Below are 57,671 nucleotides of genomic sequence, written 5' to 3' on the forward strand. Positions count from 1 at the left end.
TACTTTAGGAGGGTTTTATCGATTAGGAAAGGGAAATATATTATTCGCTGATTTGGGTAATTGAAAACATAAATACAATCAGTGAAATTAACTGATTGGATATCAAGGATAATTTATGAAAAAACCTCTCGTCTTTTTAACCGTTACGTTGATGCTAGCCGGTTGTTCCACGCTAAAAACCGATCAGGCCATTCCACTCCTGCAGGCGGAGACCGCTAAAATGCTGGGGCTGGGCTCATCGGATGAAATAACCGTGACCAATGTTAATGGCGCCCAGCCGGACGCACTGGGAGGGCAAAAACTGTCTTATCGCGCGACGACGGAAAAAGGGCGTATTTTCGATTGCTCATCAATGATGATGCCGGGGATTTTAGGATCCGCCCCGACGCTGAGCGCGCCAACCTGTACCCCTGTTGTCACTCATAAATAATTAACGGCAAATAAAAGGCGTACATAAATAACGCCTTTTATATTTTCTGACGTATCTGAGTTTTCATAAAAACGATTTTCCAGACATCACGCTAATGAGTACGGAGATAGCCCGTGAATAACTCTACATCGCATGCTTTAGCGGTTAAGACGCCGCTTTCCAGACTTTACCTCGCTCTATTTTCCGCGCCGCTGTTACTGCTTTCACCTGCCGATTTCGCACGCGCAGCCGATGCAATTTTTGATGGCGATTCGCGTATTACCGAAACGCTGGGTTACACCGGAGATGTTTACGTTGGGCGTAATCAAGCCGGAAACCTGCTGATCGATAATGGCAAAATCACCGCCTATAACATCAACATCGGTCGGCTGTTCGACGGCCAAATTTATGAAAGCGTGGTCACGGTCCGTGGGCTAAACGCCGAGCTTAACGCGGTGAACGATCAGTACGTCCTGCGCGGCGACCTGAATCTTGGCCTCGGCACCCTACGAGTCGAAGAGGGCGCGCTGGCCAGCGCAAAGGAGATCGTTGTCGGCACCACCCGCGGCTACGACAGCCACCTTATCGCCACGGGCGCCGGCTCTCGCGTGACCAGTAATTTTCTCAGCGTAGGCACCGATCTGGGGGCACGCTCCACGCTGGCGATTGAGGACGGCGCGGCGCTCAGCACCGCCTACGATGCGCGCATCGGCAACGGTACCGGGCCGGGTGAAGCCGACACGCTGAGCCCGAAAGCCACCGTCACGGGGAGCGGCTCACAGTGGAACGTTGGCCGTACGTTGACGCTTTATGGCGACCTGGACGTGCTGAACGGCGGTGCGGTTAACGTTGGCGGCGTGCAGGTAGCCGGCGTCTCCGGGGCAGGTAAAACCGCTGAGCTGGTTATTGCGGGCAAAGACTCGCGCTTTACCAGCGGCAGCAGCGTGAGCGTGGGCGATTATGGCAATGGCGTGCTGTCGGTGATTGACGGCGGTTCATTTTCCGCCGGCAGCAATACGCTGATCGTGGGGACCTCGGGTTCCGGCTCTAACCGGGGTGCGCTCATCATCGGCAGCCGCGGCAATATGGACACCGGCACCGGTTTAACTGAGCCAACGCTTGGCGCGGCGGGCGGCGCGGGTACTCTCGATGCGAATACGGCAATCAGCCTGCGCGGCGGACTGTTCGGCAGCTATGTCTACTTCAACCATACCGACGGAAATTACGTCTTCAGCAACACGATGAGCGGCGAAGGTGAGGTGATCAATACCTCCGGGCAGACAACGCTGAACGGCGATCTTTCAGCCCTTCAGGCGAACGTGACCGCGCGCGGTGGCAAAGTGATTATCGCCAGCAACATCAACACCCAGCCAGAAGACGATATTTTTGATATTCAGACCCTTAGCGCCGAGAACGGCGGGACGCTGATCCTCAACGCGACGGCGGGATCCGACGTCAGCAACGGGCTTGGCTACAGCAGCGCCGCGTCAATCAAGGCCGGCGGCACGCTGGGGGGGAACGGCACGCTGGGCCAGACCGAGATCCTGTCCGGCGGGCATATCTCACCCGGGGATGGCGATATCGGCACGCTGACGCTGAAACGTTATCTGAATTTTGTGGGCGAATCTTTCTATGACGTAGACATCGCTGGTGACGGCCGCAGCGACCAGCTGCTGGTAGCAGGCAAAACGACCATCAGCGATCGGGCTCAGGTACTGGTCACCGCGCTGGATCCGCAAACCAGCTACAAAACGGGCCAAAGCTACCGCATTTTAACCTCCGACGGCGGAATTGACGGTCAGTTCGCTGGGGCGATATCTAAATCCGCCTTCCTGGACGTGGCGCTCAACCAGAGCACCAACGCCGTCGATCTGACCCTCGCGCAGAAAGAGACCGGCGGCGAGAATCCGGGAGGCGAAAACCCGGGGGGTGAGAATCCGGGTGGAGGAAACCCAGGCGGTGAGAACCCGGGCGGAGAAAACCCGGGAGGAGGAAACCCTGGCGGTGAGAATCCGGGCAGCGGCAAGCCCGGGATTTTCCAGACCGTCGCCAAAAGCAGCAACCAGTGGAATACCGCCGGCGCGCTCTCCACGCTGACGCAAAGCGGCCCGTCGCTGGCGCTGTACAACTCGCTGCTGGTTCTGAGCGCGCCGGAAGCGCGCGAGGCGTTCAACCAGCTGTCCGGTGAAGTTTATCCGTCAGTACAGTCCAACCTGATCGCCGGCAGCACGCAGGTGTTTAACGTGTTAAACCAGCGCATGCAGCGCGCGTTTGATAACGACAGCCTGCCGATACCACCGTTGGCGATGTCGCTGGTGCAGCAGCCGGAGCCGCAAAACAACGGCGTCTGGGGCCAGACCTTCAGCTCCTGGAGCCGAAACAGCGGCGACGGTAACGTGGGCAAGCTGGACGGCAACACCACCGGCTTCCTGCTGGGGGCCGATCGCAAGCTGGCGGACCATAACGTGCGTGTCGGCGGCTACTTCGGCTACAGCCGCGGTGATTACGACGTCGACAGCCGTCGTTCCTCAACGGATACCGACAACTACCACCTCGGCCTGTATGCGGCGGGTCAACAGGATGCGTTCTCCCTTCGCGGCGCGCTGGGTTACACCTGGCACAAGATTGAAGGCGAGCGCAGCGTTGATTTCAGCGGCTTTTCGGACCGGCTGAAGTCGGATTACGACGCCAACTCGCTGCTGGCGTTCACCGAGGCGGGCTACCGTTTCGGCCAGCCTGATATGAATATCGAGCCGTTCGTCAATTTATCGTACGTTCGACTGCATACCGACAGCTTCAGGGAAGACGGCGGCGCCGCCGCGCTGAGCGTAAGTAACAAAACGATGAACACCTTCTACTCCACCCTCGGGGTGCGCGGTGTGACCGAGCTGCCGAAGAACGTTAACCTCTACGGTTCGTTGGGCTGGCAGCACGCCTATGGCGATAAGAATACCTCTTCGCGCATGGCGTTTGCGGGCAGCGACGCGTTCATTACTCAGGGTCAGGCCGTGGATGAGGACGTGATGGTGGGTGATATCGGCGTGAGCGTACACCTGTCACGTGCTGCGACGCTGGATGTGGGTTATCAGGGGCAATATGGAGCGGATACCCGCGTCAACTCGGTTAATGCGAATCTGCGCTGGTCATTCTGAATTATATCCATTTAATGAACCCGCCCTCGTGGCGGGTTTTCGCGTTTGGCTCATGACAAAGTCAGGGATCGTTCCCAACCGCGTCCAGCAGTTTGTTTTTAAAGATAAACAAACACGCCTCGTTGAAGTTCTCCGCCCCCAGGCGTTCCGACAGCGCTGTACGTTTGCGATAGAGGCTCTTCACCGACGTGTTCAGCTCATCGGCAATCGCTTCCATCGACATCCCTGCCCTCAGCAACCGCAGCATGATCGCTTCGTGCGTGCTAAGCCGTAAGTTAAGCAGCCATTTGGTGGTCAGACGCCTGCCCTTCATATTGAGCACCAGGTTAAACAGCGAGGCCATGTCCGGCGCGGTGAGCGACGTGTTCATAAATAACTTCATACTGAGCAGATTCTCCTCGCGATGTCGCATATCAAGCATAACGCAGCAGATCGTTTTTTTTGTTCTGGCCGGATGGCGTATCAGGTAATCATATAAACGGAGCGGAGAACGACTATCAATCAACACAGAATATTCATCTGCGCCGTTATCAAATATGTTTCTGTCAATCGAGTCGAGCAGGATAATATCCGGGAAAAATAGCCTCATCCCCCTGACAAGATAGCGATCCTGGGTCACTAACACTATTGAAGTTGCCACTAACCATCCCTTTTAGATTAAAGCAAGAACGCGCCTTCAGAAAGAAGGCCACCTTCGTTTTATAGCGCTGTAATATTAACGACAATATGTATTCTGGCGTTGAACATCCCTCAATACAGACATTGATGAGTAAGACTTCCTGTAGACTTTCATTCAATGGCTGGCGTTAATTATAAATAAAAAACAATCGCAGAGAAGTCACTTCGCTGAACATTAAGACTTTTTGTCATGAAACTTCCCAAACATGCCCCGGAAAGTACTTTAATTGCTACAATCAAACCACATTTAAAATATAAGCAAATCCAAAAAACTATAAATAAAATGCATTAATATCATGCACTTGAAAATATCCTCTCAATTCAAAATAATCATCAAAGCCATCTCATTCCAGAATTATCCCAAAACCACCCATCCGCTTTTCACCATATTTATCCGGCAACATATCAGGTGTACATTACCTTCCATCTAGTCCACAACGAGGAGGATCCATAATTACCTTAAAGTAAGTGCCCCATAACGTTACTGCATTCAGATTTAATGTTCTCATTTATGGCCTTTAACGCAGAGTTAAAAGGCGGCCGTGTTATGCAATGGATTCATGATAAACAAATGGCAAATAGATATGGAAAGATCGCTTCGCTTCAATACGTTATTCTTTTATCGCGTCCCAGGATTATTGTTTCTGCTATTTCTGTTTCCTGTTCTCGTTCAGGCAACGGAATCCGTTTATGAGCAACAGATTCAACAGGCACGTAACGGCAATTACGCGCCGTTCCTCAATTACCTTCAGCGTTATCAGCAACAGCATGCTCTGACGCCCGAGCAAGTGGCGGACTGGTTACAGGTGGCTGCGTGGGCAGGTCGTGATGACGAGGTGATTCAGGTCTGGCAGCGCTATGGCATTTATATGCCGCTGCCCGCTCGCGGCGTTGCGGCTGTCGCGCAGGCCAGAAGAAATCAAAAAGCGTGGCAGCCTGCCTTATCGCTCTGGAAAGAGGCGCGTAGCCTTGCGCCAAATAATGACGATTATCGTATCGGCTATATCAAAACCCTGGCCGATGCCCGCATGGATACGCTCGCTCTGCATGAAGCCCGTCAGCTGGTGACGGAGGATCCCTCGCCGGCGCATCTTCAGACTCTGTCGTACGTCTGGTTACGCCAGGGGAAAAGCTGGGATCGGCTTTTAGCGGACACGCGCGCGCTGGCCCTCGCGCCGGAAAATAAAGCGCTCCTTAGCGAGCAGATTGACGCGCTAACGGATAGCCGGGTGAGCACTCCCGCGCTGATGCTGTCACAAAGGGTAACGCTGACTCCCGCGCAGCGCCGTCGTCTTGAACTTAATGCCGCCGCCGAATGGGTTCGCCTTGCCGACGTGCCTGGCAGAACGGAAAAAGAGCGCCTTCAGCTGGCGCAAACGGCACTGAATCGTTACGACGCCCTGCTCTCCCGCTGGCAAAACGAGCCGCAGGCGGCGGAAGACGTCTTCCTTGCACGTATCGACAGGCTTGGCGCGCTGTACGCCCATGCTGATTACCCACGGGTGATTAGCGAATATCAGGATCTTACGGCAGCCCAGCATCCGGTGCCGGGCTGGGCCATCGGCTGGGTCATCTCCGCGTATCTGCAGGAGAAAAACGCGGCCGCCGCCTTCGCGCTTCTGCAACGCTATCCGCAATACGCTTCCGACCCGCAGGACGAGGAGCACGCGCTTTTCTACGCCTGGCTGGACACGGGGCAGTATCAGGCCGCTCGCCAGTACGTAGAGCGCCAGACCCGCAGCGTTCCGTGGACCCGCTACGATTTCGGCTCGCCTACTCCGCAGCCCAACGATCGGTGGCTTACCGGGCAGTCGCTCAAATTTAACTATTTGCTCTCAACCAACGCCCTGCCGGACGCGGATAAGCTGGCGCACCGTCTGGCGACAACGGCGCCGGGCAACCAGGGGTTGCAGATTGACTATGCCACCCTGCTTCAGGCCCGGGGCCTGCCGCGTGCGGCGGAGCAAACGTTAAAAAGGGCGGAGGCGCTGGAGCCATCAAACCTGGAGCTGGAGCAGCAGCAGGCTTACGTCGCCATGGATCTGCAGGAGTGGCGACAGATGGATTTACTGGCCGACGACGTGCTTGCCCGCGCGCCCACCGCTCGCAGCGCCAGGCGTCTGGACAGGCTCAGAACGGTGCACCACATGTCCGAGCTGCGCCTTAACGCGAGCAAGGGTTTGCACTCCGATAACCCCATCAGCGGGACGCACGACCTGAACGGGGACGCCACGCTCTATGGTCCCCCGGTAGCGGATAGCTGGCGGCTGTTTGCGGGTACCCGCTATGCGCAGGGTAATTTCGATGAAGGCAAAGGCACCAGCCGTCATCTCCTGGGCGGCGTCGAGTGGCGTCCTCGCGACCTTCAGCTCGAAGCCGAGGTATCCAGCAACGGCTATCACGGTGAAAACAAGCCGGGGGCTCGCCTCTCAACCACGTACTTTCTCAATGATAACTGGCAGGTCAGCGGCAGCCTTGAACGCTTATCCCGCACCACGCCGCTCCGGGCATTACGCAACGGGATTAGCGCCAACCGGGGTGAAGCTGGCGTGCGTTGGTATCAAAACGAGCGCCGCGAGTACCAGTTCAGCGCCGCCGTCAGCCGCTTCTCAGACCATAACCGCCGACAGGAATACACCCTTACGGGTAAGGAGCGTCTCTGGCAGACCCCGACCCTGACGCTGGATCTTGAACCGGGGATCGCCGCCAGTAAAAACAGCCTGCGGGACACGCTCTATTACAACCCGGCGCGGGATCTGTCCGTGACGGCCGCCCTGTCCGTGGACCATGAGATGTACCGCCATTACGACACCCTCTGGAGCCAGCAGTTCGTGGCGGGAGGCGGCAGCTACTGGCAGAAAAACCAGTCCGCTGGCGCCATCGCCCTGCTGGGCTACGGGCAACGCGTCCAGTGGAATAACGTCATTGATACCGGCGTGATGCTGAACTGGGACAAACGCCCTTACGACGGCAAACGCGAGAGCAACCTCTCCGTCACGCTTGACGCGACTTTACGCTTTTAAGGATGAATATGCTGAACACACGTTTTTCCGTGAGCCTGATACTCATCGGCTGGCTCTGCCTCAGCGCGAGCGTCTGGGCGCAGGCGATCTCGTTCGTTGCGCCCAACGAGCGGCCGCAGCCGGAGGCGAGCAAACCCTGGCCGCAGAACCAGTTTCTGGTGCTGGCCTACCACGACGTCGAAGACGATGCCGCCGATCAGCGCTACCTCTCCGTGCGCACCAGCGCGCTAAACGAGCAGATTAGCTGGCTGCTGCACAACGGCTATCACGCCATCAGCGTGCAGGACATTCTGGACGCGCGTGACGGGAAAAAAACGCTGCCGCCGAAAGCCGTTCTGCTCAGCTTTGACGATGGCTACAGCAGCTTCTATACCCGCGTCTGGCCGCTGCTTAAGGCCTGGAACGTGCCTGCGCTCTGGGCGCCGGTAGGAAGTTGGGTAGATACGCCAGCAAACCAGAAGGTGAACTTTGGCGGCCTGATGACGCCCCGGGATCGCTTCGCGACCTGGGACATGGTGCGCGAGCTCAGCCGGTCTCCGCTGGTTGAGATCGGATCGCATACTTGGGCCTCGCATTACGGGATCGTCGCCAACCCGCAGGGCAGCCGCGAACCGGCCATCGCCAACCGCTTTTATGATAAAGCGACGGGGCGCTATGAAACTGACCAGCAGTTCAGCCAGCGGATCGGCGATGACGTCCGCAAGGTGACAGAGAAAATCGCGCAGGTGACGGGCAAAGCGCCGCGCGCCTGGGTCTGGCCTTACGGTGCCGCCAGCGGTACGTCGCTCGCCATCGCCAGGCAGCAGGGCTACCAGCTGGCTTTTACCCTGGAAGACGGTCTGGGGGACGTGCATCAACTGGGCAACATTCCCCGTCTGCTGATTGCCGGGAATCCCTCGCTCAAAGCGTTTGCCAGTACGGTCAGCCGGGTTCAGGAGCGCGATCCCGTGCGCGTGATGCACGTCGATCTCGATTACGTTTACGATCCCGATCCGGCTCAGCAGACCCAAAACATCAACAGGCTGATCCAGCGGGTCTATGACATGAAGGTCAGCCACGTCTTCCTGCAGGCGTTTGCCGACCCGCAGGGCGACGGCAGGATCAAGGCGCTCTATTTCCCCAACCGCCGGCTTCCGGTCCGGGCCGATCTCTTTAACTTCGTCTCCTGGCAGCTGCAAACCCGCGCGGGGGTGAAGGTCTTCGCGTGGATGCCGGTGCTCTCGTTCGATCTCGATCCTGCCCTGCCGCGCGTTCAGCGCCGGGACGATCGGACAGGACAGCTGCGCGAGGCCAATGAGCCCTACATCAGGCTCTCCCCGTGGGACCCGCAGGTTCGCCAGCAGGTGACGGAAATCTATGAAGATCTGGCCCGCTACGCCAGCTTCAACGGGATCCTGTTCCATGACGATGCGGTGCTGACGGACGTTGACGATGCCGGGCAGGACACGACGCGTCAGAAAAGCCGGAGGCTTATCGGATTTACCCGTGCCCTGGGCCAGGCGGTGAAGCACATCCGCGGCCCGCAGATAAAAACCGCGCGCAATATGTTCGTCCTGCCCATTCTGCAGCCCGAAAGCGAAGCGTGGTTTGCGCAGAATCTCGATGATTTTCTGACGGCCTATGACTGGACGGTGCCCATGGCGATGCCGCTGATGGAGTCCGTTCCGGCGAACGAGAGCAACGCGTGGCTGACGCGTTTGATCAAAGCAGTCGCCGCGCGGCCCGGCGCGCTGGATAAAACCATTTTCGAGCTGCAGGCCAGAGACTGGGAGCAGAAGCCGCAGCGCGCCGTCTCCGACAGCCAGCTTGCGGCGTGGATGCGCGTCCTCCAGCTGAACGGCATCAAAAACTACGGCTACTACCCTGACGATTTCATCAACAACCAGCCTGATATTTCGCGCATCAGGCCCGTATTTTCTTCCTACTGGTACCCTGACAATGACTGATCGCATAATCGCCTTTTCAATTTTATGTCTGGTATTCGGGTTGCCGCTAGGGGTGGCCGCCCTCTTTACCGGCGAGCTGATTCTGGATTTTGTCTTCTTCTGGCCGCTGTTTATGTCCGTGCTCTGGGTCACCGGCGGCCTCTATTTCTGGTTTCAGCTTGAACGCCGCTGGTCGTGGGATAAAGACACGCCCGCCCCGACGCTCGCCGGCGAGCCGCTCATCTCGATTCTGATCCCCTGCTTCAATGAGGAAAGAAACGCCAGAGAGACCATCAGCGCCGCGCTGGCTCAGCGGTACGAGAATATTGAAGTGATCGCCATCAACGACGGCTCGTCTGATAACACCGCGCAGGTGCTGCAGCAGCTGGCGCTGGAGCAGCCGCGCCTGCGGGTGATTAACCTCGCGGAGAACCAGGGAAAAGCCGTGGCGCTCAAAGCCGGGGCGGCGGCGGCCCGGGGCGATCTGCTGGTCTGCATTGACGGCGACGCCCTGCTCGACCGCGACACCGCGGCCTATCTGGTAGCGCCGCTGATTCAGTATCCCCACGTCGGGGCGGTTACCGGGAACCCGCGCATTCGCACGCGCTCCACGCTGATTGGCCGCATTCAGGTAGGCGAGTTTTCGTCCATCATTGGGCTCATCAAGCGGACGCAGCGGATCTATGGCCGGGTCTTTACCGTCTCCGGCGTCATCGCCGCCTTTCGTCGGCAGGCGCTGGCGGACGTCGGGTACTGGAGCCCGGACATGATCACCGAAGACATCGACATCAGCTGGAAGCTCCAGCTGCGCCACTGGGATATCTTTTTCGAGCCGCGGGCGCTGTGCTGGATCCTGATGCCGGAGACGCTGAAGGGCCTGTGGAAGCAGCGCCTGCGCTGGGCCCAGGGCGGCGCGGAGGTGTTTCTGGTTAACCTGCGCAAGATGGTGCGCTGGGAGCATCACCGCATGTGGCCCCTGTTTCTGGAGTACGCGCTGTCAACGCTGTGGGCCTTTGCGTATGCGATAACGGTGCTGCTGTACATCATCAGCCACGTCGCGCCCATTCCCGCCAGGCTGACCGTTGAAACCCTGTTTCCCCCGGCGTTTACCGGGCTGCTGCTGGGCGTGATGTGCCTGCTGCAGTTCCTGGTCAGCTTGTACATTGAGCGGCGCTATGAGCGCAAGGTGGCAAGCTCGCTTTTCTGGGTGATCTGGTTCCCGATGGTCTACTGGATGATTGGCCTGTTCACCACCCTCGTCGCATTTCCAAAAGTCATGCTTAAACGTCAGCGTGCCCGCGCGCGCTGGATCAGTCCGGACCGGGGAAAAGGAAGCCTTCAATGAACGAAAATACCTTAATTTTGACTGAACATCGGCTGCTGCCACGACTTTTTGATGCCGCGTTAACCGTGGTGGCCTGGGGCGGATTTCTATTTTTCCTGTATGCCAGGCTGTGGATGCAGTTAACCGAGGAGAGCGACCACCGGTGGAGCGTGATTATTGCCTCCTTTAATACGGTGTTGATCTATTTGCTGTTCGCCGCGCTCAACGGCTGGCTGCTGATTTTGTGGTATCAGTACAACCGCCGCCGCACGCACGCAAGGCGGCGTCAGCCGGGCCTGTTGCCTCATGACGAACTTGCCCGCAGCTTTAACGTCTCACCGCAGCTCATCTCGGAGATGAGCCAGCACAACCTGCTGACGGTTTATCATGACCAGATTGGACGCATCATCGAATTGAAAACCAGCGCGCAGCAGGACGAGGAAGCTCAGTAACAAAAAGCCCCCGCTGGATGCCCGGCGGGGGCTTTTTTACCGCAAATGGACGTTACTTATCCTTCAGTACAAGCAGCGGCTCGATATCGCTCTCTTTTTTCACCACCAGCGAATCGTCGCCGCGCAGGCAGGTCCCGCCGTAGTTTCCGCCCACGGTAAAGGTACAAACCTGAATGTACTTGCCGTCGACGTTCGGCAGGCACCACAGCTGCTGGTAGATATTTTTGCGGTCAACAAACTTGCCGCTGGATTTGTCCAGCAGTTCGTCCTGGGCGCTGATGAGATCGATATTACTGCCGCAGCGTCCGGCAATCGGTTTCACAGCATAGCCGGTCTGCTTCAGCAGGTCGTTAACCTCAAAATCGGTGTCGAGCAGGTAGCGGTGGTTCGGGAACAGCTGCCACAGCACCGGAAGAATCGCTTTGTTGCCGGGAATAACGGTCCACAGCGGTTCAAAGACCAGCACCTCCGGGCGCAGCAGGACGTCAATCAGGCGCACTTCACCCTCAGGATGCCCGGTGCGGATCGGCACGGCGGCGTATTCGGTTTCGCTCACCTCGCGGATCTGCTCTATCGCCGTCTCCCACGCCCAGGTTTTCCACACGCAGTTGACGTGGCGGCCTTCGTCGTCAATCAGCTGCCCGGCGGCATCCCAGCTCAGCGCCTCCAGACCGTGCAGGATTTTGGTCTCGAACCCGGCCTGCATCAGCGAGCGCTGAATAAAGAGGGCGTGGTAGTCCTCTTCGACGTCATTGTCCTGCATGATGTGCACGAAAGGCCGCGCGTGGCTGTGCTTCCATGCGCCGGTCAGCTCTTCCAGCAGCCCTTCTGCCGGGTTATGCCCGCTGCCGCGATAGCCGTTTTTCACCCACTCTTCAAGAATGAGCCCGCCTTCAGTGTGACAGGACGCGGAATCGGCGTTGTATTCGTAAACCTTAATGCCGCGCTCATCCATGCAGAAATCCATACGACCGGTGATCATGTGGTGGCGACGCCACTGCCAGGAGAGGCGCAGGCGCGGCCAGAGGATTTTCGGGATGTCGAACAGCGCCAGCAGGCTGTCGTCTTTCAGCACTTTGTCGGTGGCGTGGAGGTACATCAGGTGCAGTTCGTTGGTGGCCTTGATCAGCTCCTGCTCGGCGCTTTCGGTGATGGTGAAATACTGGCAGGGATCTTTGTTGATCACATGCCCGTTTGCCCGAATATACGCCTGCTGAAGCGCATCGTCCTCGTTAAGCCATTTCCCGTCGAACTGACGTTTGTTTTTCAGCCGCGCGCCGCGGATTTTCAGCAGTTCACCGTCCGGTTCAGGCTGGGGAATGCTGTGCTCCGTGTCGTCCGTCTGGATCATCCAGCCGAGAATTTCGGTATCGCTGAAGGTGTCATGAAGGGTGTAGCAGCCGTTCTCCACGGTCATGCGCAGCTCGCGCGTCCACTGCTGCCCGAGCGGCAGCGGGGAGTGAATGACGTTCTGCTCCGCAATACGCACCTTATCGTCCAGAAGCTGGGTGATAACCGCAACGTGGCCGGTCTCATGAAACTCGCCGCCCTTCTGCCAGATCAGCAGCGCCCCGGCGCGCGGCGCGCGCTTCGAGCCGTTGGCAAACGCCTGTAGCGGCAGAATGTTATCGTTCACCACCTGGCGTAAAAAGCGCAGGGAGAAGATCTCCCACGCCATACCGACGTCGGTAAACACGAAGCCATAGTTGAGGAACAGGAAACGGCGGGCAAACTCAACGCACTGCCACTTGTGGCCCATGTATTCGTTGCCAATATAGCTGCGGAAATCCGCGTCTTCCGGGTATTTTCGCGGATCCAGACTGCCGTAATTTGATGAGTAAATCGCCACGCCACCCGGCGCATAGCCTAACAACGTCCCGAATGGCGCATCACTGCTTAACTTTCCTTTACGCATGTATCCAACCTAAAACAGGCAGGCGGCAATTTTTTGAAGGGTTGTCGTCGTCTGCACGTTGTAATTAACCTGACAGAGGTGGGTTTATCATACACCTGCCCTGTCCATTACGCTCACATCGTTAAACGGTTCATTCATCTCCTGCTACACTGCCTCAACACAACACCGAAAAGGCAGGCCAACATGTCAGACAACACGTATCAGCCACCAAAAGTGTGGGAATGGAAAAAGAACGGCGGCGGCGCGTTCGCCAACATCAACCGCCCGATCTCCGGCGCGACGCACGAGAAAGATCTGCCCGTGGGTAACCACCCGCTACAGCTCTACTCTCTCGGGACACCGAACGGCCAGAAGGTCACCATCATGCTCGAAGAGCTGCTGGCGCTGGGCGTGACGGGCGCGGAATACGACGCGTGGTTGATCCGCATCGGCGAGGGCGATCAGTTCTCCAGCGGGTTTGTTGACGTAAACCCGAACTCGAAAATTCCGGCGCTGCGTGACTACTCTACAAACCCGCCAACGCGCGTATTTGAATCCGGCAGCATCCTGCTTTATCTGGCAGAAAAATTTGGTCACTTCCTGCCGAAAGATCCTGCTGGCCGCACCGAGACCCTGAACTGGCTGTTCTGGCTGCAGGGTGCGGCTCCGTTCCTCGGCGGCGGCTTTGGCCACTTCTACAACTACGCGCCGGTAAAAATCGAGTACGCGATTGACCGCTTCACCATGGAAGCCAAGCGCCTGTTTGACGTGCTGGATAAACAGCTGGCGCGCGGCCGCTACGTGGCGGGTGAGGAGTACACCATCGCGGATATGGCGATCTGGCCATGGTTCGGCTGCGTGGCGCTGGGCAGCGTCTATAACGCCGCCGAGTTCCTGGACGCGGAGAAGTACACCAACGTCCAGCGCTGGGCGAAGGACGTGGCGAACCGCCATGCGGTTAAGCGCGGTCGCATCGTTAACCGCACCAGCGGCGAGCTGAACGAGCAGCTCCACGAACGCCACGCGGCGAGCGACTTCGATACCAATACGGAAGACAAGCGTCAGGCGTAACGTTTCGCCGGGCGGAGCCCCGCCCGGCAATCAGGAACCTTGACCAGGGCATGATTAGCCTAAAGGTTGAGTGGCTATTGCTGGCACTATCTGGGCGTTTTTCTCGCCTCAGCGTGAGAAATGACGTATCAACTGACAGCAGTCACAAAGGATCTGTTATGAAACTTATTAAAACAACGCTGGTTATCAGCGCCCTCATGTTTTCCACCTCGGGAATGGCCATCGACAAAACCGCTGCCGGCGCGGTAGCAGGTGCCGCTATTGGCGCAGCCACGGGCAAAGATCTGAAATCAACCGTGGGCGGTGCCGTGGTTGGCGCAGGCACGGGGGCAATGTTCAAAAACGGCGAAAAAGGCAAAGACGCGCGTAAGGGCGGTGCCGTGGGTGCCGTCGTTGGCGCGGGCGCGGCTGCGGTGACGGGCAACAGCGTGCTGAAAGGTGCAGCCGTTGGCGCGGGCACGGGCGCGCTGATTGGTGAAGCGACCCACTGATTAACGGCGCCGGGCGGCAGTAAGTTACCCGGCGCTCCCACCTTCGCTATTTCTCTCCGGCTCTGACGCTCGCAAAACGTAGCTTATTTTTCAGCGAATCAATTTTTTGGCAAAGCTCAACGTCACTCCTTGCGCCAAGCTTTTTCATGATCCTGCGCTTATGGCTGCTGATCGTTTTTTCACTGCGAAACAAGCGCTTCGATATTTCTACGCCACTTAATCCATTGCCGAAATATTTCATGACCTGGTATTCAGAAGGAGTAAGCGCAATCTCATCTTCCGGATCGCGTTGCTGCCCGATACGCATCACCAAAGGGCTCAGGTATCGTTTGTTATGCATCGTCATTTCCAGGATGTCCCGCATGTCGAAAGTCATTTCATCGACACATAGCACAGAGCAGCAATGCGCCTTCTCAAGCTGTTCTATGAGGGTTTTCTGTAACGCGTTAACCAGCATTAACGTGGATCTTCGCTTTAATAAATCCAACACGGCAACCGGAAAATCATTAATCGTTTCGTGGCACGTGGCATCAATAACCAGAAGGTGTATCTCTTCCTTTTTGTTAAAAACATATGGAGAAAAACAGTACTCCCGGTGCGATTGATTGTGGACAATATTGTCCAGACATCCTCGTATACCTGACAGATAAATACGTGGGTGAGCAATATAGCGAATCTGAAATGTAAACATGGACGCCTCATTCATACCGTGAGATGAGCAGGGAGAGATGCAGCATTAAACGTCTCCATCCGAAGCCGTTCTCTATATTGAGCCGCAGTCGAGCATTACGCTTAAAAGTGAACACCGTTTTGTAGCTACACTTGCGGTGTGCCGCAATATCCCGGGCCTGCATGCCGCAGGCGTAATCCAGCAGTATATTAAGCTCTGATGCGGTAAGCCGCTCATCGCGACGTTGAGCGGTTACAGGCGCAGCAAGCTGTGCAAGCAGCTCGCTTTCAAGCTCAGCCTCGTCAAGGCAAACATCGGCACCTGCGCCCAACAACATCTTTGCCAGTAACGCATCCCGGGAGGACAAATAAACAAAAGAGGTCAAAAGCATTGCCCGGGGATAATGCAAAGTGCGGATAAAGCCAGGGAGCATATTTCCAAGGCCGCCGATACCTGCAAGGAGAATTTTTCTGGCATCGGTACGATCGTAAAGCGCTGCGGAAAGTTGTTCCAAAGACCAGCAGTGAACAATTTCACACTGTTGATCGCGTAAAAAGAGACATATCCCTTTTTGTACTAATGCCCGAGGCTCGAAAAGAATGACCCGGTTAACCGGGCGAATGCAGTCCATCGCAAATTTCCTGACTATGTTTTTTCGTACAGGATAATTCTCAGACGGATTTATTCAATTTGGATGAGGTACAATATTGGACATTGCGGTACCCACCAACGTCGACAATAAGGCCGCACGAAGCGGCCTTAGTAGGGAAGGTCAGGCAGTCAGGCGGAACTTCTGCACCGAGCGCTGAAGCTCTTCGGTCTGGCGCTCCAGCGCCGCGGCCGCCGCGGAAACCTCTTCAACCAGCGAGGCGTTCTGCTGGGTGACGCCGTCCATCTGAGTAATAGCAATCCCGACCTGCGAAATGCCCTTGCTTTGCTCCTCAGAGGCAGAAGCGATTTGCTTCATAATGGTCGTCACTTCCGTCACGTCGCGCAAAATCGCGTCCATGGTGGTGCCCGTGTCGCTCACCAGCTGCGCCCCCTGCTCGACGCGGGTAACGGAATCAGCGATCAGCCCTTCAATTTCTTTTGCCGCGTTGGCGCTGCGGCTTGCCAGGTTGCGGACTTCACCCGCCACCACGGCGAAACCACGCCCCTGCTCACCCGCGCGCGCCGCTTCTACGGCCGCATTGAGCGCCAGAATATTGGTCTGGAAGGCGATGCTGTTGATGACGTTGGTGATTTCAGCAATTTTCTTCGAGCTTTCAGAAATACCGCTCATGGTGGTAACCACCTCTTCCACCAGCGAGCCGCCGCGGCTGGCGGTGGTTGAGGCCACATCGGCAAGCTGGCTGGCCTGACGCGCGCTTTCCGCGTTCAGCTTCACGGTCGCGGTCAGCTGTTCCATGCTGGCAGCCGTCTCCTCCAGCGCGGCAGCCTGCTCTTCGGTACGGGAAGAGAGATCGTTGTTGCCGCTGGAGATCTCCGTCGCCCCGCGCCAGATATTTTCACTGCCGGAGCGGATGGTGCTGACGGCTTCACGCAGGCTATCCTGCATGGCGCTCAGCAGCGGCACCAGCTGTCCCACGCAGTTGCGGCCGAAAGGCGCAATGGGCTGGCTGAGATCGCCCTGGGCAATCTGGCGGAACTGCTGGCGAATACGCTCCAGCGGTTTGACCAGCATCGCCACCAGGTAGCGGTCGGTAAAGAGCAGGATCAGCAGGCCGATAATGGTGGCGACGATAATAACCGTGCGGGTCATGCTGGTCAGGCCGTCCACCACCACGCGGGTGCTGTCGAGCGTCTTCGCGGCGGCCTTGTTGAACTCCTCGGCGGCGGCACCGAACGCACGGCTCAGCGGCGGCGTAACGTTGTTGGCCTGCTGGCGGTAGCCGTCCAGGGTCGCCTGCTTCGCCTGCTCCATTTGCGGCGTCACGCCCCGATCGAGCAGCGCCTGCCAGGCCCCTATTACCTGCGCAGAGATCTGCTCATCCATTGGGCCAGGCGAGATCGCCTTCATCTCGGCCAGTTTCTTACCCATGTTGTCCAGCGCCTGTTGGGCAGAGGATAAATCCGGCGTGCCGCCAGCGGCTTTGACCTCCATGGCGCGGCTCAGGCGGGTGACAAAGCGGAAATACTGATCGTTGCCCTGGCTGAGCACCATCATCTGTTTGACCAGCTGGCGATCGACTTCATTACCGTCTGATACCCGTGAAAGGGACCAGGTGCTGTACAGCCCGACGCCCGCCCACATTAAACAAAAAATTCCGAGGATCGTCAGCATGACGAAACGGATCGTGAAATTACGGAGCATATTCATAAGTCTTCCTTGCCGTGAGGGTGAATTCGCCCAGAGGCGAGTGCTACTCTCGTTATCGGCAGGGTGCGGGGAAATTATAACCTTTTGTGATTATTTTTCGTTAGCGTGGCTTCACAGGTAGCACAGCCACGGTTAAGAATTCCCTTTCAACATCACAGGGTTTGGGCATGTCGTCGCTTATCCGGATGATTTATGATTTGATAAACACAGAATAAAAACGTTGTTTCGAAAATTCATTAAATAAGAAAGGAGACATCATGTCCTGGTACCCTGACGCTACCCGCTACGAGAATATGCAGTACCGCTACTGTGGCAAGAGCGGCCTGCGCCTGCCCGCGCTGTCGCTGGGCCTGTGGCATAGCTTCGGCCACGTTCAGCCCCTCGACTCCCAGCGCGCGCTGCTGCGTAAAGCCTTCGACCTTGGGATTACCCATTTCGATCTTGCCAACAACTACGGCCCGCCTGCGGGTAGCGCGGAAGAGAATTTTGGCCGCCTGCTGCGTGAGGACTTTGCCGGGTATCGCGACGAGCTGATTATCTCCACCAAAGCCGGTTACGACATGTGGCCAGGCCCGTACGGTTCAGGCGGCTCACGCAAGTATCTGCTCGCCAGTCTCGATCAGAGCCTGAAGCGCATGGGTCTGGAATACGTTGATATCTTCTACTCTCACCGCGTGGATGAAAATACGCCAATGGAAGAGACGGCCTCCGCGCTGGCTCACGCGGTTCAGAGTGGGAAAGCGCTGTACGTAGGCATTTCCTCCTACTCCACCGAGCGCACACAAAAAATGGCCGCGCTGCTGGACGAGTGGAAGATCCCGCTGCTGATCCACCAGCCGTCCTATAACCTGCTTAACCGCTGGGTCGATAAGACCGGCTTGCTGGACACGCTGGAAGCAAACGGCACGGGGTGTATCGCCTTTACCCCGCTGGCGCAGGGTCTGCTGACCGGAAAATACCTGAACGGTATTCCGGAAGGTTCACGCATGCAGCGCGAAGGGAACAAAGTGCGCGGCCTGACGCAGAAAATGCTGACCGAAGCTAACCTGAACAGTCTTCGCCTGCTCAATGAGATGGCGCAGGCGCGCGGGCAGACGATGGCGCAGATGGCGTTGAGCTGGCTGCTGAAAGATTCGCGCGTGACGTCAGTGCTGATTGGCGCGAGCCGCCCGGAACAGCTTGCTGAGAACGTTCGGGCGCTGGATAACCTGCGCTTTACGGAAGATGAACTGACGCGGATTGACCAGCACGTGGCGGATGGGGAACTGAATTTGTGGCAGGCGTCGTCGGATAAATAGTGCAGTCCGATGCTTTCGCCCTCACCCTAACCCTCTCCCCAGAGGGGAGAAGGCAGGGTGAGGGGGGATGTGTACCTTATTTCTTACTGATCTTATCCAGATACCCCATCACAAACGCCGACAGCACAAACGTCAGGTGGATAATCACATACCACATCAGCTTATTATCCGGGACGTTTTTCGCGTCCATAAACACGCGTAACAGGTGGATAGAGGAAATTGCCACTATAGATGCCGCAACTTTATTCTTCAGCGATGACGCATCCATTTTCCCGAGCCAGTTGAGCTTTTCTTTATGCTCGGCGATATCAAGCTGAGAGACGAAGTTCTCGTAACCGGAGAACATCACCATCACCAGTAAGCCGCCCACCAGCGTCATATCCACCAGCGACAGCAGAACCAGAATTAAATCGGCTTCCGCCACGGAGAAAATGTTAGGCAATACGTGGAAAATCTCCTGGAAGAACTTGATCGTCAGGGCGACCAGGGCCAGGGAAAGACCGAAATAGACGGGTGCGAGCAGCCAGCGAGAGGCATACATTGCGTTTTCAAAGAAGCGTTCCATAAAATCCTGTCTGCAAACGAAACCAGCGCTCAGTATATCTCAACGGCGCTGACTGTTTGCAAGAACTAACCAGTACGTCACTCAGACGTCGTCCGGGTTAACCTCAGGACGCGCATACTCCGGCCAGACCAGCACCACCAGCTCCGGGTAGGCTTCCAGGCTAAACTCGCGAAAACACTGGCGAAGGTTTAATACGTCCAGGTCGGAATACGAGACCTTCTCACCGTTAAGACAGCGCTTTTTGATGTTGTCGTAATATTTATAAACCGCTGAATTCAGATCGCTACAGCGACGCTGCGCCTCAAACAGACCGGGCGTGTCGTTAATTTCCGACATTTTCATGCGCTTAATTGTCGCATGTAAGAAATCGATATATTCATGATTCACCCGCCAGTACCAGACAGGCGTAACGGAGTTCATCAAAACAGAGAAATGATCTTCTCCTTCCTCTTTTGTCATCAGTTCAGGCTGTGGCGGTTCACTGGTGTCTTTCGACACTTTCGTTTTATTGAACTCCTGCATCAATAAAAGCACACCAGCGGTCAGTAATAGTAATGTGATGACCGTAAAAAAGATGCTGTTCATGGGTTGGCTCCATTTTTTTTGATTTTAAAATTGCCTCATGATATTGTCAACGAATCTCACGCCTTTACCAACCCCACCCTGTTGAAATTAAAGGAAATTAAAAATGCTGCCCGACTATCTCGTCCCGGCTAAGTACCACATTACGCCTGTGGAACAGCAACCGACGGAAGAAGAAAAAAAGGCCAGTTTCACTCAGGGGAAAAGAAAGCTCTCTGATTTCGAGCCTGATATATTAATTGGCGTTTCCCGCACTGGCAAATCCCGTAATATGCTGCTGGAAGAGCACGATCGCCATATAAAAGACCGCTTATTTCGGGCTATAAAAATTGAAGCTTTTGTCCACCTGCTGAATGACCTGCAGGCAGAAGGCGAAATAGATGCCCAGAAACTAAGTCAAATAATGGCCGAAAAAACGAAAGAAATAAATGAGGCCGGCAATGAAATTTGGCTTAATCTAATTACGCGAGAAAAAAACAACCCTATTTTTTATACCCTGGGGGAAGATTAACGTGAAAGAAGTTAAAGACAATGACGTTTATTTGACTTTAGATGATAAAAAAAGTGATGAATTTATCTTAAAGCAAAATATCGAGGCGCTGAGAAATGCAAAAAATGCCGAGATGACGCGTATTACACAAGACCTGGTATCGATTCCGGCAACGCTGGTGCGTCTGAAATGGCAGAATCGCCGCGAGATTTATCCGCTACAGGTCAAAGAAGAAATTTACGGCGCCGTGATGAACGCCATCATCGAACAGCTTCCGGAACTGAAAGAGAAACTGCTGGGACGTCTTGAGGCTAACTATCAGTATCTGCTTGCCAGAGAAGTCGCCACCCTGCGCCTGACGCGCAAACTGTCAGCCGGTGAGTACCGTACGTCCAACGTCACCTGCGTTGCGCTCGATGAAGACGCGCTGGCAGCCCCCTCTTCCGCACCGACGGACAACAAAAGCGCATAAACCGACAGGCATAAAAAAAGCCGGCTTTCGCCAGCTTCTTTATCACTTCGAGGCCGCTTTTTCTTCCCCGACCAGCCCAATCTTCAGATAACCCGCCTGATGCAGCGTGTCCATTACCTTCATCATGGTTTCGTAGTCGACGGTTTTGTCCGCCCGGAAGAAGACGGTAGTGTCCTTCTTGCCGCCGGTAAGCTGATCCAGCGCCGGAATAACGGAAGCATCCGTTACCGGGTCGTTCCCCAGGAACATGGATTTATCCGCTTTCACCGACAGATAGATTGGCTTTTCCGGACGCGGCTGCGGCTGGCTGGAGGAGGCAGGCAGATTCACCTTCACGTCGACCGTCGCCAGGGGGGCTGCCACCATAAAGATAATCAGCAGCACCAGCATGACGTCGATAAACGGCGTCACGTTGATTTCGTGCATTTCGCCGTTATCGTCCAGATTTTCGTTTAGACGCATTGCCATACAATCAACCTACGCGCAGTTTAGACGCCGCATGCACCGGCTTCACGGCGCTGGCATTCAGGTCGAGATCGCGGCTTTGCAGCAGCAGAACCTGGGCGGCAACGTCGCCGAGCGTGGCTTTGTAGCTGCCAATCATACGCGCGAAAATGTTGTAGATAACCACCGCCGGAATTGCCGCGACCAGACCGATTGCCGTCGCCAGCAGCGCTTCCGCGATACCCGGCGCAACTACCGCCAGGTTGGTGGTCTGGGTCTGGGCAATGCCGATAAAGCTGTTCATGATGCCCCAGACCGTACCGAAAAGACCGATGAACGGTGAAATCGCGCCGATGGTCGCCAGATACCCATTGCCGCGCCCCATGTGTCGGCCAACGGCCGCAACGCGACGCTCCAGACGGAAACCGGTACGCTCTTTAATGCCTTCATTATCTTCACTGCCGGCGGAGAGTTCCAGCTCGTTCTGAGCTTCATTCACTAACAGGGTGGTCAGGCTTTTCGCGTGGAAGGATGAGGTCATCTCAGAAGCCTGATCCAGAGAGCGGGCTTCAGCCAGCTGCTGCTGTTCCCGCTTGAGGCGACGCTTCTGCGAAAGCAGCTCGGCGCTTTTGCTGAAGAAGATAGCCCAGGTGACAACGGACGCCAGAATCAGGCCGATCATCACAATCTTAACCACGATGTCAGCATGATGATACATGCCCCAAACGGAGAGATCCGTCTGCATCAAATTATTACCCACTCTGTATCTCCAGGACGCAAATCACAAAATCTGAACGTAATAATATCAAAAAGTCGTCGAATTGATAGTCGTTCTCATTAGTATTTACATGGTGCCGTAATTTTCGCTCAGTTTCCTTGCGCTTACGCAGTAAAAATTTCTTATGCGCTTTTTTGCTAATATTTTCTGCTTATTCGATAAGCATGCGGGTGCAGTTTTTTACAATCGTGGTAGTCTGGACGTCCAGACGTATAAAAACAGGGTTAGCGAACATGACGAAGAAGCATCTTGATACCACGCTGGTGCAGGCGGGACGCAGCAAGAAATACACTCAGGGATCGGTCAACAGCGTGATTCAACGCGCCTCCTCGCTGGTGTTTGATACCGTTGAGGAGAAGAAAATCGCCACGCGTAACCGCGCAAAAGGCGGGCTGTTCTACGGTCGTCGCGGCACGCTAACCCATTTTTCACTCCAGGAAGCGATGTGCGAGCTGGAAGGCGGCGCGGGCTGCGCGCTGTTCCCGTGCGGGGCGGCAGCGGTTGCCAACACTATTCTGGCATTCGTGGAACAGGGCGACCATATCCTGATGACCAACACCGCCTATGAACCCAGCCAGGATTTCTGCACCAAAATTCTCAGCAAGCTCGGCGTGACCACCGGCTGGTTTGACCCGCTGATTGGTGAAGGCATTGCTGAACTTATCCAGCCAAACACGCGCATTGTGTTCCTGGAATCTCCCGGCTCCATCACCATGGAAGTGCACGACGTTCCGGCTATCGTGAAGGCCGTGCGCAGCAAAGCGCCAGAAGCCATCATCATGATCGATAACACCTGGGCGGCAGGCGTGCTGTTTAAGGCGCTGGAATTCGACATTGATATCTCGATTCAGGCGGCAACCAAATACCTGATTGGCCACTCTGACGGGATGATTGGCACCGCGGTTTCCAACGCGCGCTGCTGGGACCAGCTGCGGGAAAATGCCTACCTGATGGGCCAGATGGTGGATGCAGACACGGCGTACATGACCAGCCGAGGCATCCGCACGCTGGGGGTTCGCCTGCGTCAGCATCATGAAAGCAGCCTGAAAATTGCTGAATGGCTGGCGCAGCATCCGCAGGTTGAGCGCGTGAACCATCCGGCGCTTCCGGGTAGTAAAGGCCACGAATTCTGGCAACGTGACTTTACGGGCAGCAGCGGGCTGTTCTCGTTTGTGCTTAAAAAACGGCTGAGTAATGAAGAGCTGGCAAGCTATCTGGATAATTTTACCCTCTTCAGCATGGCCTACTCCTGGGGCGGTTTTGAATCCCTGATCCTGCCGAATCAGCCGGAGCAGATCGCGGCCCTGCGCCCCGGCGGTGAAGTGGACTTCAGCGGCACCCTCATTAGATTGCATATCGGTTTAGAAAATGTGGACGATTTAATTGCGGATTTATCTGCAGGGTTTGAACGTATCGTGTAGAGTGCGGGCTGAAAATTTACTCCCCGGACGCTTTTGTGAACACTGCAAGCAGAAAAGTCTGCATGAGTTGCGCCTGCGATCAATCCCGACAGGTGAAATTGGGAGTACAATAGCGTTATCTCTGCTGTTCCACAGGAAAGTCCATGGCTGTTATTCAAGATATTATCGCGGCGCTCTGGCAACATGATTTTGCCGCCCTGGCGGATCCCCACGTTGTAGGCGTCGTCTATTTCGTGATGTTCGCGACGCTGTTTCTGGAAAATGGATTACTGCCAGCCTCGTTTTTACCCGGTGACAGTTTGCTTTTGCTTGCCGGGGCGTTGATCGGCAAAGGCGTCATGGACTTTACGCCCACGATGGTTATCCTCACCTCTGCCGCCAGCCTGGGCTGCTGGCTGAGCTATCTGCAGGGCCGCTGGCTGGGTAACACGCGCGTGGTGAAAGGCTGGCTGGCGCAGTTACCCCATAAATACCATCAGCGCGCGACCTGTATGTTTGACCGACACGGCCTGCTAGCGCTGCTGGCCGGGCGTTTCCTGGCGTTTGTTCGCACCCTTCTGCCCACCATGGCGGGTATTTCCGGGCTGTCTAACCGCCGCTTTCAGTTCTTCAACTGGCTGAGCGGCCTGCTGTGGGTCGGTGTCGTGACCACGTTAGGCTACGCGCTGAATATGATCCCGTTTGTGAAACATCACGAAGATCAGGTGATGACCTTCCTGATGGTGCTGCCGATCTTCCTGCTGGTTGCTGGCCTGGTAGGGACTATTGCGGTGGTGATTAAGAAAAAGTATTGCAGTGCATAACCCCCTCATCCTGACCCTCTCCCCACAGGGGAGAGGGAAAAAAGCCTAAGCTCCCTGCATGGTTCGAATGCGTGATGCATCTTCTCCCGGCGTGACGCCGAAATAGCGCTTAAACTCCCGACTGAACTGCGACGCGCTCTCATACCCGACGCGCATGGCCGCCGCGCTGGCCTTCATGCCGTCGTGGATCATCAGCATCCGCGCCTTATGCAGGCGGTAGGTTTTGAGGTACTGCAGCGGCGAGGTGCTGGTCACCGACTTAAAGTTATGGTGAAACGCCGAAACGCTCATGTTCGCTTCCGCCGCCAGCTGGTCAACGCTGAGGTTCTCCGTGTACTGGCTTTCGATACGCTTGAGCACGCGGCTGATCAGGCTGAAGTGGGTCTGTCGGCTCACCAGCGCCAGCAGCGCCCCGCCGCCCGGCCCCAGCAGCACGTGGTAAAGAATTTCGCGGATAATCTGCTTGCCCAGAATACGCGCGTCCAGCGGCCTTTCCATCACGTCCAGCAGGCGCTCAATGGCGCAGAGGATCTCTTCGGACAGCGTCGCCGAGTTAATCCCGCTGGAGGCCATCGACGGCTGGAAAAGCTCGTCTTCGCCAATCTCCATCAGCAGCTCCTGCAGCTGAAGAATATCAACGTTGACGCGAATACCCGCCAGCGGGACCGCCTCTGTCGCGAAGGTTTCACATTCGAAGGGTAAAGGTACCGTCAGGAGCAAATATTCATTGGTGTCGTAGCGGAACACGCGCTCGTTGATATAGCCAATCTTATGGCCTGAAAAGAGAAAAACGATGCCCGGCTGGTACATCACCGGCGTACGCGTGCCGGGCTGCGTGCCGTAGAGCAGGCGAATGTCCGGCAGCAGGTCGCTGGCATTATTTTCTTTATCTATCAGTCTTTTAATCTGCGCCGTGAGCTGATGGCAGATTGCTTCGCGGTTCATTTTACGTTACTCCGGGTACGGTTTCCGACCCTCACAGTCTGCGCATTTTTACGAAGTTTCTCCAGCGCTCTGTAGAAATGGGCAAGACATCGGCAGGAATGTGCATTGAGAGCCTGGCCCCGGACGGCCACAATGAGCAGCATCAGGTAGCCATCAGCGCCACCACGGTTTTTCACCCACTAAAGGGAACGAGCAATGAACAACTTTAATCTTCACACCCCAACCCGCATTCTGTTTGGTAAAGACGCCATCGCCGACCTGCGCGCGCAGATCCCTGCTGACGCCCGCGTGCTGATCGCCTACGGCGGCGGCAGCGTGAAAAAAACCGGCGTGCTGGACCAAGTTTACAGCGCCCTGGACGGACTGGACGTGCGTGAGTTCGGCGGCATTGAGCCAAACCCGTCTTACGAAACGCTGATGAACGCGGTGAAAATCGCCCGCGAAGAAAACATCACCTTCCTGCTGGCGGTCGGCGGCGGCTCCGTGCTGGACGGCACTAAGTTCATCGCGGCGGCAGCACACTACGCTGACGGCATTGACCCGTGGCATATTCTGGAAACCCGCGGCAGCGACATTAAAAGCGCAATCCCGATGGGCTCCGTGCTGACCCTGCCGGCCACCGGCTCTGAATCCAATAAGGGCGCGGTGATCTCCCGCAAAACCACCGGCGACAAGCAGGCCTTTATGAACGAACACGTTCAGCCTGTGTTCGCTATTCTGGATCCGGTGTACACCTACACCCTGCCCGCGCGCCAGGTCGCGAACGGCGTGGTCGACGCCTTTGTTCATACCGTTGAGCAATACGTGACCTACCCGGTAAATGCCAAAATTCAGGATCGCTTCGCGGAAGGTATTCTGCTGACGCTGATTGAAGACGGCCCGAAAGCGCTGAAAGAGCCGGAAAACTACGACGTGCGTGCCAACGTCATGTGGGCCGCGACGCAGGCGCTGAACGGCCTGATCGGCGCTGGCGTGCCGCAGGACTGGGCAACCCATATGCTGGGCCACGAGCTGACGGCGATGCACGGCCTCGATCACGCTCAGACGCTGGCCGTTGTGCTGCCTGCCCTGTGGAACGAAAAACGGGATACCAAGCGCGCCAAACTGCTGCAGTACGCCGAGCGCGTGTGGAACATCACCGAGGGTTCTGACGATGCGCGTATTGATGCCGCCATTGAAGCAACCCGTAACTTCTTTGAAAGCCTGGGGGTGCCAACGCGTCTTTCCGGCTACGGCCTGGACGGCAGCTCCATCCCTGCCCTGCTGGCAAAACTCGAAGAGCACGGCATGACCCAGCTGGGCGAGCACGGCGACATTACGCTTGACGTGAGCCGTCGTATCTACGAAGCGGCACGCTAAGCGTTTTTGTCTCGCGACTTTCGTTTTTTGACATTTCGTCCAGACTTAATGCACACCCCATCGTCGGAGTCCCCCTCCGACGATGCGCACCTGAAGGAGGAAAAATGGCAAACCAAACCGTAATCAAGCTGCAGGACGGCAACGTGATGCCCCAACTGGGGCTAGGTGTATGGAAAGCCGGTAACGACGAGGTCGTCTCCGCCATTCATAAAGCACTCGAAGTTGGCTATCGGTCGATTGATACCGCCGCCGCGTACAAAAACGAGGACGGCGTGGGGACCGCGCTGGCCAGCGCCGGCGTCCCCCGCGATGAGCTATTCATCACCACCAAACTGTGGAACGACGATCAAAAGCGCCCCCGTGAAGCGTTGCAGGAGAGCCTGGAGAAACTCCAGCTCGATTTCGTCGATCTGTACCTGATGCACTGGCCGGTTCCGGCCATTGACCATTACGTTGACGCCTGGAAAGGGATGATTGACCTGCAGAAAGAGGGGCTGGTGAAAAGCATCGGCGTCTGTAACTTCCAGGTGCATCACCTGCAGCGCCTGATTGACGAAACGGGCGTTGCGCCGGTGATTAACCAGATCGAGCTGCACCCGCTGCTGCAGCAGCGTCAGCTTCACGCCTGGAACGCCACCCACAAGATCCAGACCGAGTCCTGGAGCCCGCTGGCGCAGGGCGGTGAAGGCGTGTTCGATCAGAAAATCATCCGCGACCTGGCGGATAAATACGGCAAAACCCCGGCGCAGATCGTCATTCGCTGGCATCTGGACAACGGCCTGGTGGTCATTCCGAAATCAGTTACGCCGTCGCGCATTGCCGAGAACTTCGACGTCTGGGATTTCCGACTGGACAAAGACGAGCTGGGTGAGATTGCGAAGCTGGATAAGGGCAAGCGGCTTGGGCCGGACCCGGATCAGTTTGGCGGGTAGTTTTCCCCCTCCCCCTCACCCAGCCCTCTCCCCAAAGGGGAGAGGGTGTTCAAGTTCCCTCTCCCCTTTGGGGAGAGGGTTAGGGTGAGGGGCAATGTCCTCATCGTTATCCGATCTTACGTTTTCCCGCTTTTTTCGTTCCCGTAGCCCCACCGTTCGAACGCTGATGCACAATCGGCGTGTGCTTGGTCAGCGCCGGGCGCGTATTGCGGTTCTGGCGGCGCGCTTCGCGCATCTCATCCAGCGTCGGGGCCGGAACCAGGCAGTCGCGGCGCGAGCCGATCAGGTGTTTTTTACCCATCTCTTCCAGCGCCTGGCGGATCAGCGGCCAGTTTTTCGGGTCGTGGTAACGCAGCAGCGCCTTGTGCAGACGGCGCTGTTTATCCCCTTTCGGCACCACCACCTCTTCACTCTTGTAGCCAATCTTACTCAGCGGGTTTTTGCCGGTGTAATACATGGTCGTCGAGTTGGCGAGCGGAGAAGGATAGAAGTTCTGCACCTGGTCCAGACGGAAGCGACGCTGCTTCAGCCACAGCGCCAGGTTCACCATGTCTTCATCGCGCGTGCCCGGGTGCGCGGAGATGAAGTACGGGATCAGATACTGCTCTTTACCCGCCTGTTTCGAGTAGGTGTCGAACAGCTGCTTAAAGCGATCGTAGCTGCCCATGCCCGGCTTCATCATCTTCGACAGCGGGCCTTCTTCGGTGTGCTCTGGCGCAATCTTCAGGTAGCCGCCGACATGGTGCGTCGCCAGCTCTTTGATATAGCGCGGATCTTCCACGGCGATGTCGTAACGCACCCCGGAGGCGATGAGGATCTTCTTGATGCCCTTCAGATCGCGCGCGCGGCGGTAGAGGTTGATCGTCGGCTCGTGGTTGGTATCCATGTGCTCGCAAATGCTCGGGTAGACGCAGGAGAGACGACGGCAGGTCTGCTCCGCGCGCGGCGACTTGCAGCGCAGCATATACATGTTCGCGGTTGGGCCGCCGAGATCGGAGATCACGCCGGTAAAGCCAGGCACCGAGTCGCGAATGGCTTCGATCTCATTGATGATCGAATCTTCAGAGCGGCTCTGAATGATGCGCCCCTCGTGCTCGGTAATGGAGCAGAAGGAGCAGCCGCCGAAGCAGCCGCGCATGATGTTGATCGAGAAGCGGATCATCTCATACGCCGGGATACGGGCGTTGCCGTACGCCGGGTGCGGCACGCGCTTGTACGGCAGCGCAAAGACGCTGTCCATCTCTTCGGTGGAGAGCGGGATCGCCGGCGGGTTGATCCAGATAAAACGCTCGCCGTGCTTCTGCATCAGCGCGCGGGCGCAGCCCGGGTTGGTTTCATGGTGCAGAATACGGGACGCGTGCGCGTAAAGCACCTTGTCGGCCTTCACCTTCTCGTAGGACGGCAGCAGCACATAGGTCTTTTCCCACGGCTTCGGGCGCGGAGGCTGCACAACGATAGCCTTCGCTTCCGCTTTCTTCGGCTCAACCGGCTTGTTATCGGCACACGGCAGATCTTCTCCGTACGGGTGCGGGATCGGGTCGATTTTGCCCGGCATATCAATGATGCGGGAATCCACCCCGCTCCAGCCCGGCAGCGCCTCTTTCACCATGATCGCGGTATTGCGCACGTCGCGGATGCTGCTTACCGGCTCGCCCTGCGACAGGCGGTGCGCCACTTCCACCAGCGGACGCTCGCCGTTACCGTAAATCAGCATGTCGGCCTTGGAGTCCACCAGCACCGAGCGACGCACGGTATCTGACCAGTAGTCGTAGTGCGCGGTGCGGCGCAGGCTCGCCTCGATGCCGCCGAGGATCACCGGCACGTCTTTCCAGGCCTCTTTGCAGCGCTGGGTATAGACCAGGGTCGCGCGATCCGGACGTTTGCCCGCCACGTTATCCGGCGTGTAGGCGTCGTCATGGCGCAGCTTGCGGTCGGCGGTATAGCGGTTGATCATCGAGTCCATGTTGCCGGCGGTCACGCCGAAGAACAGGTTCGGTTTTCCCAGACGCATAAAGTCGTCTTTGCTGTTCCAGTCGGGCTGGGAGATGATCCCCACGCGGAAGCCCTGCGCTTCGAGCATACGGCCACAAATCGCCATACCAAAGCTCGGGTGGTCAACGTAGGCATCGCCCGTGACCAGAATGATGTCGCAGCTATCCCAGCCCAGCTGGTCCATCTCTTCCCGGGACATCGGCAGGAACGGCGCCGGTCCAAAGCAGGCCGCCCAGTACTGGGGCCAGGAGAAGAGGTCACGATCCGGCTGGATCAGGGAGATTGCGCTCATAATGCTTCCGAAGAAAAAATAGACAAAAGGAGCGGGATTATACGCTGTTCATCCGCCCAATTTGAAGAAAAGGATGCAGGAAGCGGGCAGATATTCGTGGAAGTCGTTAAAATACAGCGCCCTGTTAATTTTGCATCATAATTACCCCTGACTCTCCCGGTCCTCAGCCGCCGGGAGGAATTCTGGCGTGGAGTTGCTTTGTGAAGTTCAACGATTCGTTACATGTGTCTCAGCTGCGGGTTGTGCTCCACCTCTGCGGTTTTTTGGTTCTGCTGTACAGCCTCTCAATGCTGCCGCCGATGGTCATCGCCCTGCTTAATAAAGAGCGGACCTACTTTGCGTTTTTGACCACCTTTTTGACCTTTTTCAGCCTCGGGGGGTTAACCTGGCGGGCAACCCGCTACGCCGGCATACAGCTGCGCACCCGCGACGGTTTCGTGATCATCGTGCTGTTCTGGCTGCTGTTTTCATTGATAAGCGCCATGCCGCTATGGATGGACGATGGCCTGCACCTCTCCTTTGCGGACGCGCTTTTTGAAGGGGTTTCCGGGATCACCACCACCGGGGCGACGGTGATCGGGGACGTCAGCGCCCTGCCGAAGTCGTACCTTTATTATCGCGCGCAGCTCAATTTCATCGGCGGGCTAGGCGTCATCGTGCTGGCCGTCGCGGTTCTGCCGCTGCTGGGCATTGGTGGCATGAAGCTCTATCAGTCAGAGATGCCGGGCCCGTTCAAGGAGGAGCGCCTGACGCCCCGCCTTGCCGATACCGCGCGCACCCTGTGGATGACCTATTTCGCGCTGGGCGTGGCCTGTACCCTGGCCTACTGGCTGGCGGGAATGTCATTTTTTGACGCCCTCTGCCACGGGCTTTCGACGGTGTCGCTGGGCGGGTTCTCCACCCGCAGCGAGAGCATTGGGTTTTATGACAGCCACGCGATTGAGCTGGTCGCCGGGGCGTTTTCGCTGCTCTCCGCGTTTAACTTCACCCTCTGGTACGTCGCCATTGTCCGACGCACCCTGAAGCCGATTCGCCGCAGCCCGGAGGTGAGATTCTTTCTGAGCGCCGCCGCGGTGATTATCATCATCACCGCCTGGCAGGTCTGGCACGCGGGAATGTACAACCCTGTCGATAGCCTGGTGCACGCCTTCTTCCTTGCCAGCTCGATGATGACCGATAACGGCCTTTCGACCGCCGACTACGCCCAGTGGCCCGCGCATACGATCTTCCTGCTATTAAGCGCCAGCTTTTTTGGCGGCTGCGTAGGCTCGACCTGCGGCGGGATCAAAGCCCTGCGTTTTCTCATTATGTTCAAGCAGAGTATTCAGGAGATGAACCAGCTGGCCCATCCGAGAGCGCTGCTGAGCATTAAGGTGGGCAAAAGCGTGGTGAATGAACGCGTCCTGCGCTCGGTATGGAGCTTCTTCTTTCTCTACGTGATGATCACGGGCTTTTTTGTCTGGGCGCTTAATCTGATGGGCTACGACCTGTTTACGTCATTCGCAACGGTTGCCGCCTGTATCAACAACATGGGGCTGGGGTTTGGCGAGACGGCGTCGACGTTTGGCACGTTAACAGAGGGAGCGAAGCTGCTGATGTGCGCGGCGATGATCTTAGGGCGTCTGGAAATTTACCCCGTGCTGATTCTGTTCTCGCGCTTTTTCTGGCGGGCATAAAACATTCCCGGCGAACCGGGAATGTAAGGGGGTTACGGCGCGGGGTTAACCAGCATCTGCCCTACGGAGCCCCTGTCCATCATCTCCAGCGTCTGGCTGTGGAACAGGAACGGGAAGTGCGGCCAGGAGGGCTGGCCGTAGTAGACGAGCAGTTCAACCTGGCCGTCCACCCAGACGGTATCTTTCCAGCCGCGATCTTCCGGGAACGGCATCGCGCCGTTGACGTTGCGGATCAGGAATGACACCCCTTCAATATGGAATGACTGCGGCATATCTGAACGCACCGTCCAGCGCTCCCAGGTGCCCTGCTGGGCGGTGATATCAATACGGTTCACGTCCCACAGCGCACCGTTGATGCCGGGGTCGTCCCCAAGGCTAATATCGCGGCTGCGCACCGGCGAACCGCTCATGATCTCCTGCGGCAGCAGGCGCATCGGCAGGCTGTCGGTGACCAGCGGCAGCAGGCCGGTTGGACGCAGGGTTAACACCAGCGTGGAGACCAGAATGCTCGACGGCTCAAAGAACCCGCGAATACGGTCAACGATGCTCGCGGCTTCACCACAGGTGACGGAGACTTCATCCCCGTTAGTCATATCCACCAGAATTTCGCGGCGCTCTCCCGGCGCCAGCGCCAGCTGTTTAACGGAGACCGGCGCGGGTAAAAAGCCCTGGTCGCCGGAGATCACGTGCAGCGGGCGGCCATCGCTCATCTGCAGCTGATAGCGACGCGAGTTAGAGGCGTTGAGCAGGCGCAGGCGCACCCAGCCGCGAGACACTTCCACGTACGGGCTCTGCGCGCCGTTAACCAGCAGAGTATCGCCGACAAAGCCACCGCTCCCCGGCTCGCTGTACTCCGGCGTGCCGAAGTTATCCAGACGTTTGTCCTGAATGATGACCGGGAAATCATCCACGCCGTAGTGGTTCGGGATCGGCAGCGATTTACTGACCTCATCTTCCACCAGCCACATGCCGGCCAGGCCGTTATAGACCTGCTGCGCCGTACGGTTAGGGGTATTGGCGTGATACCACAGGGTTGCCGCGCTCTGGCGGATCGGCAGGACGGGCGCCCAGTCGGCGTTGGGGGACATCATTCGCGCCGCGCCGCCAATCAGCGGGCCAGGAACCTGCAATCCACTGACGGTCATCGCGACATTTTCAGTCGTCCGGTTGCTGTAAATGAGCTTAACGTCATCGCCGTTCCACACGCGGATGGTCGGCCCGAGGTAGCGTCCGTTAATGCCCCATACCTGCGCGCGCGTGCCCTGGGTAAAGGACCAGTGGCTGCGCTGAAGCGTGAGGAAAAGCGGCTGCCCGCGACGGGATTCAATCAACGGCGGAATGGGCAGCGGCTGCTGCTGCCCGGCGGCGCTGGCTGTCAGCGGCATCGCACCCGCACAAAGGGCAATCCCCGAAGCCTGAATAAACTGACGCCGACTGAGTGACATATAAGCTCCATCTGAAACGACTAACAACGCGGGAATTCTTTTTCCCTTTAACGCCGGATTAAACCTTACCGGCGGCTTCTCTTTCTGCGACTTCTTTATCCAGCAGCGCAATATGCTGAGCCATCAGCTCGCGGCAGTGCGCTGCCAGCTCGCGCACCTGGTCTTTACCGTATTTGCTGGTATCGACGGGTGGCAGCATTTCGACAATCACCAGACCATTATTCAGGCGGTTAAGATTAATCTTATTAGAAGTATTGGAAACGCACACGGGAATAATTGGAACACCTGCCGCAATTGCGGCATGAAACGCGCCGGTTTTAAACGGCAGCAGGCCGCGACCGCGGCTGCGCGTCCCTTCCGGGAACATCCAGATGGATATTTTGCGCTTTTTAAAATGGTTCACTACTTCCGCAATGGTGCCGTGCGCTTTTGCACGGTTGTTACGGTCGATCAGCAGGTTACCGGTCAGCCAGTACAGCTGGCCAAAAAACGGGATCCACAGCAGGCTTTTTTTCCCCACCGTTACGGTCGGCGGCAGAACGATATTGGAGGCCGTCACCATATCGTAGTTGTTCTGATGGTTAGCGATATAGATGGCGTTACCGAAATTCTCCGCCCCTTCAGGCAGGCGTTTTTCAACCTTCAGGCCAAACAGCGGCGCAAGGCGGCCGAACATATGGCCAAAGGTGGCAACATGCTTCGGATTACGAGGGCTGAACAGGCAGTAAATAGAGCCGAAAATACAGACCAGAATGCAGTAGATAACGGTAAGAATAAGACGAACAATATATAGCATAGCGACCTCTGAAGCCCCAACAGCTGACAATTATACTTCACCTGTGGCCAGGTAAGGACTTTATTACGAGCGCGTATTGTTAATCGCAACGCACGAATTAACAACGATTTTACGGGAAATTTTATTGAAATCCCCCTCCGGACAGAGGGGGTGTCACGACATTACTCTTCGCTGTCGCCCGCACCGCTGCGCGCAGGCGAATCAATCTCCACGCGGTCGATACGCTGCAGGCCGCGCATCAGCGAACCGCGGCGACCGCGCTCGCCCACCACTTTCTGCAGCTCTTCCGGACGCAGTTTGATCTTACGCTTGCCGACGTGAATGGTCAGCGTGCTCTGCGGCGGCAGCAGGAAGAGGTGCGCCAGGCCATCTTCACCTTTCGCGGCTTCCGCCGACGGGATGTTGATGATCTTGTTGCCCTTGCCTTTCGACAGCTCCGGCAGGTCGCTGACCGGGAACATCAGCATACGCCCGGCAGAGGTGATCGCCAGCAGCATGTCGCTCTCGTTCTCAATCACCAGCGGCGTCATCACGTGGGCGTTGTCCGGCAGGCTGATCAGCGCTTTACCGGCACGGTTGCGCGACACCAGGTCGTTAAAGGTACAGATAAAGCCGTAGCCCGCGTCGGACGCCATCAGCAGCTTCTGGTCGTCGGCCTCCATCAGCATGTGGTCAACCGTTGCGCCCGGCGGCAGCGTCAGCTTGCCGGTCAGCGGTTCGCCCTGGCCGCGCGCGGAAGGCAGCGTGATCGGGTCGATGGCGTAGCTGCGACCGGTGGAGTCGATAAACGCCACCGGCTGGTTGCTCTTGCCTTTCACCGCCGCTTTAAAGCTGTCGCCCGCTTTGTAGCTCAGACCCGGCGCGTCGATATCGTGGCCTTTGGCGCTGCGCACCCAGCCGCTCTGCGACAGCACAATGGTCACCGGCTCGGACGGCTGCATGTCGTGCTCGTTCATCGCCTTCGCTTCTTCGCGCTCGTGCAGCGGAGAACGACGGTCGTCGCCAAATGCGTCTGCATCCGCCTGCAGCTCTTTCTTCAGCAGGGTGTTCATCTTGCGCTCGGACGCGAGGATCGCCTGCAGCTGATCGCGCTCTTTTTCCAGCTCGCTTTGCTCGCCGCGGATCTTCATCTCTTCCAGTTTGGCGAGATGGCGCAGCTTCAGTTCGAGGATCGCTTCGGCCTGGGTTTCGCTGATGCCGAAGCGCGACATCAGGGCGGGCTTCGGCTCGTCCTCGGTGCGGATGATCTCAATCACTTCGTCGATATTGAGGAACGCCACCAGCAAACCTTCGAGGATATGCAGGCGCTTAAGCACTTTCTCCAGACGATGGTTCAGACGACGGCGTACCGTATCGCGGCGGAAGGTCAGCCATTCGGAGAGGATCTCCAGCAGGTTTTTCACCGCCGGGCGACCGTCGAGGCCGATCATGTTCAGGTTGATGCGGTAGCTTTTTTCCAGATCGGTGGTGGCGAACAGGTGGTTCATCACCTGCTCCATGTCCACGCGGTTAGAGCGCGGCACGATCACCAGACGGGTCGGGTTCTCGTGGTCCGATTCGTCGCGCAGGTCGTCCACCATCGGCAGCTTTTTATTGCGCATCTGGGAGGCGATCTGCTCCAGCACTTTGGCACCGGAAACCTGGTGCGGCAGCGCGGTGATCACCACGGCGCCGTCCTCTTTATTCCACACCGCGCGCATGCGCACGGAGCCGCGACCGTTCTGGTAGATTTTGCGGATTTCCGCACGCGAGGTGATGATCTCGGCTTCGGTCGGGTAGTCCGGCCCCTGGACGATATCCAGCAGCTCGTCCAGCGAGGTTTTCGGCTGCTCGATCAGGGTGATGGCGGCTTTTGCCACTTCACGCAGGTTGTGCGGCGGAATGTCCGTCGCCATGCCGACGGCGATACCGGTGGTACCGTTCAGCAGGATGTTCGGCAGACGCGCAGGCAGCATCTTCGGCTCCTGCAGCGTACCGTCGAAGTTTGGCACCCAGTCAACGGTTCCCTGACCCAGCTCGCCCAGCAGCACTTCGGCGTATTTGGACAGGCGGGATTCGGTATAACGCATCGCCGCGAAGGATTTCGGATCGTCCGGCGCACCCCAGTTCCCCTGCCCGTCCACCAGCGGGTAGCGGTAGGAGAACGGCTGGGCCATCAATACCATCGCTTCATAGCAGGCGCTGTCGCCGTGCGGATGGTATTTACCCAGTACGTCGCCCACGGTACGGGCGGATTTCTTGAACTTGGCGGTGGCGTTCAGCCCCAGTTCGGACATCGCATAGACGATGCGGCGCTGAACGGGCTTCAGGCCATCCCCGATAAACGGCAACGCCCTGTCCATGATGACGTACATGGAGTAGTTCAGGTAGGCGTTTTCCGTGAATTCATGTAGCGCGAGGCGCTCTGCCATATCGCTCATTACGTGTGATTCCTCAACTCAGAAACCGAAGGGTTTCAGGCAATATTGCCGCAGATACTACCTCATCTGGCGAATTGAGTCACAAAGAAAAAGGGCCGCGTATGCGGCCCTTTTTGGGTTATTTGTTCAGCTTGATAACCTGCTTCACGTCGATTTCAAACTCGTTCCAGTCTTTGTCGACTTTACCCTGCAGCTCGACTTTATCCTGCGGGGTGACGGTCACGCCGTTCCAGCGCTTGTTGTCAATCTCGACCACCACCGTGCCGGACTCATCGCGGAAGGTGTAGCGGTCGTCGGACAGGCGCTCGGTAATGTTACCGCGCAGCTTCACCCAGGCATCGTCCTTCAGATCTTTGACTTTAGCCGCGGTGGTGAGGTTGGCGTTGTTATCGACAAAGCCGCCCTGCTGGGTTTGCGTCTGAGTTTGTGTCGCAGATGGGCCAGTAAAACCGCCCTGTGCAGCAAAGACCGGCGCGGTGGTCATCATCATGATGGCAGCAACTGCAGCGAATTTTTTCATCGTAATCTCTCCCTTTAATGTCGTTTCACAATCCATTAAACAGGGTAAACCTTAACAACTTCTTAAGGGGAAAATTTATTTATTTTTACTGTACAGCAGGCGCTTGCAGAGGGTTTACTGACGGCATCAAGGAGGGAACATGCGCATTTTACTGGTAGAAGACGACGGGTTAATTGGCGATGGCATCAAAGCGGGCTTAAGCAAACTGGGCTTTAGCGTGGACTGGTTTACCGACGGGAAAACCGGGCAGGCCGCGCTCGCCTCTGCGCCCTATGATGCCGTCGTGCTCGACCTGACCCTGCCGGGAATGGACGGTCTGGAGATCCTGCGCGCCTGGCGCGAAAGCGGGCACAGCGAGCCGGTACTGATCCTGACGGCGCGGGATGCGCTGAACCAGCGCGTTGAAGGGCTGCGCCTCGGTGCGGACGATTATCTCTGCAAGCCGTTCGCGCTGATAGAAGTGGCCGCCCGCCTGGAAGCGCTGGTGCGCCGCAGCCACGGCCAGACGCGCAGCGAGTTGCGTCACGGCAAGGTGACGCTCGACCCGGCAAGCCTCGTCGCCACGCTGGAGGGCGAAACGCTGACGCTTAAACCGAAAGAGTTCGCCCTGCTGGAGCTGTTAATGCGTAACGCGGGCCGGGTGCTGCCGCGCAAGCTGATCGAGGAAAAGCTTTATACCTGGGACGATGACGTCTCAAGCAACGCCGTGGAAGTCCACGTTCATCATTTACGCCGCAAGCTCGGGAGCGAGTTTATCCGCACCGTGCACGGCATCGGCTACACCCTGGGTGACGCATGAAGCTGAGCCTGAAGCTGCGCCTGACGCTCCTCTTTTTAGCGCTGTCCCTGGCGGCCTGGTTTGCCGCCAGCCTGGTGGCGTGGCAGCAGACCACCGACAAGCTCGACAAGCTGTTCGACACGCAGCAGATGCTATTTGCCAAACGGCTGCTGACGATGGATCTGGACGAGATCCGCGCGCCGGAGCGCATGCGCGAGGTGCCGAAAAAGGCCAAACACGGGCATCTGGACGATGACGCGCTGGCCTTCGCTATTTACGCTGCAGACGGCACGATGATCCTTAACGACGGCGAAAACGGGCGCGATATCCCGTATCACTATCGTCGTGACGGCTTTGATGACGGACGGCTTCAGGATGACAACGACGAATGGCGCTTTTTATGGCTGACGTCGCCAGACGGAAAATACCGCGTGGTGGTCGGCCAGGAGTGGGAGTACCGGCAGGATATGGCGCTGGACGTGGTCAGCTCACAGCTAACGCCGTGGCTGGTGGCGCTGCCGGTGATGCTGCTGTTGCTTATTGTCCTGCTGAGCCGGGAGCTGAAGCCCCTGAAAAAGCTGGCCCAGACCCTGCGTTCTCGCTCGCCGGATGCCACCGACGCCCTGCCCACGCAGGGCGTGCCGGCGGAAGTGCGCCCCCTGCTCGACTCGCTGAACCATCTCTTTGCCCGAACCCAGGAGATGATGACCCGCGAGCGCCGCTTCACCTCCGACGCCGCCCACGAGCTGCGCAGCCCGCTGGCGGCGCTGAAGGTGCAAACCGACGTGGCGCAGCTTTCTCAGGACGATCCGCAGGCGCAGGAAAAAGCGCTGGCGCAGCTGCACGCGGGTATCGACCGCGCCTCCCGGCTGGTGGATCAGCTCCTTACGCTGTCGCGCCTGGACTCGCTGGATAGCCTGGACGACGTAGAACAGATAGCGATGGCCGACCTGCTGCAGTCTGCGGTGATGGATATCTACCCTCCGGCGCAGCAGGCGGGTATTGATGTTCGTCTGCACATCAACGCGCCGGAGGTGACCCGCACGGGTCAGCAGCTGCTTCTGAGCCTGCTGGTGCGTAACCTGCTGGATAACGCCACCCGCTACAGCCCGCGCGGCAGCGTGGTAGACGTGACGCTGAACACCCGTAGCTTCACCGTGCGCGACAACGGCCCGGGCATTTCACCCGATGCGCTGGCGCGTCTCGGCGAGCGCTTTTATCGCCCGCCGGGTCAGGACGCCACGGGCAGCGGGCTGGGGTTATCCATTGTGAAACGCATTGCCGCCCTGCACGGCATGCGCGTCTCGCTCGGCAATGCGCCAGAAGGCGGCTTTGAAGTGGAGGTTAGCTGGTAAGGGATTATTGCATTTAACGCAAAAGACTTTGCACATTTTGCTCATTTTTCCGCTCCGTCCTCGCGCGTAGAATACCCGACATACTCTCAGCATCGAGGACAAAAAATGAGCAACATTCTGATTATCAACGGCGCGAAAGAGTTCGCGCACTCTAAAGGCCAGCTGAATGACACCCTGACCGAGGTCGCGGACGGTTTCCTGCGCGACGCCGGGCATGATGTTAAGGTCGTGCGCGCGGACAGCAGCTATGACGTGAAGGCCGAAGTGCAGAACTTCCTGTGGGCCGACGTGGTGATCTGGCAGATGCCGGGCTGGTGGATGGGCGCGCCGTGGACCGTGAAAAAGTACATGGACGACGTCTTCACCGAAGGTCACGGTTCGCTGTATGCCAGCGACGGACGCACCCGCTCAGACGCGTCTAAAAAATACGGCTCCGGCGGCCTGATTCAGGGCAAAAAGTACATGCTCTCCCTGACCTGGAACGCCCCTCTGGAAGCCTTCACCGAAAAAGATCAGTTCTTCGAAGGCGTGGGCGTAGACGGCGCGTATCTGCCGTTCCACAAGGCGAACCAGTTCCTGGGGATGGATCCGCTGCCGACCTTTATCGTCAACGACGTGATTAAAATGCCTGACGTCCCGAGCTATATCGCAGAATATCGCAAGCATCTCGCGAAAATTTTTGCTTAACTGGTAGCCTGGAATTAAAGGAGTAGTAACCATGCTTACAGTAATCGCAGAAATCCGTACTCGTCCAGGTCAACATCACCGCCAGGCGGTGCTGGATCAGTTCGCGAAAATCATCCCAACCGTACTGAAAGAAGAAGGCTGCCACGGCTACGCGCCGATGGTGGACGCCGCTACCGACGCAAGCTTCCAGGCCACCGCGCCAGACTCCATTATCATGGTTGAGCAGTGGGAAACCGTCGCGCACCTTGAAGCACACCTGCAGACCGCGCACATGAAAGCGTGGAGCGACGCGGTGAAGGGTGACGTGCTGGAGACCCACATCCGTATTCTGGAGCAAGGTGTTTAAAACCTGCCTTCCCTCTCCTTCCGGGGAGGGAATTCTCTCTGACCTGCTATGCTTATTCTGACTTCATGATTAACAGGAGGATGGAATGGGTCTTTTTAACTTCGTGAAAGAAGCAGGCGAAAAGCTATGGGATAACCTGACCGACCACAAAGGTCAGAGCGACAAAATCACCGAGCACCTCAAGAAACTCAACATTCCCGGTTCAGACAAAGTTCAGGTTAACGTTACCGACGGCAAGGCCAGCGTGACGGGCGACGGGCTGACCCAGGAGCAGAAAGAAAAAATCCAGGTCGCCGTCGGCAACATCGCGGGCGTCAGCGAGGTGGAAAACAACATCACCGCCACCGATGCCAAAGATGAAGCCACTTACTACACGGTGAAATCCGGCGACACCCTGAGCGCTATCTCCAAAACCGTGTACGGCGATGCCAACCAGTACAACAAGATTTTTGAGGCTAACCGCCCGATGCTCTCCAGCCCGGATAAAATCTACCCCGGCCAGACGCTGCGTATTCCGAAAGCGTGATCCGCGAGTCGGGGAAATCAGCTGCTCTTCTTCCCCGGCTTTAACCCACGATGTAACTCGTTGATACGCTTCATCGACTTGATGGTGCGCTGCGGCTCGGTGGAGGCGACGGACAAAACAATCATCTCCAGGCACAGAAGCACCGTGCCGTGGAGCGGAATTTTGCCCTTCTCGCCGCCGCGCGGGACGTGGATCACCACGCTGGCCTCTTTGCTGAATCGCGAGTCGGTGGCGTTGGTGAGCAAAATCGTGGGAATACCCAGCCGTTTTGCTTCGCGCAGCGTGGTTTGCCCTTCCCGGTGCGCGGATTTTTGCGCCATCATGATCAGCACATCCCCGCGCTGGAGCCCGATCAGCTGCTCGGCCAGCCCTATTCCGGTGCGGTTAAGCGGCGTAGCGGGTAGCCCCATTCGGCTGAACAGCCTGGCGGTGTATTCGGCCAGAATGCCGGACGCGCCAATCCCAAATATGGCGACCTGCCTCGCCTGCGCCAGCAGCGAGACCGCCTGTGCCATCGCGAAGCGGTTATGGGGTTCAGACAACACTTCACAGGTGTGCTGATGCCCCTCCAGCACGAAATCAATGCTCGCATTGACGTCGCTGGTCAGCGTATTCACCGTAGTGGACATCTTTTCGCTGGAGGTCACGACCGGGCCAAACCACTGCTCCAGCGTCTGCTTGAGATCGCGCAGCCCGGCGAAACCCAGCGCCTGGATGGCGCGAACGACGGTGGCGTCCGACGTTTTCAGCAGCGTCGCAATCTCCATGGCCGTCTGCTCCATCACCGCTTCCCGATTTTCATTGATATAGCGCGCCACCTGCAGCAGCCGCGGCGTGAGCTGGTGCGACCGGGAGCGCAGGCGGTCGCCGAAGAGATCAACTTTACGGCTCATCGTGACGCCTCCGGCAGCGGACGTCCGGCAATCTGCGACTGGACCTGCGCGACCATCAGCCCTAACGAGGCGAACGAGTTCGAGATGGCCTCTTCACGCGAGATCAGCACGTAGTGTCCGGTCCGACAGGCATTCAGGAACTGGCACCAGCCGGGCATTACCGCATCCATCGCCGCCAGCTCGTCCTGCGGTTTGCCGCCCGTATCCCCGCGCCAGGTGGCGAAAACGAAATCCGCATCCAGCTCCGGCAGCCGCTCGGCGCTGACGTCAATTCGCCCCCCTTCCGGGATAGACTCAATCAGCGGCGGGAAGGTGAACCCGGCATCACGCAGCACGCGGCCCAGCGAGTGGTAGCTGTGCATGGCGTTGATTTTCCCCTGATTGGCCTGAATCACCGATACGCTCACCTTGCGGGTATCAATAGTCGCTTTCAGCGCCTTAATCTGCTCCTGATAGCGCCGCTCCAGAACCTTGAGCCGCGCCTGCGTGCCCGTCAGCTGCGCCAGCTTGCGGTAGATCTCCGGCGCGCCGCCGTCGAGATGATCGATGCTCACCGTCGGGGCAATTTTCTCCAGCTGTTCCACCGGGGTGTTGCGCGTCGGCTCGGTAACGATCAGGTCCGGTTTTGCGGCGGCGATGGCTTCAATGTCGATATCCGCAGTGCCAATAAATTTGATGTCGGAATTATCGAAGTCGACGCCGGTCAACATGCCGCTGGAGCGCAGAAAGTGGCTGCCGTCCGGCCGGGTGCGGCCATGGCTCGCCACCGGCGGTACGCCAAGCTCAATCAGCGGAATGGTAATGTCCAGGTCGTGTAGCGAGACGATCCGTTTCGGATGCACCGGCACCACCACCTTACGGTTCAGATCGTCAGTAAACGTCTGCGTCGGCTCGGCCGCGCTCGCCGTAAGCCCCACCAGCAACAGCATCGAAAACAGTATGCGCATGTTAATCCCCTAAAATCTGTCCCGACGCTGCCAGAGCAGCAGCAGGAAAAACGGTCCGCCAATCAGTGAAATCACAATTCCCGCCGGCAGCTGCAGCGGGAGGAATGCCAGCCGCCCGACGTTATCCGCCAGCAGCACCAGCAGCGCCCCCAGCACGGCGCTTCCCGTCAGGAGCGCCGTTTGCCCGCCGCGGAGCAGCAGGCGTGCCATATGCGGCGCAATCAGCCCGACAAAACCAATGCTGCCCACGCAGGAGACGCAGGCCGCCGTGAGCACTACCGGGGCGAGAACCCTCAGCAGCGCCAGCCGGTTTGTGCGAACGCCAAGGCCCGCTGCGGCGTGGTTACCGAGCAGCGCCACGTCCGCAGCGCGGGCGGTAAACAGCAGCAGCGCAAACGCCGGAAGCGCCCAGACAGCGGCAATGCAGACCAGCGTCCAGTTTGCCGCGTGCAGGCTGCCCGCCAGCCACAGCATCGCCGTCTGCACGTCGCGCACGTCCGCCGTGGTCATAAAGACGCCCATTGCGGCGGCAAAAACCCACGACACGCCGATGCCGATCAGGATGAATCGCGGACGTGAGACATCGCGCGCCAGAGCCACCACCAGCAGCGCGGTAAGCAGTCCACCGACCATGCCAACCAGCGGCCGCCAGGCCAGGCCCAGCGCCGGGAACTGAAATATCAGCAGCAGTACCGCCGCGCTACAGCCCTCTTTCACGCCGATAAGCCCCGGATCGGCCAGGCCATTGCGGGTAATAGACTGCATTGCCGCCCCCGCCATGCCGAGCATTCCACCGCACAGCGCCGCCATCAGCAGGCGCGGCAGGCGGATATCCATCACGATGTAGCGCGTCTCCGCCGTCAGGCTTTCTGGATAAAACAGCGCGCGCCCGATGGCGGAAGTGGGGATGGGCAGAGAACCGTGCGTCAGGCCAAAAGCCGTCAGCAGGCAGGCGGCCAGCGTCAGGATGACCAGACATACCAGCGCTTTTGGACGGACCAGCGCCGAGAAGGCGCCCACGCGTAGCGCACGCAGTCCGGCGCGGTTCATTTGAACATCCTCGAGGCCATGAAGATAAAGACCGGGGCGCCAACCAGCGCGGTCATGATGCCGGTTGCCAGCTCCCAGGGCGAAAACAGCGTGCGGGCAGCGATATCCGCCAGCAGTAGAACCAGCGCCCCGCACAGGGCGGACAGGGGCACCATCACGCGGAGATCGACCGACACCAGACGGCGAACGAGCTGCGGCACCACGAGGCCGATAAAGCCGACAGGCCCGGCGAGGGAGACTGCCGCACCGCAGAGCAGCGCGATGGCCAGCAGGGCGAGCAGCCGCGTTTTCAGCAGCGATACGCCAAGCCCCTGCGCCATTCTGTCGCCCAGCGCCAGCATGTTGAGCGAGGGCGACAGCCAGAGCGCCAGCACAAAGCCCACACCCGCCACCCACAGGGCAGCGGCAATCGTGTCACCGCTAACCCCCGCCAAATCCCCCGCCAGCCAGGTGCGCATGGCGAGCAGCGTCTGTTCATCCAGGATGAGCACCGTGGCGGTAATCGACGAGGCAAACGCCGACATCGCCACGCCGCACAGCGTGACCTTCATCGGCGTCAGCCCGGTGCGCCCGGACGAGGAGAACGTAAGCACCAGCAGAAACAGCGCCGCGGCACCGGTTGCGGCAATCAGCGGGCGGCCAAACGGCAGCGTTAACCCCAGCGCGCTGGTCAGCACTACCGCCAGCGCCGCCCCGGCGTTGAGCCCCAGAATATGCGGTTCGCCGAGCGGGTTGCGGATCGCGGATTGCAGCTGCACGCCCGCCACGCCGAGCGCGGCGCCTGTCACCATCGCGGCGCAGAGGCGCAACAGTCTGAGTTTGATGATGATGTTATGGTCGAAATTGCGCGGATCGAAGTGGAGGAAGGCCTCCACCACCGTTTGCGGGGCGATAAAGCGTGCGCCGATCCCCAGATGGGCAATCGCGCCCGTTGCCAGCAGCAGGGCGAAAATCAGGAAAGCGAGAGAGGTACGCATCATGGCTGTGTTGTGGCCTGGCGAAACGGCATAAAGAACGGTTTACCGGTCAGCGGATTGATGGACATATGCACGTCGACATCAAACACCGCTTTAATCAGCTCCGGCGTGCAGGCATCTCCCTCATGCAGTACGCCCTCGACTTTTCCCTGGCGTAAAAAGACCAGCGAATCGCCGTAGTTCACGGCGAAGTTAAGATCGTGCAGCACCACCACCACGGTACGCCCATGCTCGCGCGTCAGCGTATGCAGCAGTTCGAGGATCTCCACCTGATAGCGGAGATCGAGGAACGTGGTGGGTTCATCCAGCAGGATATAGGGCGTTTGCTGCGCCAGCGCCATGGCGATCCAGCAGCGCTGACGCTGGCCGCCGGACAGGCTTTCGACGGGCATGTGGGCAAACTCTGCGGTGCCGGTCAGGCGCAGGGCCTCCTCCACCGCCCGCTCGTCCTCGTCGCTCCACTGACGCATAAAATTTTGCCAGGGAAAACGCCCGCGCGAGACCAGCTCAAAGACGGTTAACCCTTCCGGCAGCAGCGGAGACTGCGGCAGGATGCCAAGCTGGCGGGCAACGGCTTTCGTCGGCTGCGCGTGGATCGCCTTGCCGTCGAGAACCGCCGCGCCGCCAAGCGGCTGGAGCAAACGCGCGATGGTGCTCAGCAGCGTGGATTTTCCGCAGCCGTTCGCCCCCACCAGAACGGTGATTTTCTGCTGGGGGATCGCAAGGGAAATATCATCAACGATGATTTTTTTCTGATAGCCGGCAGAAAGATTCTCCAGAACCAGCCCCGGTTTTGTCGTGTTGTGAGCCACGTGCATGCCAACGTAATAAAAAAGGGAAACAAATATAAATAAAAATCATTCTCTTTTGAGAGTTTGAGGCCGCGCCATGTAGTAGTCAAGAGAAGAAACACCCTGAAAAAACCAGGGATAACGGAGCGTTACTACACCTATCGGCAAAACAATAAAGATTTTATTTTCAATCAGTTAATTGGATGCCACTGCGCTTTTCCGTTACGTTTCATAGATGTAGCCGATTTTTAGCTTTTTACATTTACTACTACATTTCCGCATGCTTGAATGATTCTCAATTACATGTTCGATGCCGGTTCTGGCTAACGGGCAGACCATAAAGGGCAATGACTCACACGTTCTTCCGTGAAGGTGCTTCACGGATATTTTGGGATAACAGATGTAATGGCTACGTTCACACCTTCACTCTCTGGGGTAAAAGGGCACGCGCTCTTTTCACTGCTGTTTATGGCACCGCTGGTGCAGGCAGCAGACACCACGGCTAAAGACGGCGAAACGCTTACCGTCACCGCCGATCCAAATGCTGCGGCGGAGGCCACTAACGGCTACCAGCCGCTGAACACCTCTACCGCCACGCTAACCAACATGCCGATGCTGGATATCCCGCAGGTGGTGAATACCGTCAGCGATAAGGTGCTGGAGGATCAGCACGCCACCACGCTGGATGAAGCGCTGTATAACGTCAGCAACGTGGTGCAGACCAACACCCTGGGCGGCACGCAGGATGCCTTCGTGCGCCGCGGATTCGGCGCAAACCGCGACGGCTCAATCATGACCAACGGCCTGCGCACCGTGCTGCCGCGCAGCTTTAACGCCGCAACCGAACGCGTGGAGGTGCTGAAAGGCCCGGCCTCAACGCTGTACGGTATTCTCGATCCGGGCGGCCTGATTAACGTCGTCACGAAGCGCCCGGAGAAGACCTTCGGCGGCTCGATTTCTGCCACCTCTTCCAGCTTTGGCGGCGGCACCGGACAGGTTGATATCACCGGTCCGATTGACGGCACGCGCCTGGCGTATCGCCTCACGGGCGAGTATCAGGACGAGGATTACTGGCGCAACTTCGGCAACGAACGCAGCACGTTTATCGCCCCGTCGCTGACCTGGTTCGGCGACGATGCCACCGTGACCGTGCTCTATTCGCATCGCGACTATAAGACACCGTTCGATCGCGGAACGATCTTCGATCTCAACACCAAAAAAGCCGTCGACGTCGATCGCAAAACCCGCTTTGACGAGCCGTTTAACGTGACCGACGGGCAGTCCGATCTCGCTCAGCTTAACGCGGAGTATCGCCTCAACAGCCAGTGGACCGCGAAGTTCGACTACAGCTACAGCCAGGATAAATACAGCGACAACCAGGCCCGCGTCATGGCCTACGATTCAAAAACCGGCACCCTGACCCGACGGGTGGATGCAACCCAGGGCTCAACCCAGCGCATGCACAGCACCCGTGCGGATCTGCAGGGGAACGTGGATATCGCGGGCTTTTATAATGAGATCCTCACCGGCGTGTCGTATGAAAATTACGATCTGCTGCGCACGGACATGATGCGCTGTAAGAACGTCAAAGGCTTCAATATCTATAATCCGGTTTACGGCAAGCTCGACGAGTGTACAACCGTCTCCGCCGCTGACAGCGACCAGACGCTCAAGCAGGAGAGCTACTCGGCCTACGCTCAGGATGCCCTGTACCTGACGGATAAATGGATCGCCGTCGCCGGGCTGCGCTACCAGTATTACACCCAGTACGCGGGCAAAGGCCGTCAGTTTAGCGTCAATACCGACAGCCGCGACGAGCAGTGGACGCCGAAGCTGGGGCTGGTTTACAAACTGACGCCAGCAGTCTCGCTGTTTGCCAACTATTCGCAGACGTTTATGCCGCAGTCGTCCATTGCAAGCTATATTGGCGATCTGCCGCCGGAAACGTCGAATGCGTATGAAGTGGGCGCAAAGTTCGATCTGTTCGACGGAGTTACCGCCAATATCGCGCTGTTTGATATCCACAAGCGCAACGTGCTGTACACCGAAAGCATCGGGGGCGAAACCATCGCCAAAACGGCGGGCCGCGTGCGCTCTCAGGGCGTGGAGGTGGATCTTGCCGGGTCGCTGACGGAGAACACCAACATTATCGCCAGCTACGGCTATACCGACGCGAAAGTGCTGGAAGACCCGGACTACGCGGGCAAACCGCTGCCGAACGTGCCGCGCCATACCGGCTCCCTGTTCCTGACGTACGATATTCACAATGCGTTTGCCGGGAATACCCTGACGCTCGGCGGCGGCGGGCACGGCGTGAGCCGCCGCTCGGCGACCAACGGCGCGGATTATTATCTGCCGGGCTATTTCGTGGCGGATGCGTTTGCGGCGTATAAGATGAAGCTACAGTATCCGGTGACGCTGCAGGTGAACGTGAAGAACCTGTTTGATAAGACCTACTACACGTCGTCGATTGCGACCAACAACCTGGGCAACCAGATTGGCGACCCGCGCGAGGTGCAGTTTACGGTGAAGATGGAGTTTTGATTTTAGTGCGAGGGTGAAAAGACGGCTCCGTGCAATCCCCTCTCCCCTTTGGGGAGAGGGTTAGGGTGAGGGGGCTCATCAGGCCTCAATATCCGCCATATCGCCTTTCTCCTGTAGCCAGTTGCGTCGGTCTTCCGAACGTTTCTTGGCAAGGAGCATATCCATCACGGCGTTGGTTTGCTGTTCGTCTTCGTCGCTTATCGTCAGCTGCACCAGGCGGCGCGTGTTCGGATCCAGCGTCGTTTCGCGCAGCTGCATCGGGTTCATTTCGCCCAGCCCTTTAAAGCGCTGCACGTTCGGTTTGCCCTTCTTACGCTTGAGCTGCTCCAGCACACCCGCTTTCTCTTCTTCCGTCAGCGCGTAGTAAACCTCTTTGCCGAGGTCGATACGGTAGAGCGGCGGCAGCGCCACGTGGACGTGACCATTTTTCACCAGCGTGCGGAAGTGCTTCACAAACAGCGCGCACAGCAGCGTGGCGATGTGCAGACCATCGGAGTCCGCATCCGCGAGAATACAGATCTTGCCGTAGCGCAGCTGGCTCAGATCTTCGCTGTCAGGATCGATACCGATCGCAACGGAGATATCGTGCACTTCCTGCGAGGCCAGCACTTCGTCTGAAGAGACTTCCCAGGTGTTCAGGATCTTACCCTTGAGCGGCATGATCGCCTGATATTCACGATCGCGCGCCTGCTTGGCCGACCCGCCCGCCGAGTCCCCTTCCACGAGGAACAGCTCGGTGCGGTTGAGATCCTGCGCGGTGCAGTCCGCCAGCTTGCCCGGCAGCGCAGGGCCGCTGGTCAGCTTTTTACGCACCACTTTCTTCGCGGCGCGCAGACGACGCTGGGCGCTGGAGATGGCCATTTCAGCCAGCATCTCAGCCGCCTGAACGTTCTGGTTCAGCCACAGGGTAAATGCATCTTTCACCACGCCGGAGACGAACGCCGCGCACTGGCGCGATGACAGACGCTCTTTGGTCTGACCGGCAAACTGCGGATCCTGCATCTTCACGGAGAGCACGTAGGCGCAGCGGTCCCAGATGTCTTCCGCCGAGAGCTTCACGCCGCGCGGCAGAATGTTGCGGTATTCGCAGAACTCGCGCATCGCGTCCAGCAGGCCCTGACGCAGGCCGTTGACGTGCGTACCGCCGAGCATGGTCGGGATCAGGTTGACGTAGCTTTCGGTGAGCAGCTCGCCGCCTTCCGGCAGCCACAGCAGCGCCCAGTCCACGGCTTCGGTATCGCCGCTAAAGTTACCGACAAACGGTTTTTCCGGCAGCGTCGGCAGGCCGTTTACCGCTTCGCACAGGTAGTCGTTAAGGCCATCGGCGTAGCACCAGGTCTGCTCGGTGTTGTTGACGTGATCTTTAAAGGTGATTTCTACGCCCGGGCAGAGCACTGCTTTGGCTTTCAGCAGGTGCGTCAGGCGAGAAACGGAAAAGCGCGGGCTGTCGAAGAAGCTTTCGTCAGGCCAGAAATGGACGCTGGTGCCGGTGTTGCGTTTAGCACACGTGCCGACAACCTGCAGATCCTGCACCTTCTCGCCGTTTTCAAACGCGATGTTGTAGACCTGGCCGTCGCGACGGACGTTCACTTCCACGCGTTTGGACAGGGCGTTCACCACGGAAATCCCCACGCCGTGCAGACCGCCAGAGAACTGGTAGTTTTTGTTGGAGAACTTACCGCCCGCGTGCAGACGGCAGAGGATCAGCTCAACGGCAGGCACGCCCTCTTCCGGGTGGATGTCCACCGGCATGCCGCGGCCGTCGTCGATAACTTCCAGCGACTGATCGGCGTGCAGGATGACGTCAACGCGTTTGGCATGGCCCGCCAGCGCTTCGTCCACACTGTTATCAATAACTTCCTGGCCCAGATGGTTTGGGCGCGTCGTATCGGTATACATCCCCGGGCGGCGGCGAACCGGCTCAAGCCCGGTGAGTACCTCAATGGCATCAGCGTTATAGGTTTGCGTCATGATTTAAACTAGCAATTCGCATTGATTGTCAGTGGCTGTGCAGTCCAAGAAAATCGACAATCTGGGTGAAATGATCCTCAAAGCCCGTGAAAGCATGGTTTCCGCCCTCTTCTATAGTCTGGCGGCAGGAGGCGTAATACGCCACTGCCTGGCGGTAATCCAGCACTTCATCACCCGTCTGCTGCAGCAGCCAGATGAGATCCGGCGCTTCAAGCGGGTCGACCTGCATAACTTTGAGATCGTAAATATGGCGTGACTCTAGCACATATTGCTGCCCGGTGTAGGGGTTCTCGTTTTCGCCAAGAAAGTCCCTCAGCAGCTCAAATGGCCGTACCGCCGGATTAACCACAACGGCGGGCAGCATAAAGCATTGTGAGAGCCAGGTGGCATAGTACCCGCCCAACGATGAGCCGACCACGCCAAAGGATTCACCGCCGTGTTCAAGCACGATCGATTCGAGCATTTCCGCCGCCTCCGCCGGGTAAGGCGGCAGCTGCGGGATGATCATCTCAACCTGGGGGTGATGCTCGCTCAGCCACTGGCGAAACTGCGTCGCTTTTGCGGAGCGCGGCGAGCTGTTGAATCCGTGCAGATAAAGGAGCGTAGACATCAGTAGCCTTCTGAAGCGGTATCCGGGCGGAACTCTGCGCCTGCCAGACGGCAGACTTCCGTGGTCAGCGTGCCGTCGGCATGCAGTTCCAGCCAGCGCCAGCCTGGCGCGATAGTATCCAGCGTAAAGTTGGCGCAGTGCGGCTTAAACTGCACGCAGGTTGACGGCGTCGCCAGCATGCGGCGTCCGTTCCAGTCGAGATCCTGTTCCTGATGGATGTGTCCGCACAGCAGGTGTTTCACCCGCGGGTATTTGGACAGCACGCTATCCAGCGCCGCGGAGTTACGCAGGCTGTGTTGATCCAGCCAGCTGCAGCCCGCCGGCAGCGGATGATGGTGGAGCAGCAGCAGCGTATAACGCTCAGGTTCGGCAGCCAGTTTGGTCTCCAGCCAGTCGAGTTGAAACTCGCTTAATTCACCGTGCGGGACGCCAAATACCTGGCTGTCCAGCAGCAGGATCTGCCACTGTTCACCCGCAAATACGCACTTCGCCGGAGAGATCCCCGCATCCTGAAGGGAGCTGTACATAGCGGGCTGGAAATCGTGGTTTCCAGGCAGCCAGACGCAAGGCACGCTAAAGCTCGCGATGCCTTCAGCAAAGTGCTGGTAGGCCGCGGAGGACTGGTCCTGCGCCAGATCGCCCGTTGCGACAATCAGGTCGCAGTCGCGATGTTCAGCGTGAATGGCGCTCAGTACCGCCTGATAACTCTCCCAGGTATTAACCCCCAGTAAAGTCTCATGCTTTTCGGCAAAAAGGTGGGTATCGGTGATTTGTAATATCCTGACTGGCGCCCCACCAGCAACAGTCAGGTTCAACAGGCTTTCCAAATGGTGTCCTTAGGTAGGTTTATGACGCTAACAAACCGGAATCGCCATTGCTCCATGTGCTAAACAATATCTTAGCCAGTCGGCTAAAAACTGGTTAATTTGATGCTTTTCGTCGCGTTGATGCAACTTTTTATTCGGATAATCATACCGCGCCTTGAAGCGAAAGATCTGCTGACTTGAACACACTTCAGCGACCATCGCGTCATGATAGAGGCGCACCGTCATTGACGGCAGGCTCCAATAGCTGATGCTGGGCGCCGTTTGCTCAATGTCCACCAGCGTAGTGTAGCGCGTTGATTCTGTTATCGTTAACCGATACTGCGCGTTGCTCACCTGATAGCTTACCGTTTCGCCGGGTGCGTCGTTTCTCGGCAGCAGGCGGCGCAGCTGTGCAAAATTGGTTTCGCACAGGCGCATCATTTCTGGGAAGTCAGGCGTATAGCGCTTCATTTTTTCCACTCGTTTCGTAATGTCTGATAATGCAGCTGCAGCCATTGCAGGGCGATGACAGACGCTGCGTTGTCGATTTTCCCCTCTTCTACCCACTGATAAGCCTGTTCCCGGCTTACCACATGAACCCGAATATCTTCGTTTTCATCAGCCAGACCGTGGATCCCTTCCGCCGTCGTGGCGTCCACTTCGCCCACCATAATGGACAAGCGCTCGCTGGTGCCCCCGGGGCTTGCCAGATAACTCAACACCGGTTTTGTGCGGCCTACCACCAGCCCGGCCTCTTCCAGCGCCTCGCGTCGAGCGACGTCTTCAACCGACTCGCCCTCTTCGATCATCCCGGCCACCATCTCCAGCAGCCACGGGCTTTCACTGGTGTCATACGCGGCAATGCGGATCTGCTCCACCAGTACGACTTCGTCACGCACTGGGTCAAAGGGTAGCAAGACAGCCGCATGCCCGCGCTCAAAAATTTCACGTCTGATTTCGCCGCTCATTTCACCGTTGAACAGGCGATGCCTGAAACGGTAAAGATCCATCGAAAAAAAACCGCTATAAAGCGTTTCTCGTGCAATAATTTCTACATCGTTTTTGGCGAATGTCACGGGCAACTTTTCTGGTTTTTGCATGAGTCGAGTCCTGGTAGCAATGGTGATGAAATTGTGAATTTCAAGGCTGTTTGGCTGCCGTTTGTAAGGCTATATGGTAGATTGGTGCAAATTACCGCCAGATGGCACGTAACGCCAACCTTTTGGTGTGGATGATTCTGTTAGAATCGGCAATTATTTTTTAATTAGATCAGCGCTAATACTGCTTCACAACAAGGAATGCAAATGAAGAAATTGCTCCCCATCCTTATCGGCCTGAGCCTGACGGGCTTCAGTGCAATGAGCCAGGCGGAAAACCTGTTACAGGTCTACCAGCAGGCACGTCTGGGCAACCCTGATTTACGTAAATCAGCGGCCGATCGTGATGCTGCGTTTGAAAAGATTAACGAAGCGCGTAGCCCACTGCTGCCGCAGTTAGGTTTAGGTGCAGATTATACCTACAGCAACGGTTTCCGCGACGCTAACGGCGTTAACTCCAATGCTACCAGCGCCTCACTGCAATTAACACAGACGCTGTTTGATATGTCCAAATGGCGCGCCCTGACCCTGCAGGAAAAAAGCGCGGGCATCCAGGATGTGACCTATCAGACCGACCAGCAAACGCTGATCCTGAACACTGCCACCGCGTACTTCAACGTGCTGAGCGCCATTGACGCGCTCTCCTACACCGAAGCGCAGAAACAGGCGATCTACCGCCAGTTAGATCAAACCACCCAGCGCTTCAACGTGGGTCTGGTGGCGATCACCGACGTGCAGAACGCCCGTTCACAGTACGACACCGTGCTGGCTAACGAAGTGACCGCGCGTAACAACCTCGACAACGCGCTGGAATCCCTGCGTCAGGTCACCGGTAACTACTACCCTGAGCTGGCCTCCCTGAACGTGGACAGCTTCAAAACGGATAAGCCGCAGGCCGTTAACGCCCTGCTGAAAGAGGCGGAAAACCGCAACCTGACGTTGCTGCAGGCGCGTCTGAGCCAGGATCTGGCACGCGAGCAAATTCGTCAGGCGCAGGATGGCCACCTGCCAACCCTGAGCCTGAGCGCGTCGACCGGCGTCTCTGATACTACCTATAGCGGCTCTAAGACCAATACTTCCCAGTATGACGACAGCAATATGGGTCAGAACAAAGTGGGCCTGAGCTTCTCTCTGCCGCTGTACCAGGGCGGTATGGTTAACTCCCAGGTGAAACAGGCGCAGTACAACTTTGTTGGCGCGAGCGAGCAGCTGGAAAGCGCGCACCGCAACGTGGTGCAGACCGTTCGTTCTTCCTTCAACAACGTGAATGCCTCCATCAGCAGCATCAACGCCTATAAACAGGCCGTAGTGTCTGCCCAGAGCTCACTGGACGCGATGGAAGCCGGTTACTCCGTGGGTACCCGCACCATCGTCGACGTGCTGGACGCGACCACCACGCTGTACAACGCGAAGCAGCAGCTCTCCAGCGCTCGTTACCAGTACCTGATTAACCAGCTGAACATCAAGCAGGCGCTGGGTACGCTGAACGAGCAGGATCTGCAGATGCTGAACAGCGCGCTGGGCAAACCGGTCTCCACCTCGCCGGACAGCGTTGCGCCGGAGAACCCGGAGCAGGTTGCCGCCGTTGATAACTTCAACGCTAACGGCAGCGCCCCTGCTGCACAGCCAGCGGCCGCGCGTAGCACGGCACCTGCAAGCAGCGGTTCTAACCCGTTCCGTAACTAAGATTGTTATCACGCCCTCTTCCACCGGGAGAGGGCGCATCTGAATCCCCCCCGAACGTAAGCCAACGTAAAGATCCCCCTGATTCCGCCCCTCTTCGCTTCATTTTCAACCACTCATCCACTATCCTGAGCGTTATTACCACTGGGTCCTGGAAGACAAACATGAAACGGACAAAAACGATTAATCACGCGTCGTTCCGCAAAAGCTGGAACGCACGTCACCTCACCCCTGTTGCGCTGGCCGTTACCGCGGTCTTTATGCTGGCAGGCTGTGAGAAAAACGACGAAACGGTTTCGCTGTATCAAAACGCGGACGACTGCTCCGCCGCAACCGGCCAGGCAGCAGAGTGTAAAACTGCCTACACCAACGCGCTGAAAGAAGCAGAACGCACCGCGCCGAAATACGCCTCACGCGAAGACTGCGTGGCGGAATTTGGTGAAGGTCAGTGTCAGCAGACGCCAGCTCAGGCAGGTACTGCGCCGGAAAATCAGGCGCAGGCGCAGTCCAGCGGCAGCTTCTGGATGCCATTAATGGCAGGCTACATGATGGGTCGCCTGATGGGTGGCGGTGCAGGCTATCAGCAGCAACCGCTGTTTAGCTCGAAAAACCCGGCCAGCCCGGCTTATGGTCAATATACTGATGCCAGCGGCAAAGGCTACGGCGCAGCGACCCCGGGCCGCACCGTGACCGTCCCGAAAACCGCGATGGCGCCGAAGCCTGCGACCACCAGCACCATCACCCGCGGTGGGTTCGGTGAGTCTGTGGCGAAACAGACCAGCATGCAGCGTAGTGCGACAGGCACTTCTACTCGCTCAATGGGCGGCTGATCATGGAACGAGTCGGTATTACCGAGCGCCCGGACTGGCGCGAAAAAGCCACTGAATACGGTTTTAACTTTCACACCATGTACGGCGAGCCGTACTGGTGTGAAGATGCTTACTACAAACTGACGCTCGACCAGGTGGAAAAACTGGAAGAGGTGACGGCCGAGCTGCACCAGATGTGCCTGAAGGTTGTGGAAAAGGTCATCGACAGCGACGAGCTGATGACTAAATTCCGTATTCCGAAGCACACCTGGAGTTTCGTCCGTCAGTCATGGAAGACGAATCAGCCATCGCTTTACTCTCGCCTCGATCTGGCGTGGGACGGCGTGGGTGAGCCGAAGCTTTTAGAAAACAACGCGGATACGCCGACCTCTCTTTACGAAGCGGCATTCTTCCAGTGGATTTGGCTGGAAGATCAGATGAACGCCGGAAACCTGCCGGAAGGCAGCGACCAGTTCAACAGCCTGCAGGAAAAGCTGATTGAGCGTTTCGCCGAACTGCGGGAGCAGTTTGGCTTCAATCTGCTGCATCTTGCCTGCTGCCGCGACACGGAGGAAGACCGTGGTACGGTTCAGTATCTGCAGGACTGTGCGGCCGAAGCAGACGTGGCGACCGAGTTCCTCTATATCGAAGATATTGGCCTGGGGGAAAAAGGTCAGTTTACGGATATGCAGGATCAGGTGATCAGCAACCTGTTCAAGCTCTATCCGTGGGAATACATGCTGCGTGAAATGTTCTCCACCAAGCTGGAAGACGCGGGCGTGCGCTGGCTGGAACCGGCGTGGAAGAGCATTATCTCCAACAAAGCCCTGCTGCCGATGCTGTGGGAGATGTTCCCAAACCACCCGAACCTGCTGCCAGCGTATTTTGCCGAAGATGATTTCCCGCCGATGGAGAAATACGTCGTTAAGCCAATTTTTTCCCGCGAAGGTGCGAACGTCTCAATCATTGAAAACGGTAAAACGCTGGAGGCCGTTGAAGGGCCGTACGGCGAAGAAGGGATGATCGTCCAGGAGTTTTATCAACTGCCGAAGTTTGGCGACAGCTATACGCTGATTGGCAGCTGGCTCATCAACGATCGGCCAGCCGGGATTGGCATTCGCGAAGATCGCGCGCTGATCACGCAGGATCTGTCACGGTTCTATCCGCATATTTTTGTTGAATAAGACTGCGGCCTGATGCCCTCTTCCCGTGGGAGAGGGTGCAAACACTAAAAACGGCAAACTGACGTTGCCGTTTTGCTTTTATTACCCTACCTGCACCGACAGCATACTCAGACTCCCCATCTCAATACCGTCGACCGGGATCGTAACCGGCTCCTGACCGTCCCATGCGCCTAATACATACAGCAGCGGCAGGAAGTGCTCCGGCGTCGGGTTAGAGAGCGAACCGCCTTCGTGATCCAGATAGTTCACCAGCGGATGCTGCTCAACCGGGCCTTGCCAGGTCAGGTTCGCTTTGACGTAGTCGTTAAAAGCGGTGGCCCACGGGTATGGCGTGTTCTCGCCGTGCCAGCGCGCCGTACGCAGGTTGTGCACCACGTTGCCGCTTGCCACCAGCATGATGCCCTCATCGCGCAGGGTCGCCAGTTTGCGGCCCATCTCCAGATGCCAGGCAGCCGGTTTAGTGCTGTCGATGCTCAACTGCACCATCGGAATATCCGCATCTGGGTACATCTTGATCAGCACGCCCCACGAGCCGTGGTCAAAGCCCCAGGCTTCTTTATCCAAAGCGACCGGGACTGGTGCCAGCAAATCCACCAGCTTTTGCGCCAGCTCAGGCGAGCCGGGAGCCGGATAATGCGTATCATACAGCGCCTGCGGGAAGCCGCCGAAATCATGAATGGTCTTAGGCGCTTCCATGGCCGTCACGCCGGTGCCACGGGTAAACCAGTGCGCGGACACCACCACAATCGCTTTCGGACGCGGCAACGTCTCACCCAGATGACGCCAGGCGCGGGTATAGACGTTGTCTTCCAGAACGTTCATTGGGCTGCCGTGGCCTAAAAACAGTGCTGGCATACGAGAAGAAGACATGGTGGTATCCTTAAAGAAGGTGTCAATTTGATGGTTCTACATTACGCGCATTCAGATGAAGATGAACGCAGATAACCGTGAAGATCATCATCAGGAAATTTGAACGTACGATATCGCTTAAGGAGAGTGCATGTCAGTACCCTTAATTTTGACCGTGCTTGCGGGCGCCGCGACCTTTATCGGCGCGTTCCTCGGCGTGCTCGGGCAAAAACCGTCTAATCGCCTGCTGGCCTTCTCGCTGGGCTTCGCCGCCGGGATCATGCTGCTTATCTCGCTGATGGAGATGCTGCCCGCAGCGCTTCACACCGAGGGAATGTCGCCGGTTCTGGGCTACGGCATGTTCATCGTCGGGCTGCTGGGCTATTTTGCGCTCGACCGTATGCTGCCCCACGCCCACCCTCAGGATTTGATGCAAAAAAGCGTTACTCCGATCCCGGGCAACATCAAGCGCACGGCGATCCTGCTAACGCTGGGTATCAGCCTGCACAACTTCCCTGAAGGTGTCGCCACGTACGTCACGGCCAGCAGCAACCTGGAGATGGGGTTTGGTGTCGCGCTGGCGGTAGCCTTACACAATATTCCTGAAGGACTTGCGGTGGCCGGGCCGGTTTATGCCGCAACGGGTTCAAAACGTACTGCCGTCTTCTGGGCGGGGATTTCCGGGATGGCCGAAATTCTCGGCGGCGTGCTGGCGTGGCTGATCCTTGGAAGCCTCGTGTCCCCTGTCGTGATGGCGGCGATTATGGCTGCCGTGGCCGGGATTATGGTGGCGCTCTCCGTCGATGAGCTGATGCCGCTGGCAAAAGAGATCGATCCCAATAACAATCCCAGCTATGGCGTACTGTGCGGCATGTCGGTGATGGGGTTAAGTCTGGTACTTTTGCAATCAGCGGGTATTGGTTAAAATTTATCTGCCTCCGTTTACTACGGAGGCAGGATAACTCAATAATATGCTGAAATTAATAATCCACCCTAATACCAACACATAATTTACCCTTCATTGCAATATTTTTATTGACCATTATTCTATAATATAAACTGATGGATTCATCGCAGGCTTACGCCTGAATTATGAGAACCAACGGGCCCTTACAATCAACAAGCGCTA

General features: G+C 57.5%; 52 protein-coding genes. 26 read left to right on the forward strand and 26 right to left on the reverse strand.

Annotated elements, in window-relative coordinates; all coding sequences use genetic code 11:
- Positions 1–115: 115 nt before the first annotated feature.
- Positions 116–430, forward strand: coding sequence for a lipoprotein (locus UTO39_RS06895; protein WP_061097082.1), 315 nt, complete (start codon positions 116–118; stop codon positions 428–430).
- Positions 431–543: 113 nt separating this feature from the next.
- Entirely contained in the window at positions 544–3,561 is a 3,018-nt protein-coding gene (locus UTO39_RS06900; RefSeq protein ID WP_320726799.1) for an autotransporter domain-containing protein, read from the forward strand.
- 61 nt (positions 3,562–3,622) lie between these two features.
- On the opposite strand, the gene UTO39_RS06905 is transcribed toward UTO39_RS06900, so the two are convergent.
- A complete protein-coding gene (locus UTO39_RS06905; RefSeq protein WP_080328183.1) occupies positions 3,623–4,150 on the reverse strand; it encodes a helix-turn-helix domain-containing protein in 528 nt (175 codons plus the stop codon).
- Positions 4,151–4,823: 673 nt separating this feature from the next.
- On the opposite strand from UTO39_RS06905, the gene pgaA reads away from it, so the two are divergent.
- From pgaA to pgaD, 4 genes are read left to right on the forward strand one after another with little or no spacing between them, the layout of a single operon-like run.
- The gene (gene pgaA / locus UTO39_RS06910) at positions 4,824–7,262 is read left to right on the forward strand and encodes a poly-beta-1,6 N-acetyl-D-glucosamine export porin PgaA (RefSeq protein ID WP_320726800.1); all 2,439 of its coding nucleotides are present in this window, start codon (positions 4,824–4,826) and stop codon (positions 7,260–7,262) included.
- Between the two features lie 8 nt (positions 7,263–7,270).
- Positions 7,271–9,208 carry a poly-beta-1,6-N-acetyl-D-glucosamine N-deacetylase PgaB gene (gene pgaB, locus UTO39_RS06915; protein WP_320726801.1) on the forward strand — a complete coding sequence of 646 codons (1,938 nt, stop codon included), beginning with the start codon at positions 7,271–7,273 and terminating at the stop codon, positions 9,206–9,208.
- The gene (gene pgaC / locus UTO39_RS06920) at positions 9,201–10,532 is read left to right on the forward strand and encodes a poly-beta-1,6-N-acetyl-D-glucosamine synthase (RefSeq protein ID WP_028014399.1); all 1,332 of its coding nucleotides are present in this window, start codon (positions 9,201–9,203) and stop codon (positions 10,530–10,532) included. The genes pgaB and pgaC overlap by 8 nt, the downstream gene beginning before the upstream one ends.
- Entirely contained in the window at positions 10,529–10,963 is a 435-nt protein-coding gene (gene pgaD / locus UTO39_RS06925) for a poly-beta-1,6-N-acetyl-D-glucosamine biosynthesis protein PgaD (RefSeq protein WP_266179056.1), read from the forward strand. Before pgaC ends, pgaD begins: the two co-directional genes overlap by 4 nt.
- Before the next feature lie 52 nt (positions 10,964–11,015).
- Here the strand turns inward: pgaD and gss are convergent, their stop codons facing one another.
- Entirely contained in the window at positions 11,016–12,878 is a 1,863-nt protein-coding gene (gss, locus tag UTO39_RS06930) for a bifunctional glutathionylspermidine amidase/synthase (RefSeq protein WP_320726802.1), read from the reverse strand.
- 183 nt (positions 12,879–13,061) lie between these two features.
- Here gss and yghU point away from each other — a divergent pair, with 183 nt between their 5' ends.
- Positions 13,062–13,928: a glutathione-dependent disulfide-bond oxidoreductase gene (yghU, locus tag UTO39_RS06935; protein ID WP_061097075.1), complete on the forward strand. Its 867-nt coding sequence runs from the start codon at positions 13,062–13,064 to the stop codon at positions 13,926–13,928.
- Positions 13,929–14,086: 158 nt separating this feature from the next.
- Positions 14,087–14,419: a YMGG-like glycine zipper-containing protein gene (locus UTO39_RS06940; protein WP_061097074.1), complete on the forward strand. Its 333-nt coding sequence runs from the start codon at positions 14,087–14,089 to the stop codon at positions 14,417–14,419.
- Positions 14,420–14,465: 46 nt separating this feature from the next.
- Here the strand turns inward: UTO39_RS06940 and UTO39_RS06945 are convergent, their stop codons facing one another.
- The 3 genes from UTO39_RS06945 to UTO39_RS06955 form a co-directional block, all read right to left on the reverse strand.
- Complete coding sequence (locus UTO39_RS06945; RefSeq protein ID WP_320726803.1) at positions 14,466–15,110, reverse strand: LuxR C-terminal-related transcriptional regulator; 645 nt, start codon at positions 15,108–15,110, stop codon at positions 14,466–14,468.
- Between the two features lie 7 nt (positions 15,111–15,117).
- Positions 15,118–15,720: a LuxR C-terminal-related transcriptional regulator gene (locus tag UTO39_RS06950; RefSeq protein ID WP_320726804.1), complete on the reverse strand. Its 603-nt coding sequence runs from the start codon at positions 15,718–15,720 to the stop codon at positions 15,118–15,120.
- Positions 15,721–15,861: 141 nt separating this feature from the next.
- Positions 15,862–17,409: a methyl-accepting chemotaxis protein gene (locus tag UTO39_RS06955; protein WP_320726805.1), complete on the reverse strand. Its 1,548-nt coding sequence runs from the start codon at positions 17,407–17,409 to the stop codon at positions 15,862–15,864.
- 257 nt (positions 17,410–17,666) lie between these two features.
- Here UTO39_RS06955 and UTO39_RS06960 point away from each other — a divergent pair, with 257 nt between their 5' ends.
- Positions 17,667–18,707 carry an aldo/keto reductase gene (locus UTO39_RS06960; protein ID WP_320726806.1) on the forward strand — a complete coding sequence of 347 codons (1,041 nt, stop codon included), beginning with the start codon at positions 17,667–17,669 and terminating at the stop codon, positions 18,705–18,707.
- Between the two features lie 76 nt (positions 18,708–18,783).
- Here UTO39_RS06960 and UTO39_RS06965 read toward each other — a convergent pair whose 3' ends face one another.
- Together UTO39_RS06965 and UTO39_RS06970 are read right to left on the reverse strand one after the other, a co-directional pair.
- Positions 18,784–19,272 (reverse strand): TIGR00645 family protein, encoded by a 489-nt coding sequence (locus tag UTO39_RS06965; protein ID WP_006811956.1) that lies wholly within the window; start codon positions 19,270–19,272, stop codon positions 18,784–18,786.
- Between the two features lie 81 nt (positions 19,273–19,353).
- Complete coding sequence (locus UTO39_RS06970; protein ID WP_041908140.1) at positions 19,354–19,857, reverse strand: ESA_00282 family adhesion-associated protein; 504 nt, start codon at positions 19,855–19,857, stop codon at positions 19,354–19,356.
- Positions 19,858–19,960: 103 nt separating this feature from the next.
- Between UTO39_RS06970 and UTO39_RS06975 the strand changes: the two genes are divergently transcribed.
- Both UTO39_RS06975 and UTO39_RS06980 read left to right on the forward strand, forming a co-directional pair.
- Positions 19,961–20,365 carry a hypothetical protein gene (locus UTO39_RS06975; RefSeq protein ID WP_014885230.1) on the forward strand — a complete coding sequence of 135 codons (405 nt, stop codon included), beginning with the start codon at positions 19,961–19,963 and terminating at the stop codon, positions 20,363–20,365.
- A 1-nt stretch (position 20,366) separates the two neighbouring features.
- Complete coding sequence (locus tag UTO39_RS06980; protein ID WP_061097069.1) at positions 20,367–20,816, forward strand: hypothetical protein; 450 nt, start codon at positions 20,367–20,369, stop codon at positions 20,814–20,816.
- Positions 20,817–20,858: 42 nt separating this feature from the next.
- Here the strand turns inward: UTO39_RS06980 and exbD are convergent, their stop codons facing one another.
- On the reverse strand, positions 20,859–21,284 hold the full coding sequence (gene exbD / locus UTO39_RS06985; RefSeq protein WP_032643392.1) for a TonB system transport protein ExbD: 426 nt from the start codon (positions 21,282–21,284) through the stop codon (positions 20,859–20,861).
- A gap of 4 nt (positions 21,285–21,288) precedes the next feature.
- Entirely contained in the window at positions 21,289–22,020 is a 732-nt protein-coding gene (exbB, locus tag UTO39_RS06990; protein WP_116342042.1) for a tol-pal system-associated acyl-CoA thioesterase, read from the reverse strand.
- Between the two features lie 251 nt (positions 22,021–22,271).
- On the opposite strand from exbB, the gene metC reads away from it, so the two are divergent.
- Both metC and yghB read left to right on the forward strand, forming a co-directional pair.
- Complete coding sequence (gene metC, locus UTO39_RS06995) at positions 22,272–23,459, forward strand: cystathionine beta-lyase (protein ID WP_151414062.1); 1,188 nt, start codon at positions 22,272–22,274, stop codon at positions 23,457–23,459.
- A 143-nt stretch (positions 23,460–23,602) separates the two neighbouring features.
- A complete protein-coding gene (gene yghB / locus UTO39_RS07000) occupies positions 23,603–24,262 on the forward strand; it encodes a DedA family general envelope maintenance protein YghB (RefSeq protein ID WP_151414061.1) in 660 nt (219 codons plus the stop codon).
- A gap of 45 nt (positions 24,263–24,307) precedes the next feature.
- Here the strand turns inward: yghB and UTO39_RS07005 are convergent, their stop codons facing one another.
- Positions 24,308–25,207 (reverse strand): AraC family transcriptional regulator, encoded by a 900-nt coding sequence (locus UTO39_RS07005; RefSeq protein WP_320726807.1) that lies wholly within the window; start codon positions 25,205–25,207, stop codon positions 24,308–24,310.
- 195 nt (positions 25,208–25,402) lie between these two features.
- Here UTO39_RS07005 and yqhD point away from each other — a divergent pair, with 195 nt between their 5' ends.
- Together yqhD and dkgA are read left to right on the forward strand one after the other, a co-directional pair.
- Entirely contained in the window at positions 25,403–26,566 is a 1,164-nt protein-coding gene (gene yqhD, locus UTO39_RS07010) for an alcohol dehydrogenase (protein ID WP_061097064.1), read from the forward strand.
- A gap of 104 nt (positions 26,567–26,670) precedes the next feature.
- Positions 26,671–27,498 carry a 2,5-didehydrogluconate reductase DkgA gene (gene dkgA / locus UTO39_RS07015; RefSeq protein ID WP_061097063.1) on the forward strand — a complete coding sequence of 276 codons (828 nt, stop codon included), beginning with the start codon at positions 26,671–26,673 and terminating at the stop codon, positions 27,496–27,498.
- Positions 27,499–27,604: 106 nt separating this feature from the next.
- Here dkgA and UTO39_RS07020 read toward each other — a convergent pair whose 3' ends face one another.
- On the reverse strand, positions 27,605–29,782 hold the full coding sequence (locus UTO39_RS07020; RefSeq protein ID WP_320726808.1) for a YgiQ family radical SAM protein: 2,178 nt from the start codon (positions 29,780–29,782) through the stop codon (positions 27,605–27,607).
- A 200-nt stretch (positions 29,783–29,982) separates the two neighbouring features.
- Between UTO39_RS07020 and UTO39_RS07025 the strand changes: the two genes are divergently transcribed.
- The gene (locus UTO39_RS07025) at positions 29,983–31,458 is read left to right on the forward strand and encodes a TrkH family potassium uptake protein (RefSeq protein ID WP_151414059.1); all 1,476 of its coding nucleotides are present in this window, start codon (positions 29,983–29,985) and stop codon (positions 31,456–31,458) included.
- A 32-nt stretch (positions 31,459–31,490) separates the two neighbouring features.
- On the opposite strand, the gene ftsP is transcribed toward UTO39_RS07025, so the two are convergent.
- The 4 genes from ftsP to UTO39_RS07045 form a co-directional block, all read right to left on the reverse strand.
- On the reverse strand, positions 31,491–32,903 hold the full coding sequence (gene ftsP, locus UTO39_RS07030) for a cell division protein FtsP (RefSeq protein ID WP_253543300.1): 1,413 nt from the start codon (positions 32,901–32,903) through the stop codon (positions 31,491–31,493).
- Positions 32,904–32,961: 58 nt separating this feature from the next.
- Entirely contained in the window at positions 32,962–33,699 is a 738-nt protein-coding gene (gene plsC / locus UTO39_RS07035) for a 1-acylglycerol-3-phosphate O-acyltransferase (protein WP_061097059.1), read from the reverse strand.
- A 161-nt stretch (positions 33,700–33,860) separates the two neighbouring features.
- Positions 33,861–36,119 (reverse strand): DNA topoisomerase IV subunit A, encoded by a 2,259-nt coding sequence (parC, locus tag UTO39_RS07040; protein WP_320726809.1) that lies wholly within the window; start codon positions 36,117–36,119, stop codon positions 33,861–33,863.
- 118 nt (positions 36,120–36,237) lie between these two features.
- Positions 36,238–36,639, reverse strand: a complete 402-nt coding sequence (locus UTO39_RS07045; RefSeq protein WP_061097057.1) for a YgiW/YdeI family stress tolerance OB fold protein — start codon at positions 36,637–36,639, stop codon at positions 36,238–36,240.
- A 139-nt stretch (positions 36,640–36,778) separates the two neighbouring features.
- On the opposite strand from UTO39_RS07045, the gene qseB reads away from it, so the two are divergent.
- The 5 genes from qseB to lysM all read left to right on the forward strand — a co-directional run bounded on the left by qseB (position 36,779) and on the right by lysM (position 40,331).
- Positions 36,779–37,438, forward strand: a complete 660-nt coding sequence (gene qseB, locus UTO39_RS07050) for a quorum sensing response regulator transcription factor QseB (RefSeq protein WP_061097056.1) — start codon at positions 36,779–36,781, stop codon at positions 37,436–37,438.
- Positions 37,435–38,772 carry a quorum sensing histidine kinase QseC gene (gene qseC / locus UTO39_RS07055; protein WP_061097055.1) on the forward strand — a complete coding sequence of 446 codons (1,338 nt, stop codon included), beginning with the start codon at positions 37,435–37,437 and terminating at the stop codon, positions 38,770–38,772. Before qseB ends, qseC begins: the two co-directional genes overlap by 4 nt.
- 105 nt (positions 38,773–38,877) lie before the next feature.
- Positions 38,878–39,459 (forward strand): NAD(P)H-dependent oxidoreductase, encoded by a 582-nt coding sequence (locus tag UTO39_RS07060; protein WP_061097054.1) that lies wholly within the window; start codon positions 38,878–38,880, stop codon positions 39,457–39,459.
- Positions 39,460–39,490: 31 nt separating this feature from the next.
- Positions 39,491–39,805 (forward strand): putative quinol monooxygenase, encoded by a 315-nt coding sequence (locus UTO39_RS07065; protein WP_008502984.1) that lies wholly within the window; start codon positions 39,491–39,493, stop codon positions 39,803–39,805.
- A gap of 85 nt (positions 39,806–39,890) precedes the next feature.
- Positions 39,891–40,331: a peptidoglycan-binding protein LysM gene (gene lysM, locus UTO39_RS07070; protein ID WP_003862507.1), complete on the forward strand. Its 441-nt coding sequence runs from the start codon at positions 39,891–39,893 to the stop codon at positions 40,329–40,331.
- Positions 40,332–40,348: 17 nt separating this feature from the next.
- Here lysM and UTO39_RS07075 read toward each other — a convergent pair whose 3' ends face one another.
- Genes UTO39_RS07075 through UTO39_RS07095 form a run of 5 tightly spaced genes read right to left on the reverse strand, consistent with a single transcriptional unit; the run spans position 40,349 to position 45,010 of the window.
- Positions 40,349–41,224: a MurR/RpiR family transcriptional regulator gene (locus UTO39_RS07075; RefSeq protein ID WP_320726810.1), complete on the reverse strand. Its 876-nt coding sequence runs from the start codon at positions 41,222–41,224 to the stop codon at positions 40,349–40,351.
- Positions 41,221–42,171: an iron-siderophore ABC transporter substrate-binding protein gene (locus UTO39_RS07080; RefSeq protein ID WP_061097048.1), complete on the reverse strand. Its 951-nt coding sequence runs from the start codon at positions 42,169–42,171 to the stop codon at positions 41,221–41,223. Before UTO39_RS07080 ends, UTO39_RS07075 begins: the two co-directional genes overlap by 4 nt.
- A gap of 9 nt (positions 42,172–42,180) precedes the next feature.
- On the reverse strand, positions 42,181–43,221 hold the full coding sequence (locus tag UTO39_RS07085; protein WP_320726811.1) for an iron ABC transporter permease: 1,041 nt from the start codon (positions 43,219–43,221) through the stop codon (positions 42,181–42,183).
- Complete coding sequence (locus UTO39_RS07090; protein WP_320726812.1) at positions 43,218–44,201, reverse strand: iron ABC transporter permease; 984 nt, start codon at positions 44,199–44,201, stop codon at positions 43,218–43,220. Before UTO39_RS07090 ends, UTO39_RS07085 begins: the two co-directional genes overlap by 4 nt.
- Positions 44,198–45,010, reverse strand: coding sequence for an ABC transporter ATP-binding protein (locus UTO39_RS07095; RefSeq protein WP_320726813.1), 813 nt, complete (start codon positions 45,008–45,010; stop codon positions 44,198–44,200). The genes UTO39_RS07090 and UTO39_RS07095 overlap by 4 nt, the downstream gene beginning before the upstream one ends.
- Before the next feature lie 384 nt (positions 45,011–45,394).
- Here UTO39_RS07095 and UTO39_RS07100 point away from each other — a divergent pair, with 384 nt between their 5' ends.
- Complete coding sequence (locus UTO39_RS07100; protein WP_320726814.1) at positions 45,395–47,533, forward strand: TonB-dependent siderophore receptor; 2,139 nt, start codon at positions 45,395–45,397, stop codon at positions 47,531–47,533.
- A gap of 78 nt (positions 47,534–47,611) precedes the next feature.
- Here the strand turns inward: UTO39_RS07100 and parE are convergent, their stop codons facing one another.
- The 5 genes from parE to nudF are packed head-to-tail and all read right to left on the reverse strand — an operon-like array spanning position 47,612 to position 52,020.
- Positions 47,612–49,504, reverse strand: coding sequence for a DNA topoisomerase IV subunit B (gene parE, locus UTO39_RS07105; RefSeq protein WP_028014439.1), 1,893 nt, complete (start codon positions 49,502–49,504; stop codon positions 47,612–47,614).
- 28 nt (positions 49,505–49,532) lie between these two features.
- Positions 49,533–50,114, reverse strand: a complete 582-nt coding sequence (yqiA, locus tag UTO39_RS07110) for an esterase YqiA (RefSeq protein ID WP_320726815.1) — start codon at positions 50,112–50,114, stop codon at positions 49,533–49,535.
- Complete coding sequence (gene cpdA / locus UTO39_RS07115) at positions 50,114–50,941, reverse strand: 3',5'-cyclic-AMP phosphodiesterase (RefSeq protein WP_320726816.1); 828 nt, start codon at positions 50,939–50,941, stop codon at positions 50,114–50,116. The genes yqiA and cpdA overlap by 1 nt, the downstream gene beginning before the upstream one ends.
- 27 nt (positions 50,942–50,968) lie before the next feature.
- On the reverse strand, positions 50,969–51,391 hold the full coding sequence (locus UTO39_RS07120; protein ID WP_061097042.1) for a DUF1249 family protein: 423 nt from the start codon (positions 51,389–51,391) through the stop codon (positions 50,969–50,971).
- Positions 51,388–52,020 carry an ADP-ribose diphosphatase gene (gene nudF, locus UTO39_RS07125; protein WP_028014443.1) on the reverse strand — a complete coding sequence of 211 codons (633 nt, stop codon included), beginning with the start codon at positions 52,018–52,020 and terminating at the stop codon, positions 51,388–51,390. Before nudF ends, UTO39_RS07120 begins: the two co-directional genes overlap by 4 nt.
- 204 nt (positions 52,021–52,224) lie before the next feature.
- Between nudF and tolC the strand changes: the two genes are divergently transcribed.
- From tolC to UTO39_RS07140, 3 genes are all read left to right on the forward strand, one after another.
- Positions 52,225–53,703, forward strand: a complete 1,479-nt coding sequence (tolC, locus tag UTO39_RS07130) for an outer membrane channel protein TolC (RefSeq protein ID WP_320726817.1) — start codon at positions 52,225–52,227, stop codon at positions 53,701–53,703.
- Positions 53,704–53,864: 161 nt separating this feature from the next.
- A complete protein-coding gene (locus UTO39_RS07135; protein ID WP_028014445.1) occupies positions 53,865–54,530 on the forward strand; it encodes a DUF1190 family protein in 666 nt (221 codons plus the stop codon).
- A gap of 2 nt (positions 54,531–54,532) precedes the next feature.
- Entirely contained in the window at positions 54,533–55,693 is a 1,161-nt protein-coding gene (locus UTO39_RS07140) for a glutathionylspermidine synthase family protein (protein ID WP_061097041.1), read from the forward strand.
- An 81-nt stretch (positions 55,694–55,774) separates the two neighbouring features.
- Here UTO39_RS07140 and ygiD read toward each other — a convergent pair whose 3' ends face one another.
- Positions 55,775–56,563: a 4,5-DOPA dioxygenase extradiol gene (ygiD, locus tag UTO39_RS07145; RefSeq protein ID WP_266179032.1), complete on the reverse strand. Its 789-nt coding sequence runs from the start codon at positions 56,561–56,563 to the stop codon at positions 55,775–55,777.
- A gap of 130 nt (positions 56,564–56,693) precedes the next feature.
- On the opposite strand from ygiD, the gene zupT reads away from it, so the two are divergent.
- On the forward strand, positions 56,694–57,467 hold the full coding sequence (zupT, locus tag UTO39_RS07150; RefSeq protein ID WP_061097039.1) for a zinc transporter ZupT: 774 nt from the start codon (positions 56,694–56,696) through the stop codon (positions 57,465–57,467).
- Positions 57,468–57,671 lie beyond the last annotated feature (204 nt).

The organism is Enterobacter sp. 118C5, assembly GCF_034107645.1.
Classification (GTDB): Bacteria; Pseudomonadota; Gammaproteobacteria; order Enterobacterales; family Enterobacteriaceae; genus Enterobacter; species Enterobacter nematophilus.

Coding starts and splice junctions, on each gene's coding strand:
- UTO39_RS06895 (WP_061097082.1), top strand. CDS start 116: ATGAAAAAACCTCTCGTCTTTTTAACCGTTACGTTGATGCTAGCCGGT.
- UTO39_RS06905 (WP_080328183.1), bottom strand. CDS start 4,150: ATGAGGCTATTTTTCCCGGATATTATCCTGCTCGACTCGATTGACAGA.
- pgaA (WP_320726800.1), top strand. CDS start 4,824: ATGGAAAGATCGCTTCGCTTCAATACGTTATTCTTTTATCGCGTCCCA.
- pgaB (WP_320726801.1), top strand. CDS start 7,271: ATGCTGAACACACGTTTTTCCGTGAGCCTGATACTCATCGGCTGGCTC.
- pgaC (WP_028014399.1), top strand. CDS start 9,201: ATGACTGATCGCATAATCGCCTTTTCAATTTTATGTCTGGTATTCGGG.
- pgaD (WP_266179056.1), top strand. CDS start 10,529: ATGAACGAAAATACCTTAATTTTGACTGAACATCGGCTGCTGCCACGA.
- gss (WP_320726802.1), bottom strand. CDS start 12,878: ATGCGTAAAGGAAAGTTAAGCAGTGATGCGCCATTCGGGACGTTGTTA.
- yghU (WP_061097075.1), top strand. CDS start 13,062: ATGTCAGACAACACGTATCAGCCACCAAAAGTGTGGGAATGGAAAAAG.
- UTO39_RS06940 (WP_061097074.1), top strand. CDS start 14,087: ATGAAACTTATTAAAACAACGCTGGTTATCAGCGCCCTCATGTTTTCC.
- UTO39_RS06945 (WP_320726803.1), bottom strand. CDS start 15,110: ATGTTTACATTTCAGATTCGCTATATTGCTCACCCACGTATTTATCTG.
- UTO39_RS06950 (WP_320726804.1), bottom strand. CDS start 15,720: ATGGACTGCATTCGCCCGGTTAACCGGGTCATTCTTTTCGAGCCTCGG.
- UTO39_RS06955 (WP_320726805.1), bottom strand. CDS start 17,409: ATGAATATGCTCCGTAATTTCACGATCCGTTTCGTCATGCTGACGATC.
- UTO39_RS06960 (WP_320726806.1), top strand. CDS start 17,667: ATGTCCTGGTACCCTGACGCTACCCGCTACGAGAATATGCAGTACCGC.
- UTO39_RS06965 (WP_006811956.1), bottom strand. CDS start 19,272: ATGGAACGCTTCTTTGAAAACGCAATGTATGCCTCTCGCTGGCTGCTC.
- UTO39_RS06970 (WP_041908140.1), bottom strand. CDS start 19,857: ATGAACAGCATCTTTTTTACGGTCATCACATTACTATTACTGACCGCT.
- UTO39_RS06975 (WP_014885230.1), top strand. CDS start 19,961: ATGCTGCCCGACTATCTCGTCCCGGCTAAGTACCACATTACGCCTGTG.
- exbD (WP_032643392.1), bottom strand. CDS start 21,284: ATGGCAATGCGTCTAAACGAAAATCTGGACGATAACGGCGAAATGCAC.
- metC (WP_151414062.1), top strand. CDS start 22,272: ATGACGAAGAAGCATCTTGATACCACGCTGGTGCAGGCGGGACGCAGC.
- yghB (WP_151414061.1), top strand. CDS start 23,603: ATGGCTGTTATTCAAGATATTATCGCGGCGCTCTGGCAACATGATTTT.
- UTO39_RS07005 (WP_320726807.1), bottom strand. CDS start 25,207: ATGAACCGCGAAGCAATCTGCCATCAGCTCACGGCGCAGATTAAAAGA.
- yqhD (WP_061097064.1), top strand. CDS start 25,403: ATGAACAACTTTAATCTTCACACCCCAACCCGCATTCTGTTTGGTAAA.
- dkgA (WP_061097063.1), top strand. CDS start 26,671: ATGGCAAACCAAACCGTAATCAAGCTGCAGGACGGCAACGTGATGCCC.
- UTO39_RS07020 (WP_320726808.1), bottom strand. CDS start 29,782: ATGAGCGCAATCTCCCTGATCCAGCCGGATCGTGACCTCTTCTCCTGG.
- ftsP (WP_253543300.1), bottom strand. CDS start 32,903: ATGTCACTCAGTCGGCGTCAGTTTATTCAGGCTTCGGGGATTGCCCTT.
- plsC (WP_061097059.1), bottom strand. CDS start 33,699: ATGCTATATATTGTTCGTCTTATTCTTACCGTTATCTACTGCATTCTG.
- parC (WP_320726809.1), bottom strand. CDS start 36,119: ATGAGCGATATGGCAGAGCGCCTCGCGCTACATGAATTCACGGAAAAC.
- UTO39_RS07045 (WP_061097057.1), bottom strand. CDS start 36,639: ATGAAAAAATTCGCTGCAGTTGCTGCCATCATGATGATGACCACCGCG.
- qseB (WP_061097056.1), top strand. CDS start 36,779: ATGCGCATTTTACTGGTAGAAGACGACGGGTTAATTGGCGATGGCATC.
- qseC (WP_061097055.1), top strand. CDS start 37,435: ATGAAGCTGAGCCTGAAGCTGCGCCTGACGCTCCTCTTTTTAGCGCTG.
- UTO39_RS07060 (WP_061097054.1), top strand. CDS start 38,878: ATGAGCAACATTCTGATTATCAACGGCGCGAAAGAGTTCGCGCACTCT.
- UTO39_RS07065 (WP_008502984.1), top strand. CDS start 39,491: ATGCTTACAGTAATCGCAGAAATCCGTACTCGTCCAGGTCAACATCAC.
- lysM (WP_003862507.1), top strand. CDS start 39,891: ATGGGTCTTTTTAACTTCGTGAAAGAAGCAGGCGAAAAGCTATGGGAT.
- UTO39_RS07075 (WP_320726810.1), bottom strand. CDS start 41,224: ATGAGCCGTAAAGTTGATCTCTTCGGCGACCGCCTGCGCTCCCGGTCG.
- UTO39_RS07080 (WP_061097048.1), bottom strand. CDS start 42,171: ATGCGCATACTGTTTTCGATGCTGTTGCTGGTGGGGCTTACGGCGAGC.
- UTO39_RS07085 (WP_320726811.1), bottom strand. CDS start 43,221: ATGAACCGCGCCGGACTGCGTGCGCTACGCGTGGGCGCCTTCTCGGCG.
- UTO39_RS07090 (WP_320726812.1), bottom strand. CDS start 44,201: ATGATGCGTACCTCTCTCGCTTTCCTGATTTTCGCCCTGCTGCTGGCA.
- UTO39_RS07100 (WP_320726814.1), top strand. CDS start 45,395: ATGGCTACGTTCACACCTTCACTCTCTGGGGTAAAAGGGCACGCGCTC.
- parE (WP_028014439.1), bottom strand. CDS start 49,504: ATGACGCAAACCTATAACGCTGATGCCATTGAGGTACTCACCGGGCTT.
- yqiA (WP_320726815.1), bottom strand. CDS start 50,114: ATGTCTACGCTCCTTTATCTGCACGGATTCAACAGCTCGCCGCGCTCC.
- UTO39_RS07120 (WP_061097042.1), bottom strand. CDS start 51,391: ATGAAGCGCTATACGCCTGACTTCCCAGAAATGATGCGCCTGTGCGAA.
- nudF (WP_028014443.1), bottom strand. CDS start 52,020: ATGCAAAAACCAGAAAAGTTGCCCGTGACATTCGCCAAAAACGATGTA.
- tolC (WP_320726817.1), top strand. CDS start 52,225: ATGAAGAAATTGCTCCCCATCCTTATCGGCCTGAGCCTGACGGGCTTC.
- UTO39_RS07135 (WP_028014445.1), top strand. CDS start 53,865: ATGAAACGGACAAAAACGATTAATCACGCGTCGTTCCGCAAAAGCTGG.
- UTO39_RS07140 (WP_061097041.1), top strand. CDS start 54,533: ATGGAACGAGTCGGTATTACCGAGCGCCCGGACTGGCGCGAAAAAGCC.
- ygiD (WP_266179032.1), bottom strand. CDS start 56,563: ATGTCTTCTTCTCGTATGCCAGCACTGTTTTTAGGCCACGGCAGCCCA.
- zupT (WP_061097039.1), top strand. CDS start 56,694: ATGTCAGTACCCTTAATTTTGACCGTGCTTGCGGGCGCCGCGACCTTT.